Annotated in this window: 31 protein-coding genes and 1 pseudogene; 12 read left to right on the forward strand and 20 right to left on the reverse strand. The window is 50.2% G+C overall.

Annotated elements, in window-relative coordinates; genetic code table 11:
• The first annotated feature begins 94 nt into the window (after positions 1-94).
• The 5 genes from HMPREF0658_RS08945 to ahpF all read left to right on the forward strand — a co-directional run bounded on the left by HMPREF0658_RS08945 (position 95) and on the right by ahpF (position 5,594).
• Positions 95-277 (forward strand): hypothetical protein, encoded by a 183-nt coding sequence (locus HMPREF0658_RS08945; RefSeq protein WP_006950324.1) that lies wholly within the window; start codon positions 95-97, stop codon positions 275-277.
• A 16-nt stretch (positions 278-293) separates the two neighbouring features.
• Positions 294-1,955 (forward strand): hypothetical protein, encoded by a 1,662-nt coding sequence (locus tag HMPREF0658_RS08950; protein WP_139047750.1) that lies wholly within the window; start codon positions 294-296, stop codon positions 1,953-1,955.
• 591 nt (positions 1,956-2,546) lie between these two features.
• The gene (locus tag HMPREF0658_RS08955) at positions 2,547-3,134 is read left to right on the forward strand and encodes a superoxide dismutase (protein ID WP_006950327.1); all 588 of its coding nucleotides are present in this window, start codon (positions 2,547-2,549) and stop codon (positions 3,132-3,134) included.
• 41 nt (positions 3,135-3,175) lie between these two features.
• Complete coding sequence (ahpC, locus tag HMPREF0658_RS08960; RefSeq protein ID WP_006950328.1) at positions 3,176-3,742, forward strand: alkyl hydroperoxide reductase subunit C; 567 nt, start codon at positions 3,176-3,178, stop codon at positions 3,740-3,742.
• 292 nt (positions 3,743-4,034) lie between these two features.
• Positions 4,035-5,594: an alkyl hydroperoxide reductase subunit F gene (gene ahpF, locus HMPREF0658_RS08965; protein ID WP_006950329.1), complete on the forward strand. Its 1,560-nt coding sequence runs from the start codon at positions 4,035-4,037 to the stop codon at positions 5,592-5,594.
• Positions 5,595-5,854: 260 nt separating this feature from the next.
• On the opposite strand, the gene HMPREF0658_RS08970 is transcribed toward ahpF, so the two are convergent.
• The 20 genes and pseudogenes from HMPREF0658_RS08970 to HMPREF0658_RS09070 form a co-directional block, all read right to left on the reverse strand.
• Positions 5,855-7,069, reverse strand: a complete 1,215-nt coding sequence (locus HMPREF0658_RS08970; protein WP_006950330.1) for an L-serine ammonia-lyase — start codon at positions 7,067-7,069, stop codon at positions 5,855-5,857.
• Positions 7,070-7,258: 189 nt separating this feature from the next.
• Positions 7,259-8,011 carry an exodeoxyribonuclease III gene (locus HMPREF0658_RS08975; protein WP_006950331.1) on the reverse strand — a complete coding sequence of 251 codons (753 nt, stop codon included), beginning with the start codon at positions 8,009-8,011 and terminating at the stop codon, positions 7,259-7,261.
• Positions 8,012-8,026: 15 nt separating this feature from the next.
• The gene (locus HMPREF0658_RS08980; protein ID WP_006950332.1) at positions 8,027-8,620 is read right to left on the reverse strand and encodes a DUF4840 domain-containing protein; all 594 of its coding nucleotides are present in this window, start codon (positions 8,618-8,620) and stop codon (positions 8,027-8,029) included.
• A gap of 77 nt (positions 8,621-8,697) precedes the next feature.
• Positions 8,698-9,291: a GTP cyclohydrolase I FolE gene (folE, locus tag HMPREF0658_RS08985; RefSeq protein ID WP_024991040.1), complete on the reverse strand. Its 594-nt coding sequence runs from the start codon at positions 9,289-9,291 to the stop codon at positions 8,698-8,700.
• Between the two features lie 48 nt (positions 9,292-9,339).
• Positions 9,340-10,017 carry an SPOR domain-containing protein gene (locus HMPREF0658_RS08990; protein WP_006950334.1) on the reverse strand — a complete coding sequence of 226 codons (678 nt, stop codon included), beginning with the start codon at positions 10,015-10,017 and terminating at the stop codon, positions 9,340-9,342.
• Between the two features lie 243 nt (positions 10,018-10,260).
• Positions 10,261-12,330, reverse strand: a pseudogene (locus tag HMPREF0658_RS12060) (BT_3928 family protein).
• A gap of 13 nt (positions 12,331-12,343) precedes the next feature.
• Positions 12,344-12,934: a DUF1599 domain-containing protein gene (locus HMPREF0658_RS09005; RefSeq protein WP_006950337.1), complete on the reverse strand. Its 591-nt coding sequence runs from the start codon at positions 12,932-12,934 to the stop codon at positions 12,344-12,346.
• A 207-nt stretch (positions 12,935-13,141) separates the two neighbouring features.
• Entirely contained in the window at positions 13,142-13,930 is a 789-nt protein-coding gene (ccsA, locus tag HMPREF0658_RS09010) for a cytochrome c biogenesis protein CcsA (protein WP_006950338.1), read from the reverse strand.
• Entirely contained in the window at positions 13,927-15,180 is a 1,254-nt protein-coding gene (locus tag HMPREF0658_RS09015; protein WP_024991041.1) for a cytochrome c biogenesis protein ResB, read from the reverse strand. The genes ccsA and HMPREF0658_RS09015 overlap by 4 nt, the downstream gene beginning before the upstream one ends.
• Before the next feature lie 78 nt (positions 15,181-15,258).
• Positions 15,259-16,746, reverse strand: coding sequence for an ammonia-forming cytochrome c nitrite reductase (gene nrfA / locus HMPREF0658_RS09020; RefSeq protein WP_006950340.1), 1,488 nt, complete (start codon positions 16,744-16,746; stop codon positions 15,259-15,261).
• Between the two features lie 26 nt (positions 16,747-16,772).
• On the reverse strand, positions 16,773-17,375 hold the full coding sequence (gene nrfH / locus HMPREF0658_RS09025; protein ID WP_006950341.1) for a cytochrome c nitrite reductase small subunit: 603 nt from the start codon (positions 17,373-17,375) through the stop codon (positions 16,773-16,775).
• Between the two features lie 323 nt (positions 17,376-17,698).
• Positions 17,699-18,157, reverse strand: coding sequence for a lipocalin-like domain-containing protein (locus HMPREF0658_RS09030; protein ID WP_024991042.1), 459 nt, complete (start codon positions 18,155-18,157; stop codon positions 17,699-17,701).
• Between the two features lie 12 nt (positions 18,158-18,169).
• A complete protein-coding gene (locus HMPREF0658_RS09035) occupies positions 18,170-19,726 on the reverse strand; it encodes a capsule assembly Wzi family protein (RefSeq protein WP_006950343.1) in 1,557 nt (518 codons plus the stop codon).
• Positions 19,727-20,159: 433 nt separating this feature from the next.
• A complete protein-coding gene (tsaE, locus tag HMPREF0658_RS09040) occupies positions 20,160-20,573 on the reverse strand; it encodes a tRNA (adenosine(37)-N6)-threonylcarbamoyltransferase complex ATPase subunit type 1 TsaE (protein WP_006950344.1) in 414 nt (137 codons plus the stop codon).
• Between the two features lie 18 nt (positions 20,574-20,591).
• Positions 20,592-22,193: a T9SS response regulator signal transducer PorX gene (gene porX, locus HMPREF0658_RS09045; protein ID WP_040557869.1), complete on the reverse strand. Its 1,602-nt coding sequence runs from the start codon at positions 22,191-22,193 to the stop codon at positions 20,592-20,594.
• Between the two features lie 2 nt (positions 22,194-22,195).
• Entirely contained in the window at positions 22,196-25,462 is a 3,267-nt protein-coding gene (porW, locus tag HMPREF0658_RS09050) for a type IX secretion system periplasmic lipoprotein PorW/SprE (RefSeq protein WP_006950346.1), read from the reverse strand.
• Positions 25,449-26,273 carry a metal ABC transporter permease gene (locus HMPREF0658_RS09055; RefSeq protein WP_006950347.1) on the reverse strand — a complete coding sequence of 275 codons (825 nt, stop codon included), beginning with the start codon at positions 26,271-26,273 and terminating at the stop codon, positions 25,449-25,451. The genes porW and HMPREF0658_RS09055 overlap by 14 nt, the downstream gene beginning before the upstream one ends.
• A gap of 3 nt (positions 26,274-26,276) precedes the next feature.
• Complete coding sequence (locus tag HMPREF0658_RS09060; protein ID WP_006950348.1) at positions 26,277-26,669, reverse strand: hypothetical protein; 393 nt, start codon at positions 26,667-26,669, stop codon at positions 26,277-26,279.
• A 4-nt stretch (positions 26,670-26,673) separates the two neighbouring features.
• The gene (locus tag HMPREF0658_RS09065; protein ID WP_006950349.1) at positions 26,674-27,924 is read right to left on the reverse strand and encodes a 3-phosphoshikimate 1-carboxyvinyltransferase; all 1,251 of its coding nucleotides are present in this window, start codon (positions 27,922-27,924) and stop codon (positions 26,674-26,676) included.
• Between the two features lie 484 nt (positions 27,925-28,408).
• Positions 28,409-29,434, reverse strand: coding sequence for a helix-turn-helix transcriptional regulator (locus HMPREF0658_RS09070; protein ID WP_006950350.1), 1,026 nt, complete (start codon positions 29,432-29,434; stop codon positions 28,409-28,411).
• A gap of 534 nt (positions 29,435-29,968) precedes the next feature.
• On the opposite strand from HMPREF0658_RS09070, the gene HMPREF0658_RS09075 reads away from it, so the two are divergent.
• The 7 genes from HMPREF0658_RS09075 to HMPREF0658_RS09100 all read left to right on the forward strand — a co-directional run bounded on the left by HMPREF0658_RS09075 (position 29,969) and on the right by HMPREF0658_RS09100 (position 41,013).
• On the forward strand, positions 29,969-31,708 hold the full coding sequence (locus tag HMPREF0658_RS09075) for a helix-turn-helix domain-containing protein (protein ID WP_024991043.1): 1,740 nt from the start codon (positions 29,969-29,971) through the stop codon (positions 31,706-31,708).
• Between the two features lie 480 nt (positions 31,709-32,188).
• The gene (locus HMPREF0658_RS09080; protein ID WP_006950353.1) at positions 32,189-32,572 is read left to right on the forward strand and encodes a hypothetical protein; all 384 of its coding nucleotides are present in this window, start codon (positions 32,189-32,191) and stop codon (positions 32,570-32,572) included.
• An 18-nt stretch (positions 32,573-32,590) separates the two neighbouring features.
• Complete coding sequence (locus tag HMPREF0658_RS09085) at positions 32,591-34,828, forward strand: hypothetical protein (protein ID WP_006950354.1); 2,238 nt, start codon at positions 32,591-32,593, stop codon at positions 34,826-34,828.
• Between the two features lie 135 nt (positions 34,829-34,963).
• Complete coding sequence (locus HMPREF0658_RS09090) at positions 34,964-37,018, forward strand: discoidin domain-containing protein (protein ID WP_238305658.1); 2,055 nt, start codon at positions 34,964-34,966, stop codon at positions 37,016-37,018.
• 72 nt (positions 37,019-37,090) lie between these two features.
• Positions 37,091-37,213 carry a hypothetical protein gene (locus HMPREF0658_RS11930; protein WP_006950356.1) on the forward strand — a complete coding sequence of 41 codons (123 nt, stop codon included), beginning with the start codon at positions 37,091-37,093 and terminating at the stop codon, positions 37,211-37,213.
• 101 nt (positions 37,214-37,314) lie between these two features.
• Positions 37,315-38,118 (forward strand): DUF6261 family protein, encoded by an 804-nt coding sequence (locus tag HMPREF0658_RS09095; protein WP_006950357.1) that lies wholly within the window; start codon positions 37,315-37,317, stop codon positions 38,116-38,118.
• Positions 38,119-38,190: 72 nt separating this feature from the next.
• On the forward strand, positions 38,191-41,013 hold the full coding sequence (locus HMPREF0658_RS09100; RefSeq protein ID WP_006950358.1) for a hypothetical protein: 2,823 nt from the start codon (positions 38,191-38,193) through the stop codon (positions 41,011-41,013).
• The last annotated feature ends 139 nt before the right edge of the window (positions 41,014-41,152 follow it).

The raw sequence follows: 41,152 nt of genomic DNA on the forward strand, positions 1-41,152 counted from the left end.
AAGGAGTTCCCTTTGTTCGCTTTTTCATGCCCATTTGCGAGGTACGAGAAGGCAAAAATAACTTCAATTTTATTCACTTAAAACAATTAGAAAGATGAAAAGGAATCAGGAAGACAAGCTCCCGTATCTTGCACCGTGGTGTGAGGTGGTAGAAGCAGAAGAAACAAGTTTAATCTGCAGCAGTCCGAAAGTAACTCCCAACGGGCCGGGCTTCAACGAAGACGATTGGGACAACGAACACGACATTGACGATGGAGATGAAAATGAATTTGAATAAAAACAGAACAATGAAGATGAAAGCAACATTATTTAGCCTTTGCCTTGCAATAGGAGCACTTGCAATCACAGCATGCAGCAAAGAGGATAACAACGACAGAGAGGAAGAAACCACGTTTCAGGCCGTGCAGTTCCGCATGGCGGAAGAGGGATTCGGCACAGAAACCGAACTCACCCGAGCCTCTTCGATACCATCAGCACCAGCTCTGTCTGAGGTGGGCGATTGCGAAACAGAGACCACACTCGAAAGCGAGCCGGCAGAGAAGCCGACAGCAGCTACCCGCGGCGTAACCACCCCCACACACTACACCATCCGTGTCTATGAAGGCAGTACGTTGAAGGGAGAGATGAAAGGCACATTCACCGCCACAGGTTTTACACCCGATGCAGGCTCACCGACACAAGTCATGTTGGCGAGGAATCATACTTACACCTTTCTTTGCTTCAACGACCAAGTAACGCCCGTTGGCGATAAACTCGAAATAGCTTTGGCTAATGCTGCTACCGCGCGCATCGGTCGGCAACAAATCACTTTGGGCACCACCGATCAAGCCGTTAATCTGTCTTCCAAGCATGTGGGTGTGCGTGTTCATACGCAACTCGTGGCAAAGAAAGATATTCCTACAGCCGTCACCGCCACACTCCAATCCACGAGCAACAACATTCCGCAACGCGTGTCTTACGACCCCATCACCGGCAGTTATACAAGCATGAATACAGGTACGATGCCGGCCACAACAAATAATTCTCCGGCCAGCACGGAAGCAAAATACGTCGCATCGTATTGGGGAAAGAATTATGCTTATACCTCTACCGCCGATTACCATTATTTTTTGCCGACAACCGATGTAACCAGCTTGAAACTCAACATCTCGGGTACTACCATCTTTTGGAATCCGATTAACGGTAGTATTAACAAACTCGCCAACAATAGCCATCCATTTGCCGCCAACGGTACTTATCGTATCAAAGTAAAGATGAAACCCGCCTTTACCTATCTGATGAGCAACGGCGATGTCGGCACCTTTAAAGATACCACTTTCGGCGGAGGTGGGAAGACCCCTATTGCTTTGATTGTGCCCAACCAGAATATGGCCATCGCTTTAAAAGAGATTCCTGCAGGTATCATTTGGGCTGTTGCAAAGTATCAATGGACGCAAACCAATACACACAAGGCTACAAATGGTAAAAAATCCGTGTTTGAAGAGGCCACTACCGGCAAGGAGGAAACTTGGAATCCTACTTACAGCACAGCCATCGTTACAGGCAATAAAGCGAAGGGCCTCAATACGGATTTTCCGGCTTTCTATGCTGCTGCACATTACAATCCGGGAGTAGCCTACACCGGTTCGCCGGTATTAACATGGTATCTACCTTCTGGTGGTGATTTAGGAACAATGATTGTCCATTTAGGATTTGGGGAAAATCATTTTGTCGGTAGTACATCATATCTTTATTGGTATGGTCATTTAGTTAAAGAGGCCTTTATCCAAGTCGGCGGTACCATATTGACGGAAGAGCCATGGGGAAAACGACATTGGTCAAGTTCGATAATAGGTGGTGGAAGCATTTATATCGTACTTCCAGCAATTGGTCCAGAACAAGTCGACTTTGCAGTTAGTACAGGGTGGCTCAATAGCACAGATCTTTGTATTCGCCCCTTTGTATCCTATCAATAAAAGGCATAGAACTTTCAGGCTGCAAACATATATGGAAGCGAAAAATAAATTATGAATGAGCCACAGAGGTTCTATAAGTAAAATATAGTGTTGGAAATCATTTCCGGAGCGTCCGAATGCGCTGGCGATCTTATCGACCGCATTTCCGCAATCCAATCCGATGGTGCCGAAGGAATGAGGACAGCACTCGCTTATCAAACTTGATTATTTGGTTAACACTTTGGAGTGGTACGCGTCGCGATGACGTGTACCACTCGCTTTTTAATGATTGGAAAGGCAAGTGCTGTGGACATCAAGCCGGGGTTGCCGCTTTTTAGGACGATGCCTTTGTAAAAGAAAGAGCCTCGGAGAGGCGATGGAACACAGGCAGGGGTGAAGCCCCTGTTAAGCATGCGCAAAAAGGAAAAGCCCCAAAGGGGCGATGGAACGGCTGCATATCCGTTATCGTTCCGTCGCTCCTCCGGCTGATTTTGCACATGGAAATAGGTTTTGTCTATCGGCAGATAGATAATATCTGTTTGCCGGAAGAAAGATTCTTAATACCTTTGCAACGAGAAAGAAACAAACATAATACTAACTAAATAATAAATAATGATGACAATACAAATGCCTTCGCTCCCCTATGCACCTGCTGCTTTGGAGCCCGTTATCAGCGAGCAGACCATCAACTTCCACTACGGAAAGCATCTGCAAAACTACGTGAACACGCTGAACACATTGATTAAAGACACGGAATTTGCCGATAAGTCAATAGAAGACATCGTGAAGAAGGCTCCTGAAGGACCTATCTTCAACAACGCCGGACAGACACTCAACCATGCGCTCTACTTCAGCCAGTTTAAATCGCCCGCAGAGGGTAACGTGCCGACAGGTCGCATCGCCGAGGCTATCAATGCCGCGTTCGGTAGCTTCGATGCTTTCAAGGAGCAGTTCTCTCAGGCTGCGGCATCACTCTTTGGCTCAGGATGGGCATGGCTTTCGCAAGATAAAGACGGTAAACTCGTCATTACCAAGGAACCTAATGCAGGCAATCCGCTGCGTCATGGCAACGAGCCGCTCTTCGGACTCGACGTATGGGAACATGCTTACTATCTGGATTACCAGAACCGCCGTGTAGACCACATCGCCGCCGTTTGGCAAATCGTAGATTGGAGCATCGTAGAGAGCCGTCTGAAATAATACGTAAACATCAAAATATTCACATTAAAACATAAAAAACAATGGAAACGATTATCAATGCACAAATGCCTGAGTTCAAAGTTCAGGCTTTCCAAAACGGAACATTCAAAACTGTTAGCAGCGACGACGTAAAAGGCAAGTGGGCTGTATTCTTCTTCTATCCGGCCGACTTCACGTTCGTTTGCCCCACGGAATTGGTAGACCTCGCCGAGAAATACGAACAGCTCAAAGGCATGGGCGTAGAGGTGTTCTCCGTAAGTTGCGACACCCATTTCGTACACAAAGCATGGCACGATGCTTCAGACAGCATTAAGAAAATCAACTACGCTATGTTGGCCGACCCCTTGGCTGTGTTGAGCCGCGGTTTCGGTGTGTATAAGGAAGACGAAGGGCTGGCCTATCGCGGTACATTCGTAGTAGACCCCGAGGGTAAAATCAAGATTGCAGAGATTCAGGACAACAGCGTGGGACGCAATGCCGATGAGCTTGTACGCAAGGTAGAGGCAGCTCAGTTTGTCGCTTCTCACCCGGGCGAGGTTTGCCCCGCTAAGTGGAAAAAGGGTGCAGAAACGCTGAAACCGAGCATCGACCTTGTAGGCAAACTTTAACTCCAATTGGTCATTAGACTGCTCATCTGTCATCTCAATAGGGACGACATAGCTTCCTGTCATCTTTTATTCGCTTGTCGGCATCTTGTCTGCCATCCTTTCTCGACGTAGTCCACTACGTCTTCGGCAGGACGACAAACAATCTATCCGACAATCCAACAAAACCTGTACAGGGTCTAATGACCAAATTGAGTTTAATTGTCTCACGTATAGTTTATAGGTTCTTTCTTTCCATGCCGGTAGGCTGGCAGGTAAAGAACCTTTTTTATTCATCCCTAAAATCGTATTTTATATGTTAGACCAAGATATTCTCGAACAAGTAAAAGGCATCTTCACAAGCCTGAAGACCACGTACACGCTGCGTGCCGTGCTTGGTGCATCCCGCTTGGAAGCAGCCGATATGCAGGCTTTCCTAACGGACTTCACATCCACGTCCGACCATCTGAAGCTCGAAACAGTCGAGGGCGATGCCGATAGCCTTGAATTCTCGATTTTAAAAGATGGTGCAGACACCGGTATCACATTTCGCGGCATCCCCAACGGACATGAGTTTACCTCTTTGCTCCTTGCCGTTCTCAACGCCGACGGTCAGGGAAAGAATCTTCCCGACGAGGCCATAGTCCGCCGTATTGCCGCCATTGCAGGGCAGGCAAAGTTGCAGACCTATGTGTCGCTGACGTGTACGAATTGCCCCGATGTGGTGCAGGCACTGAACGTGATGGCACTGCTCAATCCCGCTATCAGTCATGAGATGATAGATGGCGCCCTCTTTCAGGAGGAAGTAAGCGCCAAAGGCATACAAGGTGTGCCTGCTGTCTTTCTCAATGGCGAACCGTTCCATAGCGGACGCGGCACATTGGGCGAGCTGCTCGACAAGTTAGAAGAAAAGATGGGTACCTCGGAGACGGGCAACGAACAGCCGATAGAGCGTACATACGACGTTGTCGTGTTGGGTGGAGGACCTGCCGGTTCGGCTGCTGCCATCTATTCTGCCAGAAAAGGACTGAAAGTGGCTGTCGTTGCCGAGCGTATCGGCGGGCAAGTGATGGATACCACGGGTATTGAGAATCTTATCTCCGTTTCTCAAACCACCGGTACGAAGTTAGCCGATGACCTGCGGAACCATATCGGCAGTTATCCCGTAGATATCTTCGAGAACCGCAAGATTGAGCATGCCGACCTGCGCGATGCTGTGAAGCGTGTTTGTGTCAGGGGCGGAGAAACTTTTCTTGCGCCTGCTGTCATCGTCGCAACAGGTGCCGGTTGGAGGCGTCTCAATGTCGATGGAGAAGCTCAATACATCGGTCACGGCGTGCATTTCTGTCCTCATTGCGACGGACCGTTTTACAAAGGTCGTCCCGTAGCAGTCGTTGGGGGAGGCAATTCGGGTATGGAAGCGGCTATCGACCTTGCCGGCATCTGTTCAAAAGTAACGGTGTTGGAATTTGCTGACACACTTCGTGCAGATACGGTGCTGCTTGAGAAAGCTGCACAAATGCCCAATATCGAGATTTTCAAATCGTCTCAAACCACACAAGTGTTAGGGGATGGTACGAAAGTAAGCGGTATCCGTGTGAAAGACCGCACCACAGATAAGGAACGCGACATTGCCCTCGACGGTATCTTCGTGCAGATAGGATTGGCTGCCAACAGTGCTCCTTTTGCCGATGAACTCGACCTTACACCGCAAAAGGAAATCATCATCGATGCGCATTGCCGTACTTCTATTTCGGGTGTTTATGCTGCCGGCGACGTCTCTTCTGTGCCTTACAAGCAAATTGTCATAGCGATGGGCGAAGGTGCAAAGGCTGCCCTCTCGGCATTTGAAGACCGCCTGCACGGCGTTATCTGACCTTTATCCATACCGTTTCCCGCATCTTTCGGTTTCATGTCATAGTCTCCTTGCCGCAAGTGCTGGGAATCGGTGTGTGAGAGGGGCAATTGCGTTCATTATATCAAGGCCGTTGTATTTATTATATCAATAGGACGGTCTTCCTTATATCAAGACAAATGTCTTCATATAATGAATGCAGTGGCTTTGATATAATGAACGCGATGGTCTCGATATAATAGACTTGTGTCGTTATTGGTAAGCTGCCAAATACTCTCTGTTTAGCAATACGTATGGTAGTCCTTTGCCAACCCTCCCTCACTCGTTTCCTTATAGAGCGACGGAAGGTCGTGACCGGTCTGTTTCATCACTTCTACTACGCGGTCAAACGATACTCGGTGTAGTCCGTCAGAGAAGGTGGAATACAGATTGGCATCGAGTGCACGGGTGGCAGCAAAGGCATTTCGCTCGATGCAAGGTATTTGTACGAGACCGCAAACGGGGTCGCAGGTCATGCCAAGATGGTGTTCTAATCCCATTTCTGCTGCATATTCTATCTGTGCCGGACTGCCTCCGAAGAGCTGACAGGATGCTGCTGAGGCCATGGCGCATGCCACGCCCACTTCTCCTTGGCAGCCTACTTCCGCTCCGGAGATAGAGGCGTTTTGCTTTACCACATTTCCGAAGAGTCCCGCTGTTGCCAAAGCATGCACTATCTTCGTTTCGCTAAACTCATGCGTCTTGGCCAAATGATAGAGCACAGCAGGCAATACACCGCACGAACCGCAAGTAGGGGCTGTCACCACAGTGCCGCCCGAGGCGTTCATCTCACTCACCGCAAGCGCATAGGCATAAACCAATCCGCGCGATTGAAGCGAAGGTCTATAGCCTTTGGCCTTGATATAATAAGTCGCCGCCTTACGGGGAAGATTCAACTCGCCCGGCAACACGCCTTCGGTATCTAAGCCCCGTTCCACGCAGGCCTTCATGACGTTCCATACCTTTGTCAGGTATTCCCATATATCCGTTTCTTCGCAGTGAGCCACATACTCCCAATAATTGCGGCCATTGTTCTCACACCATTGCATGATGTCTTGCATGCAGTTGAGCGAATAGACCTCTGTCTGCCTCGAAGTATCGGCTTCTTCCTTACCCTCCGACAAGGAACCGCCCCCCACACTGTAGACTGTCCATTCTTCTGTCTTGGTTCCCTTGGCATTGTAGGCCACATATTTCATGCCGTTAGGATGGAAAGGGAGAAACAGGGTAGGCTCCCAAATGATGCGAACGGGTGCTACCGGTTCCAATACCTCTATGATGGCTACATCCGTCATGTGTCCTTTCCCCGTTGCAGCAAGGCTTCCGTAAAGTGTTACCTCAAACTTTTTTGCGTCTAAATGTCGGTCTCTGAATATTTTGGCGGCCTTCTGTGGCCCCATGGTATGGCTGCTCGATGGCCCTTTACCTATCTTATAAATGCCCTTGATAGATTTCATTTCGTACGTGTTATCTCTTGTTCGGCTGCAAAAATACGATTATTTTTCCATTCCATCACATCTTTACATCATAATCCTCACGACCACTTCGCAATACGGCAGATAAACGAAGAGGACATAAAAATCATCGCTCGGCAAATTTTCTTTTTGCCGAGCGATGATTCTTCCATGAGGAGATGGAAAGCCGTATCAAAGGTTCAGTTCCACTTCCACGGGGCAATGGTCTGATCCCAAGATAGCCGTATGAATCTTGGCATCTATGATTTGCGGCTTCAGTCGGTTGGAAACAACAAAGTAGTCGATACGCCAACCGGCATTTTTGGCACGTGCCTGAAAGCGGTAAGACCACCAACTGTATCTCACTTGTTCAGGATATTTGTAGCGGAAAGTATCTGTAAAACCTTCCGAAAGCAAGGTCGTAAACTTATTCCGCTCCTCATCCGTGAAGCCGGCGTTATGCCTGTTTGTCTTCGGATTTTTAATGTCTATCTCCTCATGGGCTACGTTCATGTCGCCGCATATAATCACCGGTTTCTTCGCGTCGAGCTTTTTGATGTATTGCAGGAAATCTTCTTCCCACTGCATGCGGTATGCTAAGCGTTTCAACCCATCCTGCGAGTTGGGCGTGTACACGGTAACGAGATAAAAACCGGGCATTTCCAACGTGATGATACGTCCCTCATGGTCGTGTGCTTCCACCCCCATGCCGTAAGAAACGCTCTGCGGTTGATGCCTCGTGTAGATGGCTGTACCCGAATACCCCTTCTTTTCGGCATAATTCCAATAGGCTTCATATCCCTCGAACTGTAGGTTCAGCTGCCCTTCTTGCATCTTTGTTTCCTGCAGGCAGAAGAAGTCGGCGTCGAGCATACGGAAACTTTCTTCAAACGATTTGCCTACGCAGGCGCGCAGGCCGTTGACGTTCCATGAGACGAATTTCATTGTTTTGCAGTGCTGTTATTTGGTTCTGTAAGTATAGAGAACCTGCGGGAAGGTGCTGATTCGCTTGTTATCGAGATACAGATTGGAAACAACCATGCTGAAAGCCATGTTTTTCGAGGCCGTCATAAACGTGCCTCCATATTGTGCTTGGGCAAATGCCAATGCCACGCGGTGCTTGTTTCCGCCGTAGGTAACATCGAATTCTATGTTGTCCGGATAGAGGCCAAAGTACGTGACGCCGCTTTCTAATTTCACAATGCTGTATTGTGCGGTGCATTCCACTGTTTTTTTATCGTCCAGCGCCTGCCGTAAGTCGGCATAAGTGTTGTCTAACGTACTTGCGATGGGAGCTAAGCGAAAGGCCGGAATCTTAAGTTTCACATCCGATTCCCATGTCTGGTTAGGCGTGGTTTCTGTGGTTTGTGTGTTGCCGAGCGTAGAGGTCACCTTTCCCGTGTATGTCCCTTTCATGGCCTTTACAGCTGCGATGGCTTGTTCTTTGGTAATTTCGTTTTTGTTATCGCTGTCGCTCAAGCACGAAGTCAACGAACTTGTCAGTGTTAGAAAACCGAGTGCAACAACGGCAAATCTGTTCAACTTTTTCATCATTTCTTTGGTTTAAATGTTTAATTGTTTTCTTATGAAACGTCGTGAGGTAACAAATCTTGCGCAAAAAGATGTTAAAGTTAGATTCGTTTGGTCTCTCCCCGCAACAGATTCATAAACTCTTCGCGTGTTTTGGCCTGATTAAATGCCCCGCTGAAGTCGCTTGTCGTGGTGATGGAGTTTTGTTTCTCTACGCCCCGCATTTGCATACACATGTGTTTAGCTTCCACAATCACCATCACGCCCAACGGTTTCAGCGTGTTTTGTATGCAATCTTTTATCTGTTGGGTCATACGTTCCTGTACCTGCAGGCGATGACTGATGATGTCTACAACACGGGCTATCTTGCTCAAACCGGTAATTTTTCCGTTGGGGATATAGGCCACATGCACCTTTCCGTAGAAAGGTAGGATGTGATGTTCGCAGAGTGAGAAGAAGTCGATATCTTTCACAATCACCATTTGGTTGTAACTTTCTTCAAAGAGCGCATCGGTCAGCACCTTTGATGGATCTTGTCGGTAGCCTCTTGTAAGCACCTGCATGGCTTTGGCCACTCTCATGGGTGTTTTTTCCAATCCTTCGCGTTGAGGGTCTTCACCCAACAGTTCAAGGATACGCCGATAGTGCGATGAGAGTTCGTCGAGTCCCTCTCGGAAGTCTTCTTCAGTAGTCATTTTGTTTTTATTTTCCACCTTATTATATGAGGTTCCTTAGTGCCGGTATCAGTATTGCACAGTAATTTTCCCTTTCACAATACATGCTTGTTTGTAGCCGAGTTTCTTTATTTGCTGTAAAACACGGTTGGCTTCCTCGTAAGAGCGGTAGTTACCTACGCGGCAAATCCATCTCGGAGAGTAGAAATGCACGTAGACAGGTTCTTCGGGGAAGTGTGCCTTGATGGCTGCCCCTATGTTCTCGGCCTTTTGGCGGTCGGCTCTGGAATTGCCGCCCGAGAATGCTTGCACCCTGTACCCATCCACCTTGTAGCCTTGTCGCATCACTTTCTTACGCAGCGGCACGGGCGTTGTTTCCGTTTCTGCTGTATTGTCAGGCTCCGCGTGTTTGTTGTTCTGTGTACCGACCGTTTCTTTCTGCTCTGTTTTTTGCGTGTTCTTGTCTTTCTCAGGCTGTGTTTTCACCGTTTTATTGCCATCGTTTCGTTCTGTGGCATGCGGCTTTTCAGTCTGCGTTTTTGGCGTGTCGGCATGGTTACTCTTAGGTTTTTGCGACACTGTTGCCGTGTTCTTGCCGTTAACCAGTTCGTCTATGGCTGTACTCTGTATCACGGTTACTTTTCCCTGACCTTGCTTTTTGGCTTGCAGGCGGTCGAGAAACGTTTGTGCATGCGACACATGAGAAATGCCGAATGCCAAGACTATGAGTGCGACAAGTTGTTTCATTTTCGATGTTTCAGTTATGGGTAAAGGGCTGGGAGGAAAGGGGTGAAAACGAGCCTTGGAAGTCTCTTGCCAACATGCTCATAATGAGCGATTTGTGATAGTTAAGCTTTTAGGTCTTGAAAGCTATCCTTTTACACGATGAAAGCTTAGCTTCCATCGTGTAAAAGCTAAGAGATTTCCAGATGGTTGCTCACGTCGTAAGGAGTCCGTTCTGTGCGACGGTCTTCCAGCCTTTGTCTTTGTTTACTTTTTCCAAGCATCTATGATGCCTTTGAAGTCGGCACATTTCAGTGCTGCACCTCCTATCAAACCGCCATCGATGTCGGGTTTTGCAAAGAGTTCCGGTGCGTTTGACGGTTTGCAGCTTCCTCCATAAAGGATGGAAGTCTCGTCGGCGGTGTCTTTGCCATAATGCTCTGCAATGGCGGCACGTATGAAAGCATGTATTTCTTCGGCCTGTTCTGCCGTTGCGGTTTTGCCTGTTCCAATCGCCCAAATAGGTTCGTATGCTACTGTTATCTGCTTAAATTCGGCGGCAGAGAGATTGAATACCGATCCTTCCAATTGCTTTTTTACGACTTCATTTTGGCGGTTGGCTTCGCGTTCTTCCAGCGATTCGCCGATACAAAAGATGACTTTCAGTCCGTTTTTCAGTGCTAACAGTACTTTCTCTTTCAGTATTTCCGGGGTTTCTCCATAGTATTGGCGGCGCTCGGAGTGGCCTAATATCACGTATTCGGCACCTGTGCTTTTCACCATGGCAGCAGAAACTTCGCCCGTATAAGCACCGCTTTCTTTATCGGCACAGTTTTCTGCACCTAAGCCCATCAGTTTTTTATCGATGGTTCCGGCAATTGTGGCCAAATGGATAAACGGTGTGCAGATAATCACGTCGCAGTGGGGACGGTCGGCAGTCAGAGCTTCGTTGAGCTGTTTGGATAGTGCCACGCCTTCTTGCAGGTTGAGATTCATCTTCCAGTTGCCTGCTACAATTTTCTTTCTCATATTCTTTTATTTTAAAGTGTTATATGTTTCATCTGTTTTCTTTTTCGCTTTCAGAAAGTGAGTCCATGCCCACAGTCGGTCGGCCAAGGTGAGGAGGAAGAGCGGGAGCACAAACCACAGCACCACACCGGCAATCTTTCGAGGTATGGAGTCTGCCGGCAAATGTCCCAAAGGCAGCTTTTCGAGCCTTGCCGACAGTTCCTCCTGTCGGGGCAAATCGTTGTGGCTCCATTTCCGTATGATAACTCCGTCTTTCAGCAACATGATGCCCGGATTGCTCCGAATCATGGTTTTCAGTGTTGTGGCATCGGCATTGAGAAACGGATACTCGGCTCCTGTAATGTCTCTCCACATCTGCACGCCGCTCATCGTGCTGGCAGTAAGTCCGTAAAAGGCATATCCATGCTCTTGGGCGTATTCGTATAAGTAGTCGATATCGCCGAAGTTACCGTCGTCGGCCTCTTCTAAATGGGGTGAAATGAGCAGGAATGTATAGCCTTTCCGTTCGAGAACAGCGGCAGTAAGGTCTTCTCCCGTCTTCATGTCTTGCAGTGAAAAGTCGTGAATGGGCGGCACATAGCCTTCTTGTGTCTGCACGGTCTTGCTATCGATAAACGTCCATGAGGAGTCGGGATAGTCTTCTAAAGTAAACTCTTTCTGCTTTCCGTCTTTCTCTAAGATAAACGTCGTCTGGAACTCCGGTGCCTTCGCACCTTCGGGTATCTCCATTTCTCGGTTGATATCTGTGCCTACGTGATAGGGCAGAAAGTCGAAAACAGGCAACAGATACAGGCTGTATGCACTTGTAAAGAGGATAAAAACGAAGGTGAAATGAAAGGCTATCCATTGATTGGTCTTAGAAATAAACCGATACATGCGCAGCGGCATGAAGAAAACCGTTAAGGATGCGCCGAGCAGAACGATGTTTTTCAGCAGTGTTTCGCCGTTTGTCAATCGGATAAAATCGCCGAAACAGCCACAGTCTTCCACAGGGTTGGCCACATAAATCCATATCGTGAGCAACGTCATGACCGACATGAAGACGAGCGTTACCTTGGAGATGAGCCGGCGGCGGATGGCCAGCAACAGGAAGATACCTATGGAAAATTCGATGGCAGAGAGAGAGACCGATGCGCCGAGGGTGACAAACCGAGGTACATAGGCCATGAGATGCAACGCCCCCAGATAGTCTTCTATCTTATACTGCGTGCCCAATGGGTCTACAGCCTTTACGTAGCCGGAGAAGATAAACGCGATGGCTATGAGTAGCCGGCAGACATTGGTGAGTATGGTCTTCAGTTTGTTCACTTGCGGTTATCCTTTACCTGTCTTTTGATGGACTGTCTTTGGTGCTGCAAGAGGCTTCTTCTAATTTGATAACACCAAAGACAGCATAGTTGATAATGTCCATATAATTGGCATCGATACCTTCTGATATGAGGGTATCGCCTCCCAAATCTTCTATTTCTTTCACGCGTTGCAGCTTGGTCAGGATAAGGTCTGTATAACTACTGATACGCATATTGCGCCACGCTTCATCATAGTCGTGGTTTTTTTTCAACATGAGTTGCAATGCTTTTGCCGCGTATTCGTCGTACAGACGCATGGCTTCTTCCGACGAAAGGTCGGCTTGGTCGGCATAACCTCTGTCTAATTGTATGAGCCCCACAATGCCGTAATTAATCAATGCCATGAATTCAGGCATGATACCTTCGCCCACCAACGACTTTTTCTTTATCTCTAAAGAGCGTATGCGCTTTGCTTTGATATAGAGCTGGTCGGTCAGCGACGAGGGGCGAAGTATTCTCCAAGAAGCTCCATAGTCGTGCAGCTTCTTTTCAAACAGCGTCCTGCATAGTGTCAGCGCATGCTTGAACTGCATCTTAGTGTCGGTTTTTCCTATTGCTTCCATATTGTATAATCCGTTGCAAATTTACGGATTAATATTGAGAATGCAAAGACTTTTCCTCCGGAAGAATGGTTGTAAGGCATCATATCCTCTGCGGAGCAGACCGGGCAGTTTGCTCCATAGAGAATGAATACCGACGGAAAGGCAGGCCGGAACAGTGCAAATGGAAAGCCGGCGTTGTGGAACAGGGGTGTGGAAAACGAGGGGAAGTCAGCCTAAATTATAGGTGTGGATGCTCGTTCCCTGTGCAGACGGCAGGTAATTGATGCCCCACCAGCACATTTGCAGTAAGATAAAGGAGACGAGAAGCATCCAGAGGGCGGGACGATAGCTGTGCCGCTGTCCTAACCGATAGTGGATATAAGCCAGATAGGCGAACCAAGTAACGGCTGCCCATGTCTCTTTCGGGTCCCACGCCCAATAGTGTCCCCATGCTTCTTTAGCCCAAAGTGCCCCGAAAAGCATGCCTATGGTCATGAATGAAAGACCGACATACACTAAATTATCGCATATTTCCATCTCGTGTTCGCCCATGGAACGTTTGGCAAAAAACAAGAGATAACCCGACATGACAGCAGCTGCGCCCAACATGGCGTAGGCAAACATATAGATGATGACATGAGGGGCAAACCACGGACTTTGAAGGGCGGGCATGAGAGTCTTGCTGTGTATCTCGGGCCTGAGAAGGTTGATACAAATGAAAACAAGTGCTAATACGGTGCTGAACGTGAGAATCCATTTGTAACGCCAGCGGCTGTAGACAATCAATCCGGCAAGAGGAAGGAAGAAAGAGTACCACAAACGGGTTTCGCCCATGGTGCGAAGCGGAGGACGTTCGAGTGCTATCCACATGCCGATGATGAAAGCGAAAAAGACCAAAAGACCGGCTATGGTGCATCCATAGGCAGCTATTGTGCGGCCTTTCCATGCCGCTAATGCCCCGATAGCCCAGCACAGAACCGCCGGAAGGGCAAAAAAGATGAAGTCATTCCATGTCATTTCTCTGTTCCTCTCTTCTTTTGAGCAATGATAAACATGCACAACGCACCCGCCAACATCATATAAATGCCCGTATATACCAAAGGCAGCCACGGGTCAGAGACCAATTCGAGCACGCTGGTATCGCTCCAGCACCCCATCTGTCGGTTGTAATCGAGCTGATAAATCTTCCATCCCTCAAGTTCAAAAGGTTGGTTCACAAGGATATCGGTCATGATGCGTTTGCCGCTTTTGGTGAGTATTTCTACGCGGGAGATAAAGCGTTCGGGTTCTCGCTCCGGCATAACGAGTGTTACTTTGTCGTCGAGTTTCAGCTCCTGATAGGGAAACAGATAGCTGCCACATGTGACCCATCCTTGCCGGAGGAGGGTTTGAGCATGCCCCTTGCTGTCTGTCTGGCGTTTGGTAGCTCTTACAAGAAGGGCGCAAGAGGCACCGGACGAAGGCCAAGAGACGTAGTTGGTCGTGTCGCGGGTCATGACCGGCGCAGCCCATTTGATGCGTTTCAATATGCGGAAATGCCACTTTAAGATGTCGCCCCCTTTGAAAGTGCTGTCTACAAGCAAAGTGTAGGGCTTTCGTTCGGGTATTTCGCGACCGGTCTTCGTGTTGATGAGCATGAGTTTCGGGGGATATTCGTCGATGCGGAAGCGTTTGAGTTGTATAGCCAACGCCAACTCATGGACTTTTCCTTGGTCATCAACGGCACGCCATTCGGGTGTTTCCATGTTGATGTTGAGCTTGAGACGCTGCATGTCGGCACTGCCTAAAGTGGCAGAAACCATGACGATGAATAGGCCGAGGTGGTTCAGATAAAAAGGAATATCACGCCACGTAAACCGAAAAAGATGGTCTACGATGAGTTCACCCAGCTGAATGACCAACCAGAAATAGACCAAAACAAACGGCCATGAGCTGAGCATGTCGGTAAAGCCAAGTACATCGACAGGGGCATGACCTGTGGGAACTTGACGCGTAATGCCCATGATGGCAGTCAGAAAGACAGCCCAGCAGAGGGCGGGAACGGCCGCAGCATAAGTGGAAAGGAAACGGAAGGCGTAGACTTTGCTGCGTAGCGCATAGACGACACCTATTATGAGAAGGAGAAAAACGAGTGCAAGGAGGTTGAGCGGGAAAGCAAATAATTTCCATTGAACAGGTCCTACGCTCCATTGCAGCATAAGGCCTGTGAGTACAAGTCCTAAGCCGATAGCGAAGCCCTCTTTGAGCTTCCATGGTTGCATCCACATCATATTGATTGGCTTTCTTACAAACAGATGCGGGAACAGTGTGTATGCTGTCCCCACATGCCGGTATTTCTTACTGAATTATAACGTGATAAAACGGCCTTTCTTTTTGGCTTCCTGTATCCACTTGGGAACTATCGTTTGAAGGAATTTCTTTTTGTCTGCCATCTTCTGCTTGCCATCAATGCCTAAGTAAGCCCATGCTTTCTCTTTGGTAGAGATGTCGGGCATCGGTACATCTCCATAGAATCCGTGATGTGCCAGCACTTTAGAGAGGCGAAGGCGTGCTTGATGCGCATAGTCGAGGCTGTGGCCAAGAATGCGCATCACCTCTTGAGGAGCATGGAAAGATGCGCCGTGGCTGGCTACAGCAAAGTCCCAACGCCACTGACTCTTGCGCAATAGCGAAAGGATGGGTTTCATCTCTGTTTCCGAGGCTCCCTTATCCCATGCAAATTTAGCTTCTATATGGGCGGTGGACAGTTCTTTCTCTACCCGATTACGTATCTCGTTACACTTCCGTTGACGTTCGTAGACGTTCTGTCGGAGTGTCTCGGCATCTTCTCGGTGGCAGGTCTGACATGTGCGGTCGATATGGGCAAGCGGGCTCATGATATGATGGTCGGAGTATTTCACTCCTCCTTCAGAGATATAAGGCATGTGACAATCGGCACAGGAAACGCCCCTTTGACCATGAATACCCATCTTTGAAAGTTCATAACCCGGGTGTTGTGCTTTCAGAATGGGTGCCTTGCTCAGTTGGTGAATATAGTCATAATAGCCTGTCTTGTCGTAATATGCCTCGATATTCTCAACCGTTAATCCACTGTCTTGTGGGAAAGTGAGATATTTCCCATCGCCTTTGAAGTAATATTCCGTGTGGCATTGTGCGCAGACAAGTGAGCGCATTTCCTGATGAGAGGCCTTGCTGACATCCAATCCCCTGCGTTTCCATGCTTCATACAGTGCGGGACGTGCCGGCCGTAGGTCCATTGTGCGGGCATCATGGCAGTCCGAGCAACCGATGGTATTCATGACTTCAGGTCCCCATTGGCTCCATTTTGCTTTGTAGAAGTTTGCTACACCCTTCTCTTTCATCAGTCTCGGCACATCGGGACCTTTGCAAGTCCAGCATGTCCCGGGCTGTGGCTCGTCGCCAGGGGTTACGCCCGGTGCTCCGGTACGCAGGATTTCGCGCATATCTTCTATGGCATGGTGGTGTCCGCGCGGAGACTTGTAATCCCAAGCGAAGGAATATCCACCCCAGAGAATGACCATTTCGGGGCGTTGCGCCAGAACGTCTTTATGCTGCGAGCCGTTGAACTCACTCTCGAAAGTGGTGTCTTCAGTTGCTTTCCATGTCTCGTATTCGCGTGGAAAGTCGCCTGCAAACTTCTCGTTCTGTGCAACAATGTCTTCTTTAAACATGTTTTTCCTGTTGTTGAAGATGCTTACCACCTCTGCGCGACGTTCCAAAAGGGAGGACGCTACGAGACCTAACAGGAATACGACGACCATCGAACCTCCGAACAACAGCCATCCTTGCCAACGTTTTAAATGCTTTTCCATCTTTATTTCCGGTATTTTCTTGTTCTTTATTTATGATTCATCATGTTTTGAAGCCACTGGGGCGTGGGTGATTCGGGTAGGGGAGTCTGCGAAGCGGCATCAGGTGTGGACGACAGCGAGTTCATCTTCTTATGGGGAACGTCTCTGTGGCAGTCCCAGCAGGCCTTGCCTTCTCCGCGTTGCGCCATCATATAATTGATGCGACCGGTTCTTACAAACTCGGTGTTCAGTTGCTGATGACATCTTATACAGTTATCCATGATGACTTCGGCACTTGCCTCTTCTGCACGGATAGTCTGCCTTTCGGCATGAGTAACGAACTTTGTTACGTGGTTCATGCCGTCTTTTCCTTTGAAGAAATATTTCATGAAGATGTTTTGGTGGGGAACATGACAGTCATTACATGTGGCATTGCGAGCATGGGAAGAATGTGCCCATGTATTATAATATGGTGTCATGATGTGACAATTCACACAGGCCGAAGGGTCGTCGGCAAGATACGTGTGCATACGAAGCAGGTAAGCAGAGAGACCACCCAATCCTACAACCACACCGGCAATCACTAATATTGCTACCTTTTGCCTGTACGTGAAAGCATCTTTTATAGATATGATTTGACGAATTTTCATCGGCTTTTGTGTTTTACGGAGTAAAGATAAGTATAAAAAATGAAATTTCGTGTAAAAGAACGTGAGTTTTTGCGTTTGCGGTCTATATTTCTAAGAAAATGGGAGATAAAAGTTGAAAATACCTTGTTATAGGTAGGAAAATACGGGAATTCGCCTTTTTATGTTTGAAAGGTTATGAATGTAGTCATTATTATAGGTGATTGTTGAGACGAGACGATGTAAACAATCTTTCTTTTTCTACGTTGGTAATGTGAAAGAATGATAACAGACGGAGGGGAGTCTGAACGAGTTGCGAAGCGTTTGCATGGATTGACAATGCGGTATCAGAACTTTCGCAGCCGTAGTTGCAGATGTTTTGAGCGCAATATCAGCTTTGAACTGCTGAGGCTCTCTACGCGGAAACCTTCTTGCAAGGAACCGATGCCGTAGGGAATGAGCAGCGTGGGGGCTGTCAGCGGTTTGTCGCCGTGTTCTCGGTCGTATTCGTACGGACTGTGGAGCTTGAGACTGTCTTCCTGATGAAGGAAGCGGGCGAGGCAATGCCGGTGGTTGTTATCTTTGTCGGAGAGGTCGAGCAAACGGCCTTGGAACGACCAAAAAAGGCGTTGTTTTGCAAGAGAACATGTGCCGCCTGTGGCCAAGGTGTCGATATGTTCCAAGTGCCACATGCCGTAGAGGTTGCCGTGGCTGGTGCGTTCCAGCGAACAAGAGGTTATCGATAAGGATGCTACGGCGAGTAGGATTGTGCTGAAAAATGTAGATGAGAAGGGTTGTTTGTTCATGTTGCAGTAGTTTTAAAACAGTCCGTGTTTGGTGACAGTGATTTGAATGCCGTGGTTTCGGCCGAGTATCTTGCCGAAATCAGCTCCATAGGCGGCTGACACGTTCCATCCGTGGGGCAGCCGGTATTGTCCTTCCACAAGCAGACTCATGTTGTGATGCTTCTTTGTGTACGGGTCGGCATAGGTTCCCCATCCTTCTTGATAGGTGGCCAACAACCGATAATACAGTCGTTCGACCGGCGTGCCGCTTACTCCGAGGTGGAGTGCTACGAAGCGATTGTCTGTCACGCGGATGCTGCCATCGGTGTTGTAGATAGGCGAACGGTAGAGCGGATTGCCCATCACCTGTCCCCAATGCTGCCAGCCGGTATAGAGATAATGGTTGTAGAAGTTGTCGATACCGCCGATATGGTCGGGTAGGGTGATGGTATGGTCGTGGTAGATGGGGCCGCTTTGGTATTTGGTATAGATGTATTCAAACACTACGTTTTGTATCATGCGGTCGTACTTGAAGCGGAGTTCGGTGCCGAGCATCATGTCTTTGAAGTCGTAGAGCACGTAGCGACGCTTCTTCTTCGCCATCCATTCTGCACCTTCTCCGTAGCCGTCGTAGTCGAGTTGCAGCATGGAGGAGTGGTCTTCAAAGAACTTGTCGGCATAAAACGACAGCACCCATACGTCGGAATCGTAGTTGAGGCGTGCTACCCATGACCCCAATTGATTGCCTTCCGCGTTCATATAGGCTGTACCGTTTTCGGGAGCATCGGCGCCGCCGGGGAAGAATGCTTTCCAAAGTGCTTTCAGACCGGTGCCGCCTTTCACGGTCTGCATGGTGCCGTCGGATAGCTTGCGATGGGAAGTTCCGCCGAACGTGGAGGCCATTTCGAGCCCCATTTCCAGCGAAAGGGGGAAGAATCCCTCCTCATTGCCAATCTTCAGATAGCCGGCCTTGCTGTGGAAAAGCACGTTGTCGGCATATTTCTCCGTGCGGTTCGTAAACTGATGCTGCCAATTCTCGTCGGTCATGCGGCCGTAGGCGATGTGGCCTTTGAGGTGTAACCAGCCTTTTCCGAAGGGCAAAGTCCAATACTCGGGCAGGGCGAGGCGTATCTGGGGCACGGGACGGGCATTGATACCCAAGGTCTGGGCACCGCTGCTGAGCGTATTGTTTTTCAATTCCATCGGGTATTCCTTGCTGCCTGCGGTGAGTGTTCCGTGCCACCATCGGCCTTCGGCAAAGGCTTGTTGCACGATGACTTTACTCGTGAAATGGTAGGGAAGCACTACGTCTGCACCGTAGCTGATGCCCCATTTTCTGGCCGAATCCACGCGCAACGGGCGTTCTATGGATGCCCGCAGATAACCGTTGGCCGTCTCTATCGACGACAGGCCATGGCGATTGGCATTCAGCCACAAAGGGGTTTTCCCGTGTGAGCCTGTGCCCTGCAGCTGAATCTCGTATTCTAATCCTCGACTTATCTTGTCGACCATGCGTTCTCTCTCCTGCGAGTGCGATGCCGTTGGCAGCAGTGTGCCCCACAGCAGCAGATGGAGTATCCTTATCTTCATCTTTTTCGTTTTCTTTTATCAACGTTGTTCCCCATAAAATATTTTGTGAGCATGTGAGAAATGTCCGATTTTGCAAAGAATAATCCCCCGAGCTGCACCCCCGAAACGAGGAAACCGAAGGGGGTGGGGGCGGCGGGCTGCCCGCCGAGAGTAAAATGGCAAAGAAAGTGTCTGCGGGAACCCCGCTGAACCGTAAGGGTTAAAAAATGTATTAGCGGGAGCCCCGCTGAAGGCAGAATGTTAAAGGAAGTGTCTGCGGGAACCCCGCTGAACCGTAAGGGTTAAAAAATGTATTAGCGGAAGCCCCGCTGCAGGTAAAATGTTAAGAAAAGTATCGGCGGGAGCCCCGCCAGATGCTAAGAAGTAACAACACCTCCTTTCAACACGACAAAAAGAGAACGTGCGGCCACTCAATCTGCCCTGCGAAAAGGGCTCAGTATTCGAGCATGCGCGTGCCGTCTGCCTGCTCTGCGATGCTCACTTTTACGGCATCTGCCGGCAGGATGTCGTCGACCAACTCCGGCCACTCGAGGAAACAGAGGGCGCCGCTGTAGAAATAATCTTCGTAGCCCATGTCGTAGACTTCCTCTAACTTTTTGATGCGATAGAAGTCGAAGTGGTAGATGGGCTGTTGGGTTGCTTTCGTTCGATATTCGTTGACGATGGCGAAGGTGGGCGAGGTGATGACGTCTTCCACGCCGAGAGTTTCGCATACGGCCTTGATAAATGTGGTTTTGCCGGCGCCCATCGTGCCGTAGAAAGCAAATACTTTGCGGTTGTCCATGTGGTCGACAAACCGGCGGGCGGCTTCGTGGATGCGGTTTACATCGTTGATGATAATCTTCATGTGGGTTTTGTTTTTCCGTTAGGGTCTTTTGCGGGGCGTGAGGGTGACGAGTGGCACGAGCATTTCTTCCATGGATACGCCGCCGTGTTGGAACGTGTCTTTGTAGTAGGACACGTAGTAATTGTAGTTGTTGGGATAGGCGAAGAAGGTGTCGCCGGTGGCGAATACGTAGCTTGTGCTGATGTTGGGTGCGGGCAGTCCGGCCTTGTGGGGCTCTTTGAAAGTGATGATTTCCTTGGCGTTGCAGCCAAGGTTTTTGCCGAGCTTATAGCGCAGGTTGGTGTTGGTGTTGCGGTCGCCTATGATTTTTATCGGCTTTTGTGCGCGGATGCTGCCGTGGTCTGTGGTTACTACCACTTTGTAGTCGGTGTGGGCGAGGGTTTTAAAGAGGTCGGCGAGTACCGAATGGCGGAACCAGCTCTGCGTAAGACTGCGATAGGCGGCCTCGTCTGAGGCGAGCTCGCGCACCATCTTGGACTCTGTGCGGGCATGGGAGAGCATGTCGATGAAGTTGAACACCACGACATTCAGTTCGTTTTGTTCCAACTGTCGGAACTGTTGCATCAGCTTCTCTGCCCCTGCCGAATCGTTTATCTTGTGGTAGCTGAAGGTGTGTTTGCGTCGGTATCGCTCGATTTGCGTTTGTATGAGTGGTGCTTCATTGAGGTTCTTTCCCTCGTCTTCGTCTTCATCTACCCACAGGTCGGGAAACATCTGTGCGATTTGCAGCGGCATCAGTCCGCTGAAGATGGCGTTTCGGGCGTATTGGGTGGCTGTGGGAAGGATGCTCATGTACATGTCTTCGTCTATCTCGAAGAGGTCGCCCGTCTCCTTGGCGAGCATGCGCCATTGGTCGTAGCGGAAGTTGTCGATTACGATGAGGAACACGCGTTCGCCCTTGTCGAGCAGCGGAAACACTTTCTTTTTGAAGATGTCGGGGCTCATGAGCGGTCTATCGGTGGATGCGGAGGTATCGGCCGAGGTGGTGGAAGCTGTCTTTGCTGTCTGTTGCGGGGACATCCATTCGAGGTATTGGCTTCGGATGTATTTGGCGAAGCCGATGTTGGCTTCTTCTTTCTGCATGCGGAGCATTTCCGACATGCTGCTGTCCATGTCGCTCAGTTCAAGTTCCCAATGCACGAGCCGCCGGTACACGTTCATCCAATCGGTATGGTTTCGGCAGTTCATGATTTGCATGGCGATGTCTCCGAAGCTCTGTTGATAGCCGCTTTGGGTAACCTCTGTCACGATTTCCCTGCTGTGAATGTTCTTTTTCAGGGTGAGAAGAATCTGATTGGGATTCACCGGTTTGATGAGATAGTCGGCAATCTTAGCGCCGATGGCTTGGTTCATGATGTCTTCTTCTTCGCTCTTTGTCACCATCACGACGGGTGTAGACGGTGCAATCTCCTTGATGCGCTGTAGTGTTTCGAGGCCGGTCAGACCGGGCATCATCTCGTCTAAGAGCACGAGGTCGAACGTCTGCCGGCGGCATTGCTCAATGGCATCGGTGCCGTTGCTGACCGTTATCACGTCGTATCCTTTCTTTTCGAGGAAGAGAATGTGGGCGCGGAGATGCTCTATCTCGTCGTCTACCCAGAGTAAAAGTCCGTTGCTCATCATTAAAAACCGTCTAAATCGTAATATTCATCTTCTGTTTTCTTGCTTTTCTCTTTCGTTTTGGTCGATGCCGGCGAGGGGAAAGCGTTGCCCTCTGTACCGAATCCGTCGTCGAAATCGATGCCCGTATCTTCTTTCTTGGGCTTAACGGCAGGTTTGGGCGTAGCTGTCGGCGTGGTCTTTGTTTTCTTTGCGGGTGATGCCGATACTGGTTTCACCTGCACTGCGGGAATCTTCGGTTGGGGCACGGCAGGCTTTTTGACCGTTGCAGGCGTTGCGATTGAATCTATGGGGATAACGACCCCGCTCTCCTGACTTGTGGCTTGTGCGGGTTGTTGTTCGGAAACGACGATATTGTCGCCATCTTCTCCTCCGGCCGTTTCTGTGGCAGGCAGGGTGTAGATGTCGTCGTCGGTCTTATTGTCGGCCGATTGTTGCGAAGCGGGCGCATTGTCTTCGACGTGTCGGGTCTCCACTTCTTCCGGTTCCGTGAGCAATTGCAGCTTGCTTACTTTCAACGAAGCAAAATGTCGGGCGTAGTACTCATCGTAGTCCTTGTAGCTGAATCGCTCGCCCAACAACGGCAGATTCTCCTCGCTGATGATAACCGGTTTCGCTTTTGATGCGAGCTTCGCGAGGGTGGCATTATGCAGCAGCTGACGCGCATACTGCAAGGCCTCGTCGTAGTTTCTGAATCCTTGTACCTTCATGCGTTGCAGACCGTCGGTTTCTTCGATACCTATGTCGAAGTTGCGCACGAGGAAGTTGGTGAAGTTAAACCGTGCCAGCTCAAACAACAGCTGATTTCCGTTCACCGTATCGGGACGATATACCCACATGAAAACGAAGCGGGTATCTCGTTCGGGGGTAAAAGTCTTCGCCTCGACACTATCCGTCGGACTTGCTATCGCTGAGCGTCTGTCCCATACGTCTGCCATATCGAAGTGTGCACCGTGAAGTCTGCGCCCCGCATCCACTCCTTTCACAATCATACCGGCTATTGCGGCCACGCTGCTCTGCGGGTAGTCGGCCAGCAGTTGTTTCATATCTGCGAGGCAACCGGCGGCATTCCCCTCGTTTAATTGACACAGTGCGCCGATGAAAAGAAACTTGTCGCGGTTGGCACCCGTGGGGAACCGTGTGGCTGAAACATGTGCATTGCCGCGTACTTCGGCATATTTCCCCGCTTTGAAGGCATCGTAGGCGGCCGCATAGAGGGAGTCTTCCATCTGCACGCCGAATCTTGCATTCTCCTTGAAGTAAGGGTCGGTGAGCACCGCTGTCCACTTACTGTCCGGATATTCCTTGCGAAGTCTGTCTACGTAGCTTTCTGCCACAGATGTTTTTCCTAAGCGGGCGTACAACAGATACAGATGGTAATAAGTTTCGTCGATAAGTCTGTATTTCGGGAAATCATGAATGAGACGCAACAGATACTTCTCTGCTAATGCGGGAAGGTCTATCTTGTCTTTGAAAATCACACCTGCATGAAACAGTCCGTCCTGCAAGATTTCGTTGCTCGCACTCAGTTGTTCGGGGGTGAAAGGCAACCTTTCTATATAATACTCCCGTTTGTGCGGGTCGTTCTTGGCAGAGTCGGTCAGTTGACGAAGCGAATCTTGCCGCAGTTCCTCCTGCCTTTCTGCATCTGAAAGCATGCCGGTGGCACCTGGGTCGGTACCCGACAACCTGATGGAAGTCTTGTTCATACGCCGCCAATTGTCCACGTTTTCGCGTTTGCCCCATTGTTTTTCAAACGTCGCCTTTCCTTGACTGACGGCCAACGGATTATAGAAGTACCACACAGCCGGTTTGTTTCCGAGCATCAGCGGTGTGGGATTCGGCATCTCGACGTGTCCCGCATCGTTTCTGTTCTGCTGTCGTTGTCCCTCCGTTTCCGCCTGTTTGTCGCGTTCTTCACGCTCTTTCTTCTTCAGTGCGGCAATCACTCGGTCTATGGCTGCATTGCGTTCGTTTTCCGGTAGCTTGACCAATGCCTGCAAAGAGTCTTGCAGATGCACCGCATCGGTATGTGGCACCAGCTCGTCGAGCATGTGCGAACGGTCTGAAAGCTGTGTATAGTCGGGTCGGTCTTTATCCAGCAGTCCTATGGCCGTCCCATAGCAGCGGCGTGCATCGGCAAATTTCTCTTTCTCCCAATACAGGTTTCCCAACTTTAAAAGCAACACTCCTTTCTCTATTCCGTTGCGGGTGGCCTTTTCGTTACCCTTTTCGTAAGCAGCCATGGCATGCGTTGTATCTTTAGCCGCTAAGTAGATGTTGCCGATAGCATAGTAAACTTGGTCGAGGTAATCCTTGTTTTTGTCCGAAGCGGCCATGCGACGGAGCTGCGATACCATCTGTTTCGTTCCTCGCCCTGCCGTTACTTCGCTCATGGCGATGCGTGCGTTGAACTCCAATTCGTAGGGTGGATGCTGTCGGAGCACACTCTTGAACGCCTGACGCGCTAACTCTGCATGGCCGAGTTTTGCCTGCAACTGTCCCATCAAATACCATTGGCGTGCCCGCTGTTTGCGTCTCATCTCGTGGCTGATAACCTTTCTTAAATAAGGTATCGCCTTTTCATAGGCTCCGGTGTGGATATAATAATCGGCGTAGGTGTAATCCCATTCCTTCACAGCTCGCCAATCGAGTGAATCGCGTTGCATATTGCGTATCACATCTTCCGCATCATACAGCCAGCCTTGCTCTATATAACTCTTGGCTAACCATGCCCTGGCCTTTCCATAGATAGCGGGCTGCGTGCGATAGAGCCTGCTCATATATGAAAAAGTGGCAGCTGCTTCTTCAAAGGCTCCCTCATGAAACTGCGAACGCCCCATGAGCAACCACGCTTTCCATAGGAACGGATTGTACTCACGTCTGCCCAGCCACTCTATATCCTTATCTGTCTTCCGCCGATTCTTTGTCCATTCCGGCCTTTTCCGTATGCTATACAGTCTGATGGCTTTTTGACTCTTTTCTATTGCCTTGTCGAAATGCGCCTTGCCCAACTCTTTGCTCCCTTTGACCGCTACGGGATAAAGAGGCAGCAATTCGGTAAAGTTGTCTTTATGGGCGTTCTCTCTCTCGAGCGAACCGTCGATATAAGCCGTCGCCCCGTTGTAATATACGTTGTAACGGGTATTGAACGACTTCCACCAACGTGTCCTTGCCGTGTTGCGCTGTGTAGAGCAACCCGTGCAGAAAGTCAGCCAGCAGGCGGCTGCGGCACAGAGGGCGATGTGTTGCAGTTTAGAGGTTTTCACGCATTTGCCGCTTTATGTGCATCACCTTAGCCGTTTTCAGCAAGGTGTAAAGCACGATAGAAACAAAGATAATGGCAGCTCCCGACGGTACGTTGAGCCGGTATGAGAGGGCGAGACCTAAGAGACAGTCTGTCCAGCCTATGAGAATGCTACCCGTTATCATGGTTCCAAACCTGCAAGTAAACAGGTTGGCCGTCATTTGGGGTATCGTTAGCAGGCTGATGGCTAAGACAATGCCCACCATTCGCAGTGTAGAGACAATCGTCATGGCAATGATGGCCATCATGATATATTCTATCCAAGCTACCGGAAGGCCTTGAGAACGGGCGAAATCGGCATCGAACGCCACGCTGAGAATTGGCCTGAAAAACAAGATAAACAGAGCCGCAACGAAAAAAACGAGCACCCCCAACAGCCATAAATCACTGTTTCCAATGGTCAGAATGCTGCCAAAGAGAAACGAAGGCAGGTCGGGCATGAAGTTAGGGGAGAGGAAGCAACAGATGATACCGATGCTCATGCCGAACGTCCAGAAAAGGGCGATGGCCGAATCTTCCCTCACGTCGCCCCTTTTCGACATCCATTGCACGCCGAAAGCCGAAGCGATGGAGAAAAGCATGGCCGACCATAGGGGCGAAATACCGAAGTAAACGCCTAATCCGATACCGCCAAACGAGGCATGCGTAATGCCTCCGCTGATGAAGACAAGACGCCTTGTAACGATGTAAGTACCCACAAAGCCGCAGAGGATGCTGGCCAGCAACGACCCGATGAGTGCGTTTTGAAAGAATGTATATTGCAGTATCTCCATTTCCTATTCGTTCTCTATCAGCATCATCACTTCGTCTTTCAACGCATCCGGCAGGTTGATGCCGCGCAGGATGAGGCTTCTGTTCCATCCCGCCACTTCTTCCTGACGCATCGTATGCAGCACTTCCTCAAAGGCCTCTACCTCTTTTTCTGTATAGCTGTCTGAGGGGCGACCTTGAAAAGCGTCGAGTTCCTCATCTTCGTAATACTCAATGTCTTTCACTGCCGCTTCTAACAGACACGTCTGTTCGCATCGTTCGTCATGGCCGTTGCACGTAGCACATGAGGGCGCATCTGACCCTACGACCTCCGGTTCGTCCTCTCTATGGCGGGCAAAAATGCCCAATATGGCGGCAAAAACGCCCAAGGCAAGCAGCGAAAGGAGCAGTATCGTCATCGGCTTATTGTTCTGTTATCTCAAATCCGGCCAGCTTCAAATCGTCCCAAAAGTGCGGATAAGATTTCGTTACCACAGCAGGGTCGTTGATGCGGAGGCCGGGCACGAGGAAAGAAGCAGGTGCAAAAGCCATCGCCATGCGGTGGTCTTCGTATGTATCTATCACCGGACAGGGCATCGTTTCACAGCGTTCGCCATCCCAAATCAGTTCGTTGCCATTTGTCTCCTTTACTACGAATCCCAATTTGCGTAGTTCTGTCTGCAATGCCTCTATGCGGTCGGTCTCTTTGATTCTTAGGTTTCCCAGACCGGTGAAGTGGAACGGGATGCCGCGCAGGCAGCAACTGACAGCCAATGTCTGCGTGAGGTCGGGTTGATTGATAAAGTCGTAATCCATGCGGGGCAAGGCATTGAGATGGTTCGACAGTGTTACGGTGGTGTCCTTGTCTGGCTCTTTTGAAGCGAAAGCCGACTTTACGCCGAGCAAACTGAAAAGATAACGCACCACGGAGTCGCCTTGTCGCGAACCGTCTCTGAGTCCCGTCATGCGCACAGATGCCTCACGAACCCCCGAAAGCGCCATGATTTCATACCAATAGGAGGCTGCGCTCCAGTCGTTTTCTATGAGATAGGGACGCGAAACGTAGCTTTGGGGCTGTATGGAGATGGTATCCTTGTCTGTCCAGTCCACCTTTGCCCCGTATTCCCTCATGGTGCAGAGCGTGAGGTCTATGTAAGGTCGGGAGACGATTTCTCCCGTCAGTTGCAATTGCAGTCCGCCTTCCAACACGGCACCAATCATCAATAATGCCGAGATATACTGCGAACTCACATGGCCGGAGATAGACAGCAGTCCGCCTTCCAGCTGCTTTCCTCGGATGCGGAGAGGGGGATAGCCCTCTTCCCCCATATATTCTATGTCGGCACCCATATAGCGCAATGCATCCACCAGCACCTTGATAGGGCGATGACACATGCGTTCGGTGCCTGTTATCACGTGTTCTCCTCGCGTAACAGCTAAGTAAGCCGTCATAAACCGCATAGCCGTGCCGGCTGCCTTGATGTCTATTTCCGGCGGCATATCCCGCAAAGCAGCCACCATTACTTCGGTATCATCGCAACGGGAGAGGTTGGATGGAGGTATCGAACCTTCCGAAAGTGCGTGAATAATGAGCACTCTGTTGCTGATACTCTTAGAGGCGGGTAGGTCGATGGTGGCATCCAGCTCTCGCGGAGCTTTGATGGAATATTGCATATGGTCGGTTCGTCGGATTTGAACAATGCAAAAATACGCATTAATATCGGTACAAGCAAATTTTCTCCACACAAGTTTCTTGGTCGTGTCTCTCGTCTGTCGCCTCTTCGAGGCTTTTCATTTTTTGTACACAGTTAATAGGGTTGTTCCCCCTGCCTGTAGTCTGTCACACTCTTTTAAAACTTGTCCTGTACTTCATCCCCTTATCGTATCATCGTGGGAAGTACGAAGGTAAAGTCCCAAGGAACGATGGTGGTGAAATGGATATGCCTGTGTGTGATATAATATCTGTAAGCAACTGATTTGCAGTAAGATAAAAACGAATTTGTAAAAGCTATCCTTTTAGACCGTCGAAAGATAGCTTTGAGAGCGTGAAAGCATAGCTTTAACGGGTTGAAAGGATAGCTTTTACACTGCACTTGTGTGGAAAGCGGATAATGGCATGTTATAAATAAATATGAACGTTTCCGTCGGAGAGACTTATTTATTTCCTTTCCCCCTTGTTCAAATATTCTTTTTCTATCAATAAATTGAAGAGGAATTTATGCAAGTCTTGGTCTGTGGGCACATTGAGTTTCTTGCGCACATGGGTGCGCACCACGTCGACGTTCTTCTCCGTCTTGTCGAGTATCCGGCATATCTCGCTCCGCTTCTTGCCTTGCAGGATGAGGTTGCACACGTCCACTTCCGACTTGGTGAGCGTGGGGAAGCAGTGTGCGAGGTCGCAGTCGTCCATAAGATGACTTCGCAGATGCAGGCGCACGGCGTTGATGAGGTTGCGTTGCGATGTCGGTTTGAGCATGGCGAACAGGCGGTCGGTGTCCTCGGGCGATGGCCGATCGTTGCTGCACATGCGCAGATAGGCCTCTATCTCTCCCTCGTTGAGTCTGACGGCGTGCATGAGTGCCGTTTCGCGGTGGTGTAGGTGAGTATTCTCCGTCTGCACGTGATAAACGTTGCGGCGCAGCAGTTCGCCCAGTACGCAGAGGAGGAACTCCACGCCAAGAAAGAAACCAAAAATCTTCCACAGAGCCGGTTCTTTGAGGTAAGCGGTAACGCTTCCATATGCAACCAAACTGATGGCGGCGATGACGAACGGCGTATATCTCACGAAGCACATCACGAGCAGTACCACCGCCATGAGCGACACCATCTGGTTGAGAATGATGAGTTGGAGGAAATGCTCGGGACGCACGTGAGAGAAATAGACGAAGCGGCACACGATGGTGGCCTGCGACACGAGGGCTACCATTGAAAGAGCCATGGGCGCGGACACCCGTCGGGTGAAGAAGAGCGACAGCGCCGTGAGGCAGGCTGTCAGATGGACGACGCTCATCGCCTGCGGTACCGCTTCCTGCGAACCGCCTAATCCCATGAGCTGCATGGCAATGACGATAACGACGATGGAAGAGTGGAGCAGATAGACGATGATCTGATGACGTTCTACGGTGGTCTTGCTTCTTGAATTCAAAAAGTTTTTTACTTTTTCCAAGGGCGCATGAAGGAACATGGGTTGCCGTTTATATTAAAATAGTGGGGCAAAGTTACGTCTTTATTTTTGTATTTCCTAACTATTTATTAGGGGTTTTTAGGGTAATGTTAGGGCTTTTAGGGGGCCAAGATGCTTTCAAAACGGTCTTTCTGTCATAAATCCTTCATTTAATAATTTGTTTTATATTATTTTGCATCATCTTTTGTTGCGCTTGCACAGATTTTTCTTGTGGAATTGCTCGGAAGAGCACCATCCGGTTATGTGAAATTCAACCGGCAGGAATGTGAAAAAAGAACATAGAAATATTTTTAATTCATAATGAGCGAAAAGAGTTATTCATAAAGAGAATGAAATTATAGCAAATGAAAAACAATAGACATCATTCAGAGGATCAAGCTCAGCACCTGCCTCTTCGTCCTGATACTGCTGGCACCGGCAGAGGTGGAAAACAGCTCAAACAGAGCAGTAGTTGCTACAACGATAGACTTTAGGGAGGAAGGACAAGAAACCTGTTATGTCTATGAAACTGTAAAAACTGAATATATACCGGAAATGAAACATTTTATCACATTACTGTTTGTCATTACACTCTCCGCAGGAGAAATGTATGCTGCCACTCCGGCAGACTCCATCCGCAAAGAGATGAAGCACCTCAAAGGAGAAAAGCTTTTGCAGGCCTACCATCATCTTTGCCGGTTGGCAGCTTCCGAAGATAATATGGGTTATGAATTACGCTGCATCCGTGAATATCTTGCCGAATCCTTACGTCAAAAAGACAAGGAGGCGGAAGCCCAGGCGCGCGTCACCCAGTTGTATTGCTATTACAACTACGAGATGACCGACAGCATTAGCTACTATTTGCCCGAAGTCCTCAATGCTATGAAAAAGAACGGCACATGGGATTATTACTACAATGCGTGGAACGTGCTGATTGAGAGTTATCTCTACGAAGACAAGGTGCAGACAGCATTGTTTGAAGCGCAAAAGATGTATGCCGACGCGCGAAAAAGAAAGAGCAACTATGGATTAGGCACTTCCACCTACGGCATGGCATGCATCTATCAGACAATGGGACGCTTCCGCGAAGCCGAGAAGACCATCGAGGAGAGCATTGCCGCCCTTTCCAAGGTTGATGAAATCTCACAATTGCTCTCCGCCTACAACGTCTTGGGCGAAACGCTCGACGGACTGCGGAAATATGAAAAGCTCAGGAAGAAATGCGCGGAATGGAAAGCGGTCATCGACAAATACAAGAACGAAGCCCTGCGAAAAGGCTACACACCCTCGCTCAACGGACGCTATCTCTACTGCACGCTGGCAACTGCCGTCGCTGAATTGGAAACAGGCCATTACGACCGCGCCAAGGAATTGCTGCAGCTCGCCGATAAATATGCCAAGGGACGCAAAGCCGTCGCCCGATTCAAGCTTCTGCAAGTGAAAGCCCGCTACTATGCAGCTACAAAACAGTACGACCGGGCCATTGCCTGCAACAACGAGAACATGGACATCATGACTGCCGCCGGCGACTCCGTCAGCTTGCTCACCGTGCAGATGCAGCAAGCCGACCTCTACACGCAGGCCGGGCGATACAAGGAAGCTGCAGAATTGTACAGACTCGTCATCCCACATAAAGACAAACTGCGCAACACCGAACTTGCCAAGCAGCTCGACGAACTGCGCACCATCTTCGAGGTTGACAAGCTCACACTCCGGAACGAGGTCATCACAACACGGCTCTATCTCTCACTCATCATCGTGGCATTGCTGCTTGCCACCGTCGTACTTTACATCATCTACACCCGCCGCTTGCGCCGCAAAAACAGGGCTTTGTACGACTCCATTCTATTATACCGCAAGGCGGAAAGCGACATGGAGACCGCGGCAAGGCTCGTTCCCGAGGAAGAGCTCGACCGTGAAGGAAAAATCTACCGCCGGTTGTGCGAGCTGATGCAGCATGAGAAAATCTATAAAGACACGGAGTTGAACCGTGACATTCTCTCAAAGCGGATTGGAACAAATGCCGTCTATATCACCAATGCCGTGCGCAAGTATGCCGATGGAGCCACAATCAACGAATTTATCAACGGCTACCGGCTGCGGCACGCGGCTTCGCTGCTCACCAACAATCCCGACTTGAACATCAACGAGGTGGAATATAGGTCAGGATTCAATTCCCGAGCCACATTTAACCGTTGTTTCCGGACTTTCTTCGGGATGTCGCCTTCAGAATACAAAGCCGTTTCCAAAGAAAAAAAGAAAACGCAAAAGGATTCAGCCAATGAGAAAGCATAGGTGTTCCGGACATTTATAGTCAGTCAAAAATGCTTTTGGAAAATGCTCTTTAAGAGGATGCAACATGTGTATAATGGGACATTAATAAATCTTCATGCGGAGGGAAAGGAGAACGCGGAGACAGCAACAGACATGGATAGCCGAACGCAACACTACGCCATGAGGGAACGAAGATTTTCATTCCCAGCAATAACAGCTGCATGAAGTGGATTTAAGGCAACGTTCTCCGCGTTCTCGAAGCGCGGCACTCCACTACCACCCTCGCCGAAAAGCAGCCTTCGCACCCTCCTTTCCCTCCACGTGAGGCCATTTTGTTTGTGATGCACCTATAGTTTTCCAAATTCAATTCTGTTTGACTACATAATTACGCGAGTTCGCGATAAGGTTATCCAAACCGTAAGCCCCAAAAAGGCTATTGGATGAGATTCTCTTATCCCTAACTCGCGTATATAATTCGTTAGTTCCTTGCGAATTACAAATATGATACAAGTTTTTTCAAATATGAAACATCCTGCTGGTCTTCGTGGAATAATTTTGCAACAGAATCAACGAGCAGCAAAGATGAAAAAGAACTGTTGGGTATATATCTTAAGAAATAAAACCGGAGAAATAACCATCGGCTTTTCAGTCGATATGGATGAAAAGTTCACCGAAATCTCCACACGAAAGGAAAAACTGTATTATCTCCGTCCGTTTGAAGAACCGTTCGATGGTTTAGCGCACAAGCATCTTTTGGATTCCCTTTCCCAAGATACGATCAACCTTCTCGTACGACGTAATCGGGAACGGACAGAAATATACAAGGAAGTCTTCCAGAAAACGCAGTTACTACACCTTCCCCCAAATAACCAAAAGAATATCTAATTTTTAATTCCAATTTATATGAAGACAACAAACATCATTCAGAGGCTCGGCCTCTTCTTCTTCGTCCTCGTGCTGGCGGCGCCGGCATGGGCAACAAATTTTGGCTGCACTCGGTATGAGATTTTCCGCTCACGCAACTTAGGCAAAAAGCAGAAAGTAACGACACTCAACAGCCAGTTTGTGAAAATTACGTTCAGTAATTGCCACACCACCAGCGGAACGGGTAGCGGTGCCATCTACGAGTTGGCAAAGGGTTCCAGCATCACCGTAAAGGCTATCGACGGCTATAGAATCCGCTGGATTATCCTGCGTGATACAGAGGGAGGACTGCGGTATAGCAACAAAGATGGCATCAAGCGCATCAACCGGGTGACATCGGGCTATAACTATTACTTTGAGAAAAATGCCATCTCGAATTCTAAAATAAAAGGAGGCAACCAGCAGGAACTCAATGACGATGACAACAACATCGTCGTCCAGCAGTATGATGCCAGTGCACAAAGCGTCGAGATCAGAACCCACAACAATGCCAATTGGGACCAGTTCAAGGTGCGCGATATCATTGTGGGGGTCGTCAATGAACTCCATGTGAAGTATCAACAGGAGGAGTATACCACGTACACTGTGGGTTATGGGATTGGACCCGGATGCGACCGCCCCAACGGGTACACAGGCCTGGCCAAGTACAAGGTGGACAACGAGTATGTTGCGACGGTCAACAATGGCGGGATAGTAAAAGTCAAGCACCCGGGAACGGTAGTTCTCACCGCCACTTTCCCCCCAGATGAATGGTTTTCCGGAGGGGAGTGCAGCACGAAGGTTCACGTGCTTCGCGACAAGGTAACCTTCACCGCCGAAGACCTACCCGACATGCTTTCCAGTTCCTACGACTTCCGCAGCCTACTCCAGACAAGCACGCTAAGCGACAAAGAATTCCGATGGGACAATCCGCAGTTCAGCATTACCAGTAGCAATTCCAGTGTTCTCAGCTACGATAACGGCATGCTTAAGCCCGGCAGTACGACAGGCGAGGCGACCATCACCGTCAGGCAGGAACAGAACGATTTCTACGAGCCCGCTTCTTTCTCGCACACTTTCATTGTGGTGCGTCGTGATGATAGCGGCAGGATGCTCATCAAGGACGCCAACGAGTGGAAATTGTTCTGCAAACTCGTCAACGACAAGGGCATGACTAATCTCAACGCCCGTCTTGAAGCCGACGTCGACCTCGGAAGAGACATCGCGATGGTGGGCAATGATTACGCCGGCACGTTCGACGGACAGAACCATACGTTGAAGTTCATCTGGTATGTCGGCTCAGACTCCTACATAGCCCCCTTCAAGAAAGTGAGCGGCGCCATCATCCGAAACCTGCGTACCGAAGGAGAGATTCATTCGAGCACTCACTATTTATCAGGATTGATTACTGAAGCGTATGGCAAAACCACCATCACGGGCTGCGTCAGCAATGTGGACATCAAGAGCAGCTATACCGGCGATGGATGCGCCGCGGCAGGCATGATTTCCTATATAGGCAGCAGTGCCAATGTTACCATCACCGACTGCATCGTCAAAGGCAAAATCACAGCCACGATGAACAATGGCAAGAAAGGAATGAGCGGGTTTGTATATTCCCAAAACGGCACCTGCACGCTGAACAGCTGCCTCTATATTGGCGAGAACAACGCCATCAGCGGCAACACCTTCGCCAAGAACGCCACCCTCAACCGCTGCTACTACCTCAACGCCTGCGGCGAGAAGCAGGGCACGCAGGTAACCGCCGACCAACTGAAGAGCGGCGAGGTGGCCTATCTGCTTCAGGACAGGCGCGCCGACAGGATGTGGGGGCAAAACATCGGCAAGGACAACGAGCCGCTGCTCACTGACGATGCGACGAAGCGGGTATATCAAGTGAGCTTCGCCTATAACGGCAAAGTGAAAGCCACGCGCTATACCAACAAAGGTGGCCACGTGACGTTGCCCACGGCAAAGGAACTCCTCGGCGCCGACTATGACGCACAGAAAAGCTATACGCTCGCCTTTGAAAACGGATTCTCGGAGACAACCGCCATTAACGGAGACATCACGGTCGGTGTAACCGTGAACGTCGTCACCGGTATCGACGGCGTGACGGACGACAATGCCGATATGAATGCCCCTGTTTACGACCTGCAAGGCCGCTACCTCGGCACCTCGCTCGACCATCTGCCCCGCGGCATCTATATCGTAGGTGGGAAGAAAGTGATAAAGAAATAAATCTCATATCACCTACATGATGAACCAACTCAAACCGGTCATGACAGTGTGCTACACTCTTTATCAAGCGTGTAGCACACCCTTTGGCAAAGAAAATGATATATCAGTATTATAAATTTTAATTCAATGATTACAATGAAAAAAAGATTATTTACTCTGATGGCACTGTTAGCAGTCAGCATCAGTGCGATGTGTCAAGTCACGTTCACCGCTATCGAAGGTTCGGACTGGACCGACGCAGAAGGCTCGGCGAAAGCCTTCGATAGAAATCTCAACACCAAATGGTGCAAGGGAGCCAACAAAGAGGTGGATAAGTGCTATCTGATGTTGGAAGCCAGCGAGGCCACTTACCTCCAAGGCTTCAAGATGACTACGGCGAATGACAACACTGACGACCGTGGCCGCGTTCCCGGGGAGTATACCATCTTCGGAAGTAATGACAAGACCCAGTGGGACGTTATTTACCACCAGAAGGAAGATAACCTCATTGAAGACAAGAACTTCACCGAATACACGGTGTATTGCAACAGCAAGCAGAAGTACAAGTACTTTAAGCTCTGGATTAAGAGGAACTCATCTCGTTCTTACGATCTGAAAAATCGTCTTTTTCAGATTTCCGAATTTGCACTGCTGCCGGCTGCTTTCGGCATGACTTTGGAGTCGGGCAATGCCAAGGCAATGGATGGTGACACTGGAGAGAAATGGGAGGGAAAGACTCCCCAGACAGTAGTGGTGAAAGCCACGTCGGCATGCCAGCTCACAGGCTACCAGTTCACGACTGGTAATGACAACCGCTCATATCGCGGACGCAATCCCAAGGACTGGACGGTGGAAGGTTCCAACGACCAGCAGACGTGGACGACTATCGACAGCAAGACGGACGACAATGTGATGCAGGACAAGAACTACTATCCCTATTTCTTCCCCGTAACCTCCTCGGAAGCGACTTACCAGTATTATCGCTTCACCGTTACCCAAAGCGTAGGTAACGAGTATTTTCAGATGAGCGAACTGGCACTGAAGACCATTGCGGCTCACACCCACAACTATGTGGATGGCATCTGCACCGTCTGCGGTCAGATCGACCCCGCCGCTATGCCCCTCAATGCCGAGGGAGTTTATGAGCTGAGTACAGCCCTACAGCTGAAACTATGGGGCAAGATGATTGAGAACGGTCAGCATGCCGTCAAAGCCAAACTGATGGCAAACATCGACCTGAAAGGGAGTGATTTCAACGGCATCAATATTCCCCAAGGCACTTCCTCCTTCAGTGGAGAAATCAATGGCAACGGACACTGGATTCAGAACATGACCCTCCATGGCTCTCGCGACAACATGGCTTTCCTCAGCCGCACGGAGAATGCCAAAATCTATGACCTCGGGTTCCGTGATGCCAATGTAAAGCTCAGCGGACCTTTCAATAATACGAGTGTCATCGTGGGCACTGCCGTCAGCACCGAGATCAGCCGGTGTGCCGTGATGGAATCTTCCGTAAGAGGCCATGACCATGTGGCTGCTTTCGTCGGCGAATCGAAAGCAACTACTGTCATTTCCGATTGTCTGGCCAAGGCCAAAATCGTATCGGACGAACATCAGGCCGGTGGACTGGTGGGCACCAGTACCGGACTGACTCTCGCACGCTGCCTCTTCAGAGGTACGGTGGACAACGAGCAGCTCCACGCTTCCGGTATCTTGGGGTTGATAGATGCAACCGCCGTCCCCACCCAACTGTCTCATAATATGGTGGCAGCAGACCATATCTTTAGCGTACGAAACTTAACTCATCCATTACTTCAAACTTCCGGAAGAGATTGCACCTTGGAGTCTAATTACACGCTGGCGACCACCCGCTACGATTCTCCCAGCTCCCCCTCCACCAAGAGCTACACCAATCCAAATGACGAGAACGGCCAGCAGGTAACCGAAGCCACGGCCAAGTCCAACGCACACTATGCTACGACGCTCGGATGGGATATGAAGAACGTCTGGGCACACGTCGACAACGACTATCCCATCCTGCGCTGGATGAAGACCAATGGCGGGGCGACGGGCATCAACCATATCAAGACCACCGACCGCGACGGCACCGTGCGCTACTACGACCTGCAAGGTCGCTACATCGGCACCTCGCTCGAGGGTCAGCCCGCCGGCATCTACATCGTGAACGGACGGAAGATTGTCGTACAATAACCCAAACACTATGATTTTCTCGGGGCATCCACCAATGAGGGATGCTCCGAGCATCAACGGGTAATTGACAAAATGCAAATGGTCGCCACGACAACCGACGAGAGATTTGCTGAACCTCAGCAAACGCCACGACAACTGACGAGAGATTTGCTGAACCTCAGCAAACGCCACGACAACCGACGAGAGATTTGCTGAACCTCAGCAAACGCCACTGTTAAAAAAAACAAACTTGCTGAACTTCAGCAAACGTCAAGACGAATTAGAAGAAAAATCTTACACTTAAAACAATAAAAATTATGGCAAAAGAAAACAATGTACTCCAGATTGGCAGCATCAATCTGCCTGCTTTCACCAACGACGCGCACTTCATTTACATGAAAGACGTGGAAGAAACGATGGAAGGCACGGAGGCCGTTAAGGCCATTCCGAATGTGAAAACCGCCGTGGTCGCGCTCAAAGTCGCCGTAGCCGAGGAAGACAAGTATCTCATGCTCTCGAAGAAGAGCCCCTTCACCGCCCAGCTCGCCGCCAAGGATAAGGAGCGCGACTCGCTCCTGCGCGGCTATCGCTCAACCGTGAAAGGCTTCCTGCGCATGCCCACGGCAAGCATGGCACATGCCGCCACCGAACTGTGGCAGCACCTGAAAGACTACAACATCGATCCCGACATGCAGCTCGAACGCGAAACCTCGCGCATCATGAACCTCGTAGACGACCTGCACATGAAGTACTCCGCGCAGGTTACGCTCCTCGGTTTGAGCGCCTACGTCGATGCGCTGGAGCAGGCCAACGAGGCGGTGAACGACCTGCTCCTCAACCGCACCGAAGAACAGTCGAAGCAGGTAGTCGGTGCGCTGCGCAAGGCGCGCAAAGTCTCCGACGAGGCTTATCTGAACGCCGTGCGGCTGATCAACGCCGTCGTCGTGGTGGGCACCGACAAGGATTTCGTGCCGCTCATCAAGTTCCTCAACGAGAACATCAAACGCTACAAGGAGCAGGTGATGACGCACTCGAAGAAAAACGACGACGACATCGTGGGGAATGCAGATAGAGAGGAGTACCCTTCGGACAAACGTGTTGATGAACCAACGGGCGAATAAATCGTTTCGGGTACAGCCCGATTGAATATCAGAGAATAAAACATTATTTTAAACTTTATCCATTCAAAAAACATGAGAACAAAGAACATTCTTCGTAGATGCTTCGCTGCTATGCTGGCGGGCATCGCATGCCTGTCCATCGGCTCTTGCTCCGACGACAATGACCAACAGACGGGCGACCCGGGCGTGAACGTCAGCTTCGAGGTAAGCGTCGCACAGGCAGAGATGCTGAACGATCCTGCCACGAAGGCTGCCGCCATCGCCCGCCAGCAGGCGCAAGGCCTGTCGGGTGAAGACCTGGCCACGCGTCGCATCGATGTGTCGGGGCTGCCCAACACCTGCCTCATCCAAACTACTACCGAGGGCATCAACGCCGTGCTGCCCCAGCCCGGCACACGCGCCAACGTGAAGACCGCCATCGATGCGCGGTTCAGTTCGCTGGGCTATCGCGGCGCGACGGCCGGTTTTAAGGTAGAGCGCCCCGAGTGGTTCCACAGTGCGCCCACCGATGCCGCCGGTGCCCTCGTCACGCCGCTGCTATGGTCGTGGGCGGAGCCTTACGCCCGCTTCTATGCCGTCTTCCCCGAGGCTACGACGGCCAACAGCATCGCCCTCTCGCCCGCCACGCATAGCGGCACACCCTATGTGGACTTCGAGGTGAAACCGAGCATTGCCGACCAAGTAGACCTAATGGTGGCCAGCTCGGGCGAGGTGAAATATGAAACACGCGGTACGGCTCCCAAGGCTCGCCTTGAGTTCTACCACGCTCTCACGGCCGTGAAGTTTGCCGTGGGAGAGAATCTCTCGTGGAACAAGCACATCACCAAGGTAGAGCTGCGCAACGTATGCAACAAAGGTCGGCTCCATCTCACCGACAACGCCAACGGCAAAGGCCTGCGCTGGGAGGTGGACGCCAGTTCGAAGACCACCTTCACGCTCACGCCCGAAACCCCTGTGAGCACCAACAGCCTACCCAATCAGGTGATCGTGGGCAAAGACGGCGATAACTACACGTTCTACATGATTCCGCAATCGTTGGAGGGCGTCACCGTTCACGTTGAGTTCAGCGAAGCCGATGCCCCCGCGATTGACATTCCCTTGAGCGATGCTTGGCAGCCGGCCACCACTCGCACCTATAAACTAAACAATGCCGCCAGCAACTGGAACTACAGTTTTACAGTGACAAGTCCCACCACTACGGCCGCCTACAACAGTACCGACGGCGGCACCTATACCGTGGAGAGCTTCCGCACAGACGCCTCCGCTCCCGGCGTGAAGCAGGCCGTGCCTTGGCAGATTGTGGGCTACGAGGAGTATAACTATACCACCGGCACTTGGGAGGACAAGGGCATGAATAAGCCCGAATGGTTTGACGGGATTAGCAACGTCCGCACGCAAGCCGAAGACTATGTGGCAGCCGACCAAGGTCAGGGAGCGGTGAAGAAGGTCGTCGTAAAAGACTTGCTCAAAGCGCGCAACGACAAACTCAAAGAGGGTGCCAAGGGCAGTAGCTCTGCCTACTACGACCTCTCCACGCACAACATCAAAGGTGCCGTCACGCCGCGCAACACGGCTAACTGCTATGTCATCTCTCACCCAGGCTTCTATAAGCTTCCCTTGGTTTACGGCAATGCCATCACCAACGGCACGGAGAACACCGCGTCCTACACCGGTCCTTCTACCGTTGTAAAGTATAATAATACCGATGTCATTCTGCATAAGTTTAAAGACCATGCCGGTGCCGACATCACCAACGCTTGGATCGAGAAGACCAACGGCGGTGCCAACAGCGGCATCGACGGTGCAAGGATTGTTTGGGAAGACGAGAAGGACTTGGTACACCTCGATGCCAACGCCATCGAGCGCAACGGCAGTGAAACCTATCTGAAGTTCGAGGTGAAGGCCGCCGACATCAAAAACGGTAACGCCGTGGTAGCCGTCACCAAGAATGGTACCATCGTGTGGTCTTGGCACCTGTGGTTTGCTCCCGACAACGTGCTCGATTCCATTCCTGTGGTCAACTACAGCAAATCCCATACTTATAAATTCAGCACCGAACCCCTCGGCTGGAAATATACCGCTTGGAGAGGTTCTGACAATCAGCAGCCCCGTCGCGTGAAAGTGCATATCCGCCAGCAGATTTCCAATCAGCAGGGCGACATCATCATCACGCAAGCCTCCGGCATTGCACGAGAAGGCAGTTCCACTTACTATCAGTTTGGTCGTAAAGATGCTTTCCCCGGTGGATTGAAAGGTGATTTGAAAACAGGGAAAGCCGTGGAACCCACGCTTTATCCTGCCGACCACCTGTTCAACAAGAATGCGGGCGAGCAGATCTCTCTCACCAACACCATCCAGCATCCCGGCAACTTCTACATTCGTGGAACCGGTGTGGATTGGTATCCTCATGGCTTTGGCGCCCCTGCAGGTTTTGCTTACTTCAATCTCTGGTCGACGCAGAACACAACGTGGGATGTCTACAATGTCGGTAATGACCTCCCCGTGGTGAAATCCATCTACGACCCCAGTCCCGCAGGCTTCCATCTGCCCGCCAGCAACGCCTTTACGCGGTTCACCACTACGGGCAAGAACTCCACCAAGGCGGAAGAGATGAACATACAGGGTTCAAAAGCTACTATCAACCTTGTTGTCAACTATGGTTGGAACTTTTTTGCCGACGCAAACAATACGTCCACCATCTTCTTCCCCGCTGCGGGCTACCGAAACTACGAAGACGGTTCGCTCATTGGTGCCAACACCGTAGGCTCCTATTGGTCGGCCGCTCCGAACACGGCGAGCGGTGGTTTCTACTTTGCTTTTAATTGGCAAATCGCGCATCCGCTGAGCACGCCCCTTCGCTGTTTAGGCGCATCGGTGCGGCCCGTGACGGAATAGACATGTGGCTACACGCAGCAACGCGCAGTCATCATTTTAACCAACGGAGGTGGCTTCCCACACATCGGGAAGCCACCTCTTGTATATGAGTGCTCTTCGCACCAACCATCCAAAAGAATCAACATGGGAAAGCATATTT

This window comes from Hoylesella marshii DSM 16973 = JCM 13450, from assembly GCF_000146675.1.
Lineage (GTDB): Bacteria > Bacteroidota > Bacteroidia > Bacteroidales > Bacteroidaceae > Prevotella > Prevotella marshii.

Excerpts from the sequence above, each read along its gene's own strand:
- HMPREF0658_RS08945 (WP_006950324.1), top strand. The coding sequence starts at position 95 with ATGAAAAGGAATCAGGAAGACAAGCTCCCGTATCTTGCACCGTGGTGT.
- HMPREF0658_RS08950 (WP_139047750.1), top strand. The coding sequence starts at position 294 with ATGAAAGCAACATTATTTAGCCTTTGCCTTGCAATAGGAGCACTTGCA.
- HMPREF0658_RS08955 (WP_006950327.1), top strand. The coding sequence starts at position 2,547 with ATGATGACAATACAAATGCCTTCGCTCCCCTATGCACCTGCTGCTTTG.
- ahpC (WP_006950328.1), top strand. The coding sequence starts at position 3,176 with ATGGAAACGATTATCAATGCACAAATGCCTGAGTTCAAAGTTCAGGCT.
- ahpF (WP_006950329.1), top strand. The coding sequence starts at position 4,035 with ATGTTAGACCAAGATATTCTCGAACAAGTAAAAGGCATCTTCACAAGC.
- HMPREF0658_RS08970 (WP_006950330.1), bottom strand. The coding sequence starts at position 7,069 with ATGAAATCTATCAAGGGCATTTATAAGATAGGTAAAGGGCCATCGAGC.
- HMPREF0658_RS08975 (WP_006950331.1), bottom strand. The coding sequence starts at position 8,011 with ATGAAATTCGTCTCATGGAACGTCAACGGCCTGCGCGCCTGCGTAGGC.
- HMPREF0658_RS08980 (WP_006950332.1), bottom strand. The coding sequence starts at position 8,620 with ATGATGAAAAAGTTGAACAGATTTGCCGTTGTTGCACTCGGTTTTCTA.
- folE (WP_024991040.1), bottom strand. The coding sequence starts at position 9,291 with ATGACTACTGAAGAAGACTTCCGAGAGGGACTCGACGAACTCTCATCG.
- HMPREF0658_RS08990 (WP_006950334.1), bottom strand. The coding sequence starts at position 10,017 with ATGAAACAACTTGTCGCACTCATAGTCTTGGCATTCGGCATTTCTCAT.
- HMPREF0658_RS09005 (WP_006950337.1), bottom strand. The coding sequence starts at position 12,934 with ATGGAAGCAATAGGAAAAACCGACACTAAGATGCAGTTCAAGCATGCG.
- ccsA (WP_006950338.1), bottom strand. The coding sequence starts at position 13,930 with ATGACATGGAATGACTTCATCTTTTTTGCCCTTCCGGCGGTTCTGTGC.
- HMPREF0658_RS09015 (WP_024991041.1), bottom strand. The coding sequence starts at position 15,180 with ATGTGGATGCAACCATGGAAGCTCAAAGAGGGCTTCGCTATCGGCTTA.
- nrfA (WP_006950340.1), bottom strand. The coding sequence starts at position 16,746 with ATGGAAAAGCATTTAAAACGTTGGCAAGGATGGCTGTTGTTCGGAGGT.
- nrfH (WP_006950341.1), bottom strand. The coding sequence starts at position 17,375 with ATGAAAATTCGTCAAATCATATCTATAAAAGATGCTTTCACGTACAGG.
- HMPREF0658_RS09030 (WP_024991042.1), bottom strand. The coding sequence starts at position 18,157 with ATGAACAAACAACCCTTCTCATCTACATTTTTCAGCACAATCCTACTC.
- HMPREF0658_RS09035 (WP_006950343.1), bottom strand. The coding sequence starts at position 19,726 with ATGAAGATAAGGATACTCCATCTGCTGCTGTGGGGCACACTGCTGCCA.
- tsaE (WP_006950344.1), bottom strand. The coding sequence starts at position 20,573 with ATGAAGATTATCATCAACGATGTAAACCGCATCCACGAAGCCGCCCGC.
- porX (WP_040557869.1), bottom strand. The coding sequence starts at position 22,193 with ATGAGCAACGGACTTTTACTCTGGGTAGACGACGAGATAGAGCATCTC.
- HMPREF0658_RS09055 (WP_006950347.1), bottom strand. The coding sequence starts at position 26,273 with ATGGAGATACTGCAATATACATTCTTTCAAAACGCACTCATCGGGTCG.
- HMPREF0658_RS09060 (WP_006950348.1), bottom strand. The coding sequence starts at position 26,669 with ATGACGATACTGCTCCTTTCGCTGCTTGCCTTGGGCGTTTTTGCCGCC.
- HMPREF0658_RS09065 (WP_006950349.1), bottom strand. The coding sequence starts at position 27,924 with ATGCAATATTCCATCAAAGCTCCGCGAGAGCTGGATGCCACCATCGAC.
- HMPREF0658_RS09070 (WP_006950350.1), bottom strand. The coding sequence starts at position 29,434 with ATGTTCCTTCATGCGCCCTTGGAAAAAGTAAAAAACTTTTTGAATTCA.
- HMPREF0658_RS09075 (WP_024991043.1), top strand. The coding sequence starts at position 29,969 with ATGAAACATTTTATCACATTACTGTTTGTCATTACACTCTCCGCAGGA.
- HMPREF0658_RS09080 (WP_006950353.1), top strand. The coding sequence starts at position 32,189 with ATGATACAAGTTTTTTCAAATATGAAACATCCTGCTGGTCTTCGTGGA.
- HMPREF0658_RS09085 (WP_006950354.1), top strand. The coding sequence starts at position 32,591 with ATGAAGACAACAAACATCATTCAGAGGCTCGGCCTCTTCTTCTTCGTC.
- HMPREF0658_RS09090 (WP_238305658.1), top strand. The coding sequence starts at position 34,964 with ATGAAAAAAAGATTATTTACTCTGATGGCACTGTTAGCAGTCAGCATC.
- HMPREF0658_RS11930 (WP_006950356.1), top strand. The coding sequence starts at position 37,091 with ATGCAAATGGTCGCCACGACAACCGACGAGAGATTTGCTGAACCTCAG.
- HMPREF0658_RS09095 (WP_006950357.1), top strand. The coding sequence starts at position 37,315 with ATGGCAAAAGAAAACAATGTACTCCAGATTGGCAGCATCAATCTGCCT.
- HMPREF0658_RS09100 (WP_006950358.1), top strand. The coding sequence starts at position 38,191 with ATGAGAACAAAGAACATTCTTCGTAGATGCTTCGCTGCTATGCTGGCG.